Below are 55,714 nucleotides of genomic sequence, written 5' to 3' on the forward strand. Positions count from 1 at the left end.
GAACCGCTACTCCCACGACGCGCGCACCCAATTCCTCAACTGGGCTCTCGTCGCCGCCGGTGCCTTCGACTTCGCCGCCGACGCGCGCGGCTGGACCAACGGCGTGGCCCTCGAGTGGGAGAACGGCACCTGGGGTCTGCGGGCTGGAGCCTTTCAGGTGTCGCGGCGGGCGAACGGCCTGTTCATGGACCCCGCGGTGACCCGGGCCTGGCAGGTCATCGGCCAGGCGGACCGCTTCTTCCAGCTCGGCGGCCGACCGGGCGCGCTGCGCGTCCTGTACGGCGCCTCGCGTGCCCGCCAGTCCACCTGGGGCGAAATCTTCGCCAACGGCTTCGACACCTTCGAGCAGAACCCGGGGGGCTATCGCCTGAAGCACATGGCGGCCCTGAACCTCGAGCAGGAGCTCGCCGACGGCCTCGGCGCCTTCGCCCGGCTGTCCTGGAACGACGGGCGCGTCCAGCCCTTCGAGTTCACGCAGATGGATCGCGCCGTCTCGGCGGGCCTCGCGCTGCGCGGGCTGCGCTGGGGGCGACCGGCAGACACCGCGGGGCTCGCTGCCAACGTCGGCTGGATCTCGCGCGGGCAGCAGCGATACCTGGGATCGGGCGGCATCGGCTTCATCGTCGGCGACGGGCGACTGAACTACGCGCCCGAGTGGGTGACCGAGGTGTACTACGACGCCCGGATCGCACCCGGCATCAACCTCGGACTCGACTACCAGCTGGCGGTGAATCCCGGCTACAACGCCGACCGAGGGCCCGTGCACCTCTTCGCGGTCCGGCTCCGGACGGCGTTCTGAGCATGGGGCCCGCCGCGCCCGCCACTCCGCCGACGCGCCGACCCGAAACTCCGGCGCTTGCTTCGGCGGGTCGAGCGGCCGCTCAGCGGAACGAGGCCCCTCGGACCTACAATCCTTGATGGGGCCGGACAAAGGTGCAGGTCCAGGGTGTCCGGTAGCGGCAATAGCGCACACCGTGGGGCGTGGCACCGCAGTAGCAGGCGGCGCTGTCCCAAGGCGCTTGCGGCCGCTCTCCGGCGGCGCACCCCGCCAGCGCGCAGCAAGCGCAAAGCAGGATCCCGAAGCCCTTGGTGAAGGCGTGTCCGCGAAGCATGGCGCCTTCCACCCGGGCCGACGGTCTTCCGCCCCGGCGGAGCCACTCGGCCCGGCGAGCCGCCCGGACAGCGCCGCCCAGGCCCGCTCTCCCATTGCCGCCACGCACCCACACACCTCCGGCCCATATCCTCCGACCCATATGGAGTGTGCCAGGATGGGAGAAAGGCGTCATGCGCTGGGTCGCCGTCGCCATCGCGCTGGGTCTGCTGGCCGGGGTCCCGGCCTGCGTCCAGCCGTCCCACCACGGGCTGGCACCCGCCTATTCGGCCCATGGCCTGGCGCCGCACCCGGTTGCTCCGCAGTGCCCGGGCGGGCAGCACCACCACGGTGCGGCACCGCCCCGTCACCACGAAAGGCCGTCGCTCCACGACCGCCATTATGGCAGCCGTGGCAACGACGGTTGTCATCACGCCCCCTGAGCGCGTGATCCTCGAGGATGGTCCACGTGCCGGGGCGCGCCCCGGGCGGGCGGGCACGTCGGTTTCCTTGCGGCCGGGCAGCCCTTGGGAGGCCCGGCCGGTGGTCCGCGATCCCGGCTTCCATATCAGTGGCCGGGCGGGGGGGCGCCGCGACCACGGGCGTGAGGTTGCAGACCGTCGCCGCTGGGGGGATCGAAATGCGCGGGCGCACTGTCACCCACTTGGCCGGACACCGCGCCCGGACGGTGCGGCTGAGGGCCGTCGCCGCGCGGCGGGTCGAAGTGCGCCGGGGCACCGCCTGCCTGGGTCCGGGCGGCGTTCGGGTTGTGCGGCTGCGGGCCATCGCCGTGCGTCGGGTCGAAGTGCGGACCCTGGCCGCGCTGTCCGGCGGCCTGGGCAAGCACCGGGCCTCGCTCGACCACGTCGTCCGCGGTCGCCCGGGGGGCCAGGATGGCCGCTCCCGCCAGGGCAGCGACGGCCACCAGGGCATTGCGAAGAACCATGTGCGCTCTCTCCTACACTGGCTGCCCGGAAGGTGGCAGCCGCGACGGACGTTGATTTCGGCCGGGAATGTCACAGGCAGCGTGCGGCGGCGCATCGTTTTGTTGCGGGACGCCTGTCCCCAGTGCGACGGCCGCTTCGCCACTGCGATGGGCGTGCGACACCGGCCGAGGGGCCAAGGTCGCGTCCTCGAAGCCTCGGGCGAAGGGGTGGGGGTGCTCTGGGCCGGGACGAGCCTGCGCAACACGCACGCACTCGCCGGTCGGGCGGAGCACCGCCGCTACCGCTTTCCTGAGGCGAGTTCGACGGTCCGAGCGGCGCGCGGGCTGGGCGGCGCCCCAGGTCGCCAAGGATTCGCGCCTAAGGAAGGCGGCGCCCAAGATACTTCGTTGCGAGCCGTCGCGCGCCGCGACGCCCGGTTTGCAGGTGGGAAGCCGGATGTCGCGGGCGTCGGCCAGCCTGCAGGGCCGCCGGGTCACCCAGCGGTCCCCACCGACGGATGGCCGGAGGCGGCGGCTCAGCTTCCGGGAGGACGCGGGGAGGGCTGCCGCAGCTCCGTGGCGGACCAGTTGATCAGGGTCGGCGCCATCACCGCGTTCAGATGGTCGACCGAGACCTTCACCGGCGCGTTGGTCGCGCGGTCGAGCCACACCGTCTGCAGGTAGGTGTAAGTCGACCCGGCGATGTCGAAGCGGCGCTCAAGCTTCACCGCGTTGAAGGTTCCGGCGGGCACACGGATCGGTTCGAAGCTGGCAAGGCGCCACGTCTCAAAGACGTGGGTGCTGTTACTGTCGCGGCCCACGCTGAAGTAGTCGAACCGTCGCTCGCCGCCGACTGGACCAGAGAGGAGCGAAGTGAGGTGCGCCCGGCCGTTCACGTACTGCCGTTCGCTGGGCGCCCAGATGCCGAGCACCAGCCGCTGGCCGCCGCCGACCAGACAGACAAGCGGATCGTTCGCGTCAGCGCCACGGAAGGTGATGGTGTCACCGGTCGAGCGCTCCACGGCAGTTCCCGGCTCCGGACAGCTGAAGCGCCAAACCGGCGCCTGTGCGCTCGCCACCCCGCTCGCCAGCATGACGGCGGCGAAAGTCATCGCGCGGATCATCCAAACCTCCCTGATGCCGCAGCGCATGGTGCGGCTGCGGTCGTTGCGCCACTCGGACTGCGTTGCTCGCAGCACGGAGGGTATGGCGGCCTTATCGTGCGGCTTGGTGACCATTCGGCATCTTTTTGTTGCTGCAGCCGTCACCCGGGCACCGCCAACTTGGCGGGGACTTGGCGGGCTGGCCTCGGCCAGGAAGGCAGCCGTAATGAGCTCGCCAGCCGCCAAGTAGGCGCAGCGCTTCCTCTCCGTCCACGCCCAGATCAGCAACCTCTTCCATCACCGCCGCGACCACGTCTCCGCCAGCGAGTATCGAGCAGCGACGGCCCGTGCGTTCGAGGTGTGGGCCGACATCAGCGGTGGTGCTGTCGCGGCTTGAACCATAAGGAATCACTGGCCTCTGTCTGCCACCGCGGTTGTCTCAGGGCCAACAAGTTGACGGTGCCGTCGCGGCGTCAGCCAGGCCTGCCGTTGCCCGGAGTGACGCGCGGCAGCCGCAACGCCGCCACGGTCCCCTGCCCCGGCACGCAGGCGAGGTCGAGCGTCCCGCCATGCGCCTCGGCGATGGCGCGCGCGGTGGACAGGCCCAGGCCGCTGCCGCCCCCCGCCGCGCGGGCCCGGTCCCCGCGGAAGAAGGGCTCGAAGGCGCGGGCGAGATCCCCGGGCGGCAGGCCGGGCCCCCGGTCGCCGACCCGGATCTCCACGTCCGTCCCGGTCGCCAGCACCTCGACCCAGGGATCGCTCCCGTGTTTCACCGCGTTCTCGATCAGGTTGCGGACCGCCCGCTTCAGCGCCACCGGCCGTGCCGGGGCCATGCCGTCGTCCAGCCTGCGCTCCTCGACCGCCGCGCCGGACTCGGCGAACTCGTCCACCACCACCTGCACCAGCGCCGCAACCGAGACTGGGACCACCGGCTCCCCACCGCCATCGCCGCCGCGCAGGTAGGCGAGCACGTCGCCCACCATCCCTTCCATCTCCGCGAGGTCGCGCAGCAGCCTTCGGCGCAGCGCCGCGTCCGGCAGCTCGTCGGCACGCAGCTTCAGCCGGGCAAGCGGCGACATCAGATCGTGCGAGAGCGCTCCGAGCGCCAGTGAGCGCTGGCGCAGCAGGTCGCGCACCCGCCGCATGGCCCCGTCGAGCGCCTCCGCGACCTCGCGCACCTCTCGCGGGCCGCCGACCGGCGGCAGCGGCGCGTCGCTGTCGGGCGGCAGGCCGCGCACCGCCCGCGCGAGCCGGGACAGCGGTGCCGCGGCCACGCGCGAGGCGAAGGCGATGCAGAGCAGCAGCGCGAAGGCGATCGCGCCGACGGCGACCCGGAAGGCGACGTCGTCGGCCGCGATCAGCGACACGGCCAGCACCCGGGCGTTCACCCAGCTGCCGTCGGCGAGCCGAACGCTGACGATCGCCTCCCGCATCGCACCGTGGGCGGCGTCCGGGACGCCCGGGGCGGCGCGGAGCTCGCGCGCCACCTCGGCCAGGCGCCCGACATGGGCGAGGTCCGGCGCCGCCCTGGCCCGCTCCCGCGGCAGTTCCGGACTGTCGCCCCACGCCACCTCGACGTCGGGACCGGACAGGGCACGCGCGAGGGACGGGCGGTCGGACGGCGCGGCGCCTGCGATCGCCTCCACCGCCCCGGCGATCCGGTGCGCCGCGACCTCGGCCGCGCCGTGCTCGGCGGCCCGACGCAGCAGCGCGGCGTGCACGACGAGGCTCGCCACCAGGAGGAGGACCAGCGCGGCGGCACCGGGGGCGAGGATGCGCGCCGCGAGGGTGTCGGGCAGCCAGCGGCTCGGCCCGACGGTCACGACCACTCCACGTCGCAGGCGAGCATGTACCCGGCGCCGCGCAGGGTCTTGATCACCCCGACGGCTTCGTCGTGGCGGCCGCCAAGCTTGCCGCGCAGGCGGCTGACCTGGGCGTCCACCGAGCGCCCCAGGCCGCCGAAGGCGCGGCCGCGGGCGAGGTCGAGCAGCTGGTCGCGCGAGAGGACCCGCTGCGGCCGCTCCACGAAGGCGAGCAGCAGGTCGTACTCGCCGCTGGTCAGCTCGACGCGCCCGCCGCCGGGGGCCGTGAGCTCGCGCCGCCGCGTGTCGAGCGTCCAGCCGCCGAACACGGCGCGGTCCCGGGCGCCGCCCGTGCCCACCGCCCCGCCGCCATCCCGGCGGCGCAGCACGGCGCGGATGCGCGCCACCAGCTCGCGCGGGTCGGGCGGCTTGACCATGTAGTCGTCGGCCCCAAGCTCCAGGCCAACGACGCGGTCGGACGCCTCGCCGAGTGCCGTCAGCAGGATGACCGGCAGGTCGCCCTGGGCGCGGATGTCGCGGCACAGCTCGAAGCCGGAGCGGCCGGGAAGCATGACGTCGAGCAGCACGAGGTCCACCCTGGCGGCCCCGGCCAGCACTTCGCGCATCTCGACACCGTTGCGTGCGCCGCTCGCGCGGAACCCGCTCCGGCGCAGCAAGGCAAGCAGCAATGGCCGCAGTTCGCCATCGTCCTCGACAACCAGGACGTGCCGCCCCTCGCCCGACAGGACCGGCGGCGGATCATCTTCGTTCAACACGCTACCCACCTCACTCGAACAGGTTCCGCAGCCAGGATTGCAGCTGATGGCCGAGGCCCCCCTCGCGGTGCCCGCGGGGCAGCGGCGGCGGGGACGGCTGGGTCCAGCCACCGGCTGGCTGGCCGGGGGCAGGCAACGCGGACGGGGAAGGCGCGTCGCACGCCGCGCCGTGGTCGATGAGCTTGTCGAACTCGCAGCAACCGAGCCAGACGCCGCGGCACTCCGGGCAGCGGTCGATCCTGATGCCCTCGCGGCCGCCCGCCACCAGGTCCACCCGGCGCCCCGGGCAGTGCATCCCGGCGCGGCTCCTGGCCTGCTGGACCTCGCCCACGCCTCACGGTGCTTGCCTTTGCTTGACGGGAACCGGCGGCACCGGCCGCGCGGCTCTCCGATGACCACGGTGGCGATCGGAACCGGCAAGCCGATGCCCGCGACTCACAGGGGCGAGCACCGCCCGATGGTGATGGACGGCGAGTCCGTGTCGGGCTCGTCGCCCGTGCGGCCCGACAGCCAGCCGCCTTCGTAGTAGGACTGGTAGCGCAATGTGTCGCGGTTGATGGTGAAGTCGATCGAGCCGAAGATCCGGCATCTGAGCAAGCCGTGCCGGAAGTCGCGCTCACAGGGATACCTCGCCCGCTTGCCCTCCTCGCCCACGACCCAGAGGAATTCGACGGCAGGGTGCTGCAGCAGCTCGCGCCACAGGGCGACGTCGTCGTCATCGGCCCGCCGCACGACGTAGTGCTTGCCAGTCGCCCTGAATGGGGTGGCAACCCATTCCTGGGCCGTGCGGTCGTAGCGCATCCCGGCCGCCTGCTCGGCCACGCACAGCCATCCCTCCTGCGCCAGCGCGCGGTCGGCAACCACCATCGCCATCGCGCACAGGAGGCATCGCCAACTCACTGGCCTCCCCCGCCCGGTGGGCGGCCGCTCTCGGTCCGGCACGCAGGATTGGGGAACGGGAGAGGCGCTCCACATCATGCCTTCCCTCCTACTTGGCCGGGGTCCGGCGGCTCACCCGCAGGGCGACCTCGGGTTCCGGCACGGGCCGCAGCCCCGCATCCTCGGGCGGCGCCGCGTCGGCGCTGCCGAACCTCGAATACAGCGCGGGCAGCACCATCAGGGTCAGTAGGGTCGCGGTGATCAGGCCGCCGATGACCACGGTGGCGATCGGCTTCTGCACCTCGGCGCCCGCCCCGGTGGCGATCGCCATCGGCACGAAGCCGAGCGAGGCGACGAGGGCGGTCATGGCGACCGGCCGCAGCCGGTCCATCGCGCCCTGCCGGATGGCCTCGTCCCGGCCCAGGCCCTCGCCACGCAGCTGCTTGATGTGGTTCAGCATGACGAGGCCGTTCAGCACCGCGACACCCGAGAGGGCGATGAAGCCGACCGCCGCCGAGACCGAGAGCGGCATGTCCCGGAGCCAGAGCGTGGCGATGCCGCCGGTCAGCGCCAGGGGCACGGCGCTGAACACCAGCAGGGCATCGCGCGGCGAGCCGAGGGCGGTGTAGAGCAGCAGGAAGATCAGGAAGAACACCGCGGGCACGACCACCATCAGCCGCTGGCGCGCCGCCTCGAGGTTCTCGAACTGCCCGCCCCAGGTGATGAAGTAGCCAGTCGGCAGGCGCACCTCGGCCTCCACCCGCGCCTGCGCCTCCGCGACCACCGAGGCGATGTCGCGGCCCCGGACGTTGGCGGTGACCACGACGCGGCGCCTGCCGTTCTCCCGACTGACCTGGTTCGGTCCCTCGGTCAGGCGGAAAGAGGCGAGGCTGCGGAGCGGCACGGTGGCGGCACCACCCGCGCGTCTCTCCCCGGGCAGGGCCACGGGCAGGTTGCGCAGCGCGTCAAAGTCGGCGCGCACCTCCTCCGGCACCCGGACGACGATGGCGAAGCGGCGGTCGCCCTCGAAGACCCAACCGGCCTCGCGCCCGCCGATGGCGGTGCCAATCACCTCCTGCACCGCGCTCAGGCTGAGCCCACGCCGGGCGATCTCCCCCTTGTCCACGGTGATCTCGAGGAAGGGCAGCCCGGTCGCCTGCTCCACCCTGACGTCCGCGGCGCCCGCGACGCTGCGCAGGATGCCCGCGACCTGGTTGGCGGCCGCGAGCATGGGCTCGAACTCCTCACCGAAGACCTTCACTGCGAGGTCGCCGCGGGTGCCCGCCAGAAGCTCGTTGAAGCGCATCTGGATGGGCTGGGTGAACTCGTAGTTGTTGCCTGGCAGGCGCTCCACGGCCTGCTGGATACGCCGAACCAACTCCTCCTTGGGCAGCGCCGGGTCGGGCCACTGCTCACGCGGCTTCAGGATGATGAAGGCGTCGGAGACGTTCACCGGCATCGGGTCGGCGGCGACCTCGGCGGTGCCGGTCTTGGAGAAGACCACTGCGACTTCGGGGAAGCGCGAGACCGTCGCCTCGACCTGGAGCTGCATCGCCTGCGACTGCGTCAGGGAGGTCGAGGGGATGCGGATGGCGTGCATGGCGATGTTGCCCTCGTCGAGCTGCGGGATGAACTCCGAGCCGAGTCGCGCACTAAGGACAAGCGATCCAAGGAAAAGCAGGGCGGCGGCGCCGATGACCGGCACCGGCCGCCGCAGGGCCACGGCCAGCGCCGGGGCATAGACGCGCTTGAGGACGCGGACGAGCCAGTTGTCCTTCTCCTGGACCTTGCCGGTCACGACCAGCGCCACCATCGCGGGCACGAAGGTCAGCGAGAGGACGAAGGCCACCGCCAGGGCGATGATGACCGTCAGCGCCATGGGCGCGAACATCTTGCCCTCGACGCCCTGGAAGGTGAGCAGCGGCACGTAGACCAAGATGATGATCGCCTGCCCGAACACCGAGGGCCGGATCATCTCACGGGCCGAGGCGGCCACCGTCTCCAGCCGCTCGCGCAGGTTCAGCGTCCGCCCGAGCGCGTGCTGCCGCTCCGCCAGGTGGCGCAGGCTGTTCTCGGCAATGATCACCGCGCCGTCCACGATGAGGCCGAAGTCGAGCGCGCCGAGGCTCATCAGGTTGGCGCTGATGCCACCCTCCAGCATCCCGGTCGCGGTCAGCAGCATGGTGACCGGGATGACCAGCGCGGTGACCACCGCGGCGCGCAGGTTGCCGAGCAGCAGGAACAGCACCACGACGACCAGCAGGGCGCCCTCGGCGAGGTTCTTGGCGACCGTGTGGATCGTCGCGTCCACCAGCTCGGTCCGGTTCAGCACGGTGCGGAGCTGGATGCCGGGCGGCAAGGAGCGGGCGATCTCGCGGACCTTGGCGTCCACCGCCGCGGCGACCGTGCGGCTGTTCTCGCCGATCAGCATCAGCGCGGTGCCGACCACCGCTTCCGCCCCGTCGGCGCTGGCGCTGCCGGTGCGCAGTTCTTTGCCGACCTCGACCTGGGCGATGTCGCGCACCCGCACCGGGACGCCCTCGCGGGTCGTCACCACGACGTTGCGAATGTCGTCCAGGGTCTCCAGCCGCCCGCCGGAGCGGACCACGTAGCCCTCGCCGCCACGCTCAAGGTAGCCCGCGCCGCGACTGGCGTTGTTGCGCTCGAGCGCCTCCGCCACGTCGGCGAAGGACAGGCCGAGGCCGATCAGCCGCGCCGGGTCGGGCTGGACGTGGTACTGCTTCACATAGCCGCCGATGGCGTCCACGCCCGCGACGCCCGGCACGGTGCGAAGCTGCGGCCGGATGACCCAGTCCTGGAGGGTCCGGAGGTAGGCCGTCCGCTCCAGATCCGTCGTGAGACGCTGGCCCTCTGGGGTGAGATAGCTCCCGTCGGCCTGCCACCCCGGACGGCCATCACGGACCGTGTCGCCCTCGCGGCGCGGCGCCCAGTCGACGGTCCACATGTAGACCTCGCCGAGGCCGGTCGAGATCGGCCCCATGCGCGGCTCAGCCCCCTCGGGCAACAGCTCGCGGGCTTCGGTCAGGCGCTCCAGCACCTGCTGGCGGGCGTAGTAGATGTCGACGTCGTCGCGGAAGATGGCGACGACCTGGCTGAAGCCGTTGCGCGACAGCGAGCGGGTGGATTGCAGGCCGCGGATCCCGGCCAGCGCCGTCTCGACCGGGAAGGTGACCTGCTTCTCGACCTCATAGGGCGAGAGCGCGGGCGCCAGGGTGTTGATCTGCACCTGGTTGTTGGTGATGTCGGGCACCGCGTCGATGGGCAGGGACTCCAGGGAGCGCAGGCCGAACCCGGCGGCGACGGCGACCAGCAGCACCACCAGCCAGCGCTGGCGGACCGAGAAGTCGAGGATGCGTGCGATCATGGTCCGGCGGCCCTAGTGCGAGTGCTCGGCTTCGGATTTCCCGAGCTCGGCCTTGAGGACGAAGGTGTTGGCGGCGGCGTAGCGCTCGCCCGGTTCGAGGCCGAAGACCACCTCGACTGCCTCCCGGTCGCCGCGGCCGAGCACCACCTCGCGCTTCTCGAAGCCCTCCGGCGTGCGCACGAAGACCACGCTTTCGCCGCCGATCTCCTGGACTGCCGCGCGGGGCACGAGCACGTCGGCGCGCTGCTCCTCGGTGGCGACCTCCGCCGTGACGAAGCCGCCCGGCCGCAGGGCGCCCTCCGGGTTCGGCGCCTCGACCACGGCGCGGGCCGAGCGCGTCTCCGGGTCGAGCACCGGGGCGAGGAAGACGATGCGGCCCGCCCCGCGCACCTCGCCCTCATCGCGGATCCGCACCGCCATGCCCTCCTTCACGAAGGCCAGGTCGGCGGTGGGCACGGCCATCTCCACCCAGACGGTGGACAGGTCGGCCAGGGTGTAGAGCTCCGCCTCGGCCGACACCGCCTCGCCGAGCATCTTGGGGCGGGCGGTGATCCGCCCGGCGATCGGCGCCCGCACCTCCTGGCGGCGCAGCGCCTCGATGGGCTGGCGCGGCAACGCCTCGATCTCCGCCTGGCTCAGGCCGATGGCGGCCAGCTTCTGACGGGTGAGGTCGAGGCGGATCTGCGCCTCCTGCCAGTCGGTCCGCGCCTTCAGGAAGTCCTGCTCGGCGGAGACCTTGCGCTGCCACAGCCGCTGCTCGCGCTCGAAGGTGACGCGGGCGAGTTCGGTGGTGCGCAGCGCGGCGAGGTACTCGCCCTTCGCGGTGGCGATCTCCGCGCTCTCGACCACCGCCAGCACCTCACCGGCCGCGACGGTGTCGCCGAGGCGCCTGTTCAGGGCCGTGACGATGCCCGCCACCCGGGCCGGGACATGGGCCAGCCGGTCGGCGTTCGCGGCCACGGTCCCGGGCAGGGAGATGCGACGCGCCACGGTGCCGGGCCCCGCCTCCGCCACCTCGATCCGGGCGGCGGCGACCTGCTCCTCCGTCATGCGGACGGTGCCCTCGGGGGCCTCCTCGCCATGGTCACCGCCCGCTCCATGGGCGTGGCCACCGCCACGGCCCTTGCCGCCCGCGGGGTCCGCCGCCCCGGCCGGAGTGACGACCTGGACCGGCGGCGCGAGGCCGAGACTGGACCGCAGCGTGGCGGGCAGGCCGGGCGCCACCACCGTGACGCCGAGGGCGACCACGCCACCCGCAAGGAAGGCGAGAACGGATTTCATGGTCACTGCCTCCCCAAGGGGGTGACGGTCGGGACGGGGGTGGCGGCGCGGCCACGCAGCCGGGCGATGTCGGCGCGCACTTGTTGCACCTCGAGCAGGGCGGCGTTGATCTGCTCGCGGGTGTCGGACAGCGTGCGCTGGGCATCGAGCACCTCGAGCAGCGAGAACCTGCCCGCGGCGTAGCCCTCCCGCGCCGCGGCGGCGGCCTCCCCGGCTGCGGGCAGGACGACGCGACGGAGCGAGTCCGCGGCGCGCCAGGCCTGGTCCAGGCGCCGCTCGGCGTCGGCCAGGGCGGCATTCAGGTAGAGCCGCCCGCGCTCCGCCTCGGCCTCGGCCCGGCTGAGCTCGGCTCCGGCCCGCAAGATGTTGCCCTGGTTCCGGTCGAAGATCGGCAGTGGCACGCTGAGGCCGAGCACGAAGGCGGTGTCGCCGCCCGCCTCGCGGAACCGCCGGACCCCGGCACCGACCGCGACGTCCGGGATGGCGTTGCGTCGTTGCAGGTCTAGCTCGGCGCGGCGCTGGTCGATTAGCGCGTCCAGCCGGGAGCGGTCGAGCTGCCCTGGCGGCAGGGCCGCCGCCCGGGCGGGGTCGGGGCGCGGGCCGAGGTCGTCAAACCAGGCTGCCCGGGTGGGCATGACCTCCACCCCGGGGGTGGCCAGCAGCACCGAGAGGGCCCGCAGCGCCACCGCCGCTTCCCGCTGGGCGCGCTCGGCAAAGACCGCGGCGGTCTCGCGCGCCACCTCGGCGCGGCGCTGCTGCGGGAAGGCCTCGCGCCCGGCCTCGACCCGGGCGCGGGTGGCGCGCAGCACCTCGTCGGCCAGCCGCACCCGCTCGCGGGCGATCTCCACCGCCCGCCCGGTCGCCACCGCCTCCGCCAGGGCCCGGACCACCTCGCGCACCAGGTCGAGGCGGACCGCCTCGACATCGAGCCCGGTCAGCGCCACGGCGCGGCTCGCGGCCGCGATGCGGGCCTGCCGCTTGCCGCCGGTCTCGATGCGCTGCGACAGGCTGTAGGTCGTCTCGAGGGAACGGATGCCCCCGTAGGATCCGCTGCCGCCGATGTTCTCGGCGTCGAAGGCGAACTCCGGGTTCGGGCGCAGCCCGGCGGTGACGCGATCACCCTGCGCCGCCCGGCGGCCCGCCTCGGCGCTGCGCAGGATGGGCGCCCGCGCGAGGGCAAGCTCCACGGCCTGTTCGGGAGAGGCAATGACAAGGGCAGAGCCCGCGTTCGACCGGGGTGACGTCACCGGGGCGGGAGCCGCCTGCGCCACGCGGCGGCGCGCCGGAGGGTCGGCCGCGTCGGACGGGGTGGTGGTCGTGACGAGGACGGCCGCGCCCAGCACGGCGAGCGGGAGACTGGAACGGATTCGGATTGGCATGGGCACCCGGGACTGACGGAACGCGAGGCGGGCCGCCGTCACCGGCGTGTCCGGGGCGCGGCGGCTAGGACGGCTCTGGTTCGGTCAGGCCTGTGGTGGCCGTGCGGGTGGCTCAGCCTCGAGCGAGGCGTGGGCATGCTCAGCAAAGGCCGGGTGGACCACCATGCTGAAGGCGGGGGGTCCGACGGGTGGTGGCGGCGTCAGGCGGTCCGCCAGCTGGCAGGCGCAGTGGGAGCCCGCGTGGACAAGGCCGTGCGGGCGCGACGGCGTGCCCGGACCGCCGTCCTGGTCCAGGGCGGCCGACATGGTCACGGCAGGGCCGGATGGCGCACCGGAGGGGGCGGCCTCGGCAAAGGGCGGCACCAGCAGGGACGCGAGCAGGAAGGCGATGGCGAGCAAGCGGGCGATCATCGCCCACCCCCTCGTCAGTCGCCTCCTGTTCGTGCCCCGGTTCATGATCGGTCGACCTCAGCGCACCGCGTCGACGTTGAAACGGCCGGTCCCGAGCTCGCCACCGGGGCCGCGCAGGGCCACCGTCGCCCGGAACTTGCCGTCCACCTGGAAATCGACCGGCGCCACCAGGCGGTTCCCACCCGCGGGCCGGAATTCCAGGGTGCGGCGCTCGTTGCCGCGGGCCAGGACGACGGCGGTCGCGCCGAAGGCGGCCGCGTCCACCGGCTGCTCCTTGTCGTCGACGATGGACAGGGTCGCCTGGCCGCCGCGGACCACCAGCTCGACCTCGTGGCGGCCGATCTTCACCTCGTTCCCGCTGTGGGCGTGCCCATGGCCCGCGCCCTGCGCCCAGGCCAGGGCAGGCGCCAGGGCGGCGGCGGCCGCCGCGCCCATCATCATCCTACGTCGCACGGAATCCCTCCTCGATCACTGATCTGGGCACCCCCCAAGGCCGCCACAAGCGCGCGTGCCCAGGCCAGCAGGTGTAGAACCTACAACCACTGGAGATACAAGGACGCGCTCGCCGCCGAATGCATCATTTTGTGACGGCTCCTTCGGCCGCCGCCTGGGCTGCCGACAGGCAGTGCCCATGGTCGTGGTCGGCGAGCGTCTCCAGGACGCGGCACTCGGAGGAGGCACCGTCACATCCGGCGTCGACCAGGCGCGCCAGCTCGTCCCGCAGGATCGCGAGCCGCCGGAGCTTCGCCTCGACCTCGGCGAGATGCGAGACGGCCAGGGCGTGCGCGTCCCCGTGGGGGCACTTGGGATGGGTGGCCAGGTCCAGCAGCCTCCGGATCGCCTCGAGACCGAAGCCGAACTCCCGCGCCTGCCGGATGAAGGCCAGCCGCTCCCGGTGCGGGCGGCCGTAGAGGCGGTGCCCGCCCTCGGTCCGCGCGGCTGGCGGCAGCAGGCCGACCTCCTCGTACCAGCGCACGGTTTGCACCTTGCAGCCCGCCTCGCGGGCGAGCTGGCCGATGGGGATCAGGGCTCCCTGCAGGATGGCGGCCCGGCGGGTGGCTGGCGTGTCCATGCAACTGATGATGGGACCCGCCCGGCCCCGACGCAAACCGGACCCGGTGCCCGGGCGGCCAAGGCGCAGGCAAGGAGGTGTGGAGCCAAATGCCATCGGTGACGTTTGTGACCCGTGTCGGTGTCCATCGCGGCCGCCCATCGCGGCGGTTGCCCAGAAGGGTGAACGCATATGAGCATTCGCACGACCCTGGCTGGCGTGGCGGTCCTGGCGGGGATGGCCACGGCGGCCGCTCCGGCGACCGCGGCCGACGCCGCCGACCGCGGCACGGTGCTGGCGCAGGCCGCCGGGCAACGCGAGGGGCAACCGCGAGGCCCGCACTTCGATCCAACCCAGGGCGGCGGCCAGCAGCCGCACACCCCCGGTCGCGGCGCGCCCACGCCTTCACGCTAACCCGGGGCGGCGATGGGCACCGGACACAGCCACGGCGCGGGCGCGAACGAGCGGGCGCTGCGCTGGGCATTGGCGCTCACCGGCGGGTTCATGCTGGCCGAGGTGGCCGGGTCCTTCCTGACCGGCAGCCTCGCCCTGCTGTCCGACGCCGCGCACATGTTCACCGACACCGCGGCGCTCGCGGTCTCGCTCGCCGCCATCCGGATCGCCCGCCGCCCCGCCGACCGCAGGCGGACCTGGGGCTACCACCGCTTCGAAATCCTGGCGGCAGCCTTCAATGCCTCGCTGCTGTTCCTGGTCGCGCTCTACATCCTCTACGAGGCATGGCAGCGCTTCCGCGCCCCAGCCGAGGTGCAGAGCCTCGGGATGCTGGCGATCGCCACGGGGGGGTTGGTGGTGAACTGGTTGTCCATGCGCCTCCTCGCTGGGGGCAGCGAGCACAGCCTGAACGTCAAGGGCGCCTACCTCGAGGTCTGGAGCGACCTGCTCGGCTCGGTCGCGGTGATCCTGGGTGCGGGCGTCATCTGGCTGACGGGCTGGGTCTGGGTGGACCCGGCGCTTGGGGTCGGCATCGCCCTCTGGGTGCTGCCGCGCACCTGGACGCTGCTGCGCGAGACCACCAACGTCCTGCTCGAGGGCGTCCCCGGGGGAATCGACCTGGATGCCGTCGAACGGGCCATGCTGGACACCCCCGGCGTGCGCGGGGTGCACGACCTGCACGTCTGGGAGCTCTCCTCCGGCAAGATCGCGCTCTCGGCCCACATCGCGGTCGACGCGACCCTCGCCCGCGAGGAGCGGCTGGAGGACACGCTCGGCGCCATGCTGGCGGCGCGCTTCGGCATCACCCACTGCACGGTGCAGGTGGAGCTGCCCGGTGCGCACGGCGGGCGCGACCCACACGCGGCCTGGGTGGCGACGCCCGACGCGGGCGGGCATGGCCACCACCATGGCGGCGATCACGGCCAAGGCCACGGCCGTCCCGCCGGAAGTGCGGCGGGAGGGTGAGGCATCGCCGAGCAAGGCACGCCTAGAGCGGATTGCGTTCAATTCTGAACGCCGCTCCGCTGCAGGCCATTGTTAATAGGCGGATTTTACGCTCCGGGGTGTTCAAGCCCCTCCGCGATCCGCTCTAGCTTCGAGAAGAGCCGCCCCTTGGTGAGAGCGCCTGCACGATGCGGCACTCTGCGACGGTTCCGTGACGGCACTGGCCGATGAGATCCTGGAGCTCGTGCCGGAGCGCCTCAAGGTCGGCGATCTTGCGCACGACCTCCTCGAGGTGCTCGCGGGCCACCTTGTCCACCGCCTCGCAGGACCGCTCCCGGTCGTCGGCGAGCTGGAGCAGTTCGCGCACTTGGTCCAGCGTGAACCCCAGGTCTCTCGCGCGCCGGACGAAGCTGAGCCGCTCCAGATGCGCCGCCCCGTAGGCCCGGTAGTTCCCGGACGTACGGGCGGGCGCCGGGAGAACCCCGACCCGCTCGTACCAGCGGATCGTCTCCACCGTGGTGCCGGTCGCCTTCGCCAAGGCGCCGATGCTGAGCGAGTTCTCCGTGGCCATGCCTTGACCCTGTAGCGACTAGAGGGTCCATATAGGAAGCCGCACGTCCCCGGCGCAACCCGGGGAAACCTGAGGTTGTTCCCGGAGACGGAGAGGCGGCGATGGCGGATAACGAACTGGCGGAGGCGGGCACGAGGCCCACGGCGGCCCTGAGGTACCGGGTCGACGGCATGGACTGCCCGAGCTGCGCCGCGAAGATCGAGACGGCCGTCGGCCGCGTGCCGGGTGCCGAGGACATCCGGGTCAACTACGGGACGCAGATCCTGGCCTTCCGGCTGGACGAGGCTGCGACGCCCCGTACCGCCGTCGAGGAGCAGGTCCGCAAGCTTGGCTACGGCGTCGCCCCCGTCGAGGCGCCGCGGGTGGTCGTCGGTGAATCCGGCGCGGCCGTCGCTGACGAGGGGCGCGACCGCGCCCGCCAACCCTGGTGGAAGGGCGCCAAGGCCCGGCTGGCGGCCGTCCTCGGCGGGCTGACGGCGGCCGGGTTCGCCGCCTCGCTCGCTGTTCCCTCCCTGGACCACTGGGCCTACCTGCCCGCCGCCCTGCTCGGCCTCTGGTACTTCGGCCGGAAGGCCATCTCCGCCGCGCGCGCGGGCTCGCCGTTCTCGATCGAGATGCTGATGTCGATCGCCACCGTCGGCGCCATCGCCATCGGCGCGACCTCCGAGGCGGCGGTGGTGGTGTTCCTGTTCACCATCGGCGAGCTGCTCGAAGGTGTCGCCGCCGGGCGCGCCCGCGCGGGCATCGAGGCGCTCGGGGCCCTGGTGCCGAGGACCGCCCTGCTCGTCGAGCGCGGCACGGCGCGCGAGGTGCCCGCCGCCAGCCTCAAGGTCGGCGACCTCGTCCTCGTGCGCCCTGGCGACCGCGTCTCGGCCGACGGCGAGGTGGTCGAGGGCGAGTCCGAGGTCGACGAGAGCCCGGTGACCGGCGAGTCCGTCCCCGTCCCCAAGGCCGAGGGTGCCCAGGTCTTCGCGGGCAGCGTCAACGCCTCGGGCGCCCTCCAGGTCCGGGTCACGAAGCCCGCCTCCGACAACACCATCGCCCGCATCATCCGGCTGGTGGAGGAGGCGCAGGAGGCCAAAGCGCCGACCGCCCGCTTCATTGAGCGCTTCTCGGCGGTCTACACGCCCGCGGCGGTCGCCGTCGCGGCCCTGGTGGCCGTGGCGCCGCCGCTCCTCCTCGGTGCGGACTGGGATACCTGGATCTACCGCGGGCTGGCGCTGCTGCTGGTCGCCTGCCCCTGCGCCCTCGTCCTCTCGACGCCCGCGGCCATCGCCTCCGGCTTGGCGGTCGGAACCAGACGCGGGTTGTTGGTCAAAGGTGGCGGCGCCTTGGAGACCATCGGCCGCGTCCGCACGGTGGCCTTCGACAAGACCGGCACCCTGACCGAGGGGCGCCCGCGCATCACCGACGTCCTGGCGCTGACCGGCTCCGAGCGCACGCTCCTCGGCCTCGCCGCCGCGGTGGAGAACGGGTCCAGCCACCCGCTCGGCCGCGCCATCCTGGAGCGTGTGGCGGCGGACGGCATCCCGCTGCGCCCGGCCAAGGATTCGCGCGCCATCCCGGGCAAGGCCGTCGAGGCGGTCGTGACCGGCAAGCGCGTGACGGTCGGCTCGCCCTCCTACGCAGCCGAGCAGGCGCCGCTCCCGGGTGACGCGGACCAGGCGGTCACCACCTGGGAGAGCGAAGGAAAGACGGTGGTCGTCGTCTCCGTGGACGGCGCGCCGATGGGCCTCGTCGCCGTTCGTGACGAACCGCGGGCGGACGCCGCCGCGGGCATCCGGGCGCTGCGCGACCTTGGGGTCAGGCCGGTCATGTTGACGGGGGACAACCCGCGGACCGGCAAGGCCATCGCCTCCGCTCTCGGCCTCGACGTGCAGGCGGGCCTGCTGCCCGAGGACAAGCTGCGCGAGATCGCTGCCCTGAAGCAGACGGCGCCCGTCGCCATGGTGGGTGACGGCATCAACGACGCGCCCGCGCTGGCGGCAGCCTCGGTCGGCATCGCGATGGGCGGCGGCACCGACGTCGCCCTCGAGACCGCCGACGCCGCGCTGCTGAACAGCCGCGTCGTGGACGTCGCCGCCCTGGTCGGGCTGTCGCGCGCGACGCTCGCCAATATCCACCAGAACGTCGGCATCGCCCTCGGCCTGAAGGCGGTGTTCCTGGTGACGACGGTGGTCGGCATCACCGGCCTCTGGCCTGCCGTGCTCGCCGATACTGGCGCCACGGTGCTGGTCACGATCAACGCCCTGCGGCTGCTCGGATACCGCTTCAAGGGAGCGGCGGCGCATGGCTGAGCAAGCGACTACGGTGGGCGTGCACCGGCCGTCCGGCCTCCGGCTCGCATGGGCCTGGAGTGCGGTCACGGCGCTGCTGGCCCTGGCGCTGGACCAGGCGACGAAGTGGTGGGTGCTGACCGAGCTCATGGACTCGCCCCGCGTCATCCCCGTCACCCCGTTCTTCAACCTGGTGCTCGGGCGGAACCGCGGCGTCAGCTTCGGCCTGCTGTCGGCGGACCACCCCGCCGCGCCCTGGCTGCTTTCCTCGCTGGCGCTTGTCATCGTCGCGGGCCTCGTCGTCTGGATGACGCGCGACCGGCGCCCCGGAATGGCTGCCGCAGTCGGGCTGATCGCCGGAGGCGCGCTGGGCAACGTCGTCGACCGCCTGCGGCATGGCGCCGTGACGGATTTCCTGGATTTCCACGCCGCTGGCTACCATTGGCCCGCCTTCAACCTCGCCGACACCGCCATCTTCGTCGGCGTCGCGCTGCTGCTCCTGGTCGGCGGGAAGGACGAAGCGGCGCGCGCCGAGCTCCGTGACCCCGTCTTGAAAGCCGAGCGGCCGTGAACTCCCTCCTCCAGATGTCGGGCCTCCTGACCGCCTTCCTGGCGGGGATGGTCTCCTTCCTGTCGCCCTGCGTGCTCCCGCTCGTGCCCGGCTACGTCTCCTACGTCGCCGGTCGCTCGGTCGCCGCCGAGCGCGCGGCGCCCGGCCGCCTCGCGACGGTCGGCCTCGGCCTCTGTTTCGTGCTCGGCTTCGCAACCGTGTTCGTGGCGATGGGCGCCGGGGCCTCGGCCCTCAGCCAGGCCCTGCTCCGCTACCGCTACGAGGCCGGGATCGTGGGCGGGGTGGTGGTCATCCTGTTCGGCCTCATGACCGCGGGCGTGCTGCGGCTGATGCCGCTGCAACGCGACCTCCGCTTCATGCCGACGCTCAGCGGCGGCACGCCGCTCTCCGCCTACGTGCTCGGGCTGGCTTTCGCCTTCGGCTGGACACCCTGCATCGGTCCGGTGCTCGGTGCCATCCTGGCGCTGACGGCGACCAGCGACATCAGCCATCTCGGCGTCGTGCTCCTCGCCACCTACGCGGCCGGGCTCGGCGTGCCTTTCCTCCTGGTGGCCGCCTTCGCGGACGCCTTCCTGCGCGGCCCGTTCCGCTCCCTGCGGCGGGTCGGACGCATCCTCCAACTGGTGGCGGGCGGCGTCATGGTGGTGATGGGCGTGGCGATGATCACCGGCCACCTCACCGACTTCGCCATCCTGATGCTCCGGCTCTTCCCCTGGCTCGGGAGCATCGGATGAGCGGCGACGATGATCTGCCCCAGGACTTGGCCCACATCACGCCTGCCTACCGGCGCACCCTGTGGATCGTGGTGGGGCTCAACGTCGGCTATGGCCTGATTGAGATGGTCGGCGGCTTCATCTCCGGCAGCCAGGCGCTGAAGGCCGACGCCCTCGATTTGCTCGGCGACGGCCTGATCAGCCTCCTCGGCCTGCTGGCCATCGGCTGGAGCCTCGCCTGGCGGGCCCGCTCCGCTCTCATCCAGGGACTGTTCCTCGCCGCGCTGGGGGTGGGCGTGCTCGCCACCACCGGCTACCGGGTGCTGGTGCTGAACCAGCCCGAGGCCGAGCTGATGGGTCTCTTCGGTGCGATGGCGCTCGTGGTCAACGTGGCGGCCGCCGCGGTGCTCATCCCGCACCGGACGGGCGACGCCAACGTGCGCGCGGTCTGGCTGTTCAGCCGCAACGACGCCATCGGCAACCTCGCCGTGGTCATCGCGGCGGGTCTCGTCTGGTGGACCGGCACGGCCTGGCCGGACCTCGCCGTGGCGGCCGTGATCGCCGGGCTGTTCCTCCAGTCCGCGTGGTCGATCGTCCGCGACGCCCTGGCCGACCTGCGCAAGGCCACTCAACCCGGATAGCGGCAGTTTGGCTGGCGGCTCGCTGCGGACATCGGCCGCCACTGCCTCAAGGTCCCCGTCGCCGCGCTCTGCAAGGGACCGGCCCCTGTGGTGCCCAACGCATCACCACGGAGCGGCGAAGAGCGCTCTTCCCGGAAGGACACCCATGGACATCCGTACGCTGACGCCAACTTTCTCTGTTGCGCCCCAGATCACGCCCGGTGAGGTGGCCGAACTCGCGGCCAGAGGATTCAGGACCGTCGTCTGCAACCGCCCGGACGGCGAGGGCCCTGACCGGCCGAACTTCGCCGAGATAGACCGCGCCTGCCGGACGGCTGGGCTCGAGGCGGCCTATCTGCCGCTTGCCTGCGGCACGGTCCGCGACGAGGACGCCAGGGCGTTTGGCCAATTGCTGGACCGCCTGCCGAAGCCCGCCCTGGCGTTCTGCCGGACGGGCGCGCGCTCGGCGACGCTCTGGTCGCTGTCCGAGGCGGCACGCGGCCGCCCCGTGCCGGAGATCCCCGGCCTGGCCAAGGCCCTTGGCGACGACATGAAGGACGTCGCGCGGCGCATCGCCAATGGCGGCCGGACGCCGACCGATACCGGCGAGATCCGGCACGATGTGGTGGTGGTCGGCGGCGGCGCGGCGGGGATCGCGGTCGCCTCCAGCCTCAAGGCGCGCAAGCCGGACCTCGACGTCGCCATCATCGACCCGGCTGACATCCACCACTACCAGCCCGGGTGGACCATGGTGGGTGCCGGAGTGTTCCGGCCCGAGACGACCGCGCGCGCCATGGCCTCCCTCATCCCGCGCGGCGTCCGCTGGATCAAGGCGGCCGTCGCGGCCTTCGAGCCCGAGAGCAACGCGGTCATCCTGGACGGGGGCCGGGTGGTCAAGTACCGCAGGCTGGTCGTGGCGCCGGGGCTCAAGCTCGATTGGCACGCCGTCGACGGCCTGGTCGAGACGCTCGGGCGCAACGGGGTGACCTCGAACTACCGCCGGGACCTGGCGCCCTACACCTGGGAACTCGTGCGCGGCCTGAAGCACGGGCGCGCGGTGTTCACGCAGCCGCCGATGCCGATCAAGTGCGCGGGCGCCCCGCAGAAGGCGATGTACCTCTCGGCCGACAACTGGCGTGACCAGGGCCGCCTCAAGGACATCCAGATCGACTTCTTCAACGCCGGTGGGGTGCTGTTCGCGGTGGAGGAGTACGTCCCCGCCCTGATGCGCTACGTGGAGCGGTATGGCGTCGGGCTGAACTTCCAGCACAACCTCACCCGGATCGACGGACCGGCCCGTACGGCCTGGTTCACGCGGACGGCTCCCGACGGCTCGAAGACCGAGGTCGAGGAGCGGTTCGACATGATCCACGTTGTCCCGCCCCAGGCGGCACCGGACTTCGTGCGCGTCTCGCCGCTCGCCGACGCGATGGGCTGGGTGGACGTCGACCCGGGCACGCTGCGGCACAGGAGCCTTGAGGGCATCTATGGCCTTGGCGACGCCTGCAACGCCCCGAATGCCAAGACGGCCGCCGCCGCCCGCAAGCAGGCCCCGGTGGTCGCGCACAACCTGCTGAAGGACATCGGGGCGATCGGCGCCGCCGACGCGATCTATGACGGCTACGGGTCCTGCCCGCTCACCGTCGAGCGCGGCCGCATCCTGCTCGCCGAGTTCGGCTACGGCGGCAAGCTGCTGCCGAGCTTCCCGGCCTGGCTGATTGACGGCACGAGGCCCAGCCGTCTCGCCTGGCTGCTGAAGGAGCGAGTCCTGCCGTTTGTCTACTGGCAGGGCATGCTCAAGGGTCGGGAATGGCTGGTGACGCCCAAGCTGGCGGACTAGCTGACCAGTGGCCCCCAACGCCCGCCCCGCGGCCCGTCCTGCCCGGGGAATGGCAACACCCGCAGGCGGACACCCTCTTCAGCGCCCGGCATCCAGCGGCCGGGCAGCCGCTGCCTGCAATCCGCTCCCCAGGCAGCAACGCACCTGCAAGGAGATGACCATGACTGACCACCGTCCGGTGGTGACCGGCTTCTACCACGAGGACACCAACAGCATCGCCTACGTGGCCGCGGACCCCGCGACCGGGCGCTGCGCGATCATCGACCCGGTGCTCGACTTCGATCGTGCCCGCCGCGGCACCCACACCACCTTCGCCGACCGGATGGTCGCCTTCGTGCGGGAGCAGGGGCTGACGGTGGAGTGGATCCTCGACACCCATCCGCACGCCGACCACTTCTCTGCCGCGCCCTACCTCAAGCAGGTGTTCGGCGCGCCGATCGCCATCGGCGAGCATGTCGTCACGGTCCAGAGGATCTGGAAGGAGATCTACAACCTTTCCGACTTCCCGGCCGACGGCTCGCAATGGGACCGTCTGTTCAAGGATGGCGAGCGCTTCCGTATCGGTGAACTCGAGGCGGAGGTCATCTTCTCCCCCGGCCACACGGCTGCCTCCATCACCTGCGTCGTCGGGGACGCCGCATTCGTCCACGACACGCTGTTCATGCCGGACAGCGGGACGGCGCGCGCCGACTTTCCCGGCGGCGACGCCCGCGCGCTCTACCGCAGTATCCGCCGCATCCTCGAGCTCCCGCCGGAGACCCGCCTCTTCACCGGCCACGACTACCAGCCGGGTGGACGGGAGCCGATATGGGAGTCGACCGTCGCCGAGCAGCGCGAGCACAACATCCACCTGCGGGGCGGCGTGACCGAGGATGCCTTCGTCCGGGCGCGCGAGGAGCGCGACCGGACGCTCTCCCTCCCCGGCCTGCTTCTGGACGCGCTCCAGGTCAACATCCGGGGCGGGCGGCTGCCAGAGCCCGAGGCGAACGGCGTCTCCTATCTGAAGATCCCGCTGAACTGCTTCCGCGAGACCGGCTGCGCGGCCATCCGCGCGCCGAAGGGTTGAGCGTCCCTGTGGAGAACCTCGTCCGCGCCTCGGCCGCCCTGGGGTGGCGCGCTCATCCGCGACGCCCGGGCCGACCTGCGCAAGGTGGGCCAACCCGGCTGGTGGCAGCCCGGCTGCAAGCTCGCAACGCTCTGACAAGGATTCAGGCATGAACCGTAGAACGCTTCTGCTCACGCTCGGCATCGGCTGCCCCGCGGCGACCGTCCTGGGCTGGGGCCTGTCGGAATGGATGCTTGCGGGCAGGCAAGCCGAGCCGCCCACGCGCTCTAGCCCGTTCGGCCACCCCATCGGCTCGCCCTTCTCCCTGACTGACCACACGGGCCGCAGGGTCACCGACCGGGATTTCGCGGGCGGCGTCCGGCTGGTCTTCTTCGGCTTCACCCACTGTCCCGACGTGTGCCCCACGGCGCTCGGCTACCTGTCCGCGGCCTTCGAGGGCCTGGAACCGGCCGAGGCCGGGAAGGTCCGGGCGCTCTTCATCAGCGTGGATTCCGCCCGCGACAGCCCCGAGCTGCTGGCGGCCTACGTGGCGAACTTCCATCCGGCCGTGGTCGGCCTGAGCGGCAGCGAGGCGGAGGTCGAGCAGGCGGCGAAGGCGTTCGGCACCTACTACCGCAAGGTCCCCGGGGACGGGGACGCCTACGTGATGGACCACACGGCGTCGATCTACCTCCTGGACGGCGAAGGGCGGCTGCGAGGGTACCTTGACAGCCATGAGCCCGTCGGCGCCGCTGTCGCGAAGATCCGTCTTGCGCTCGACGGCCCGCCTTCTGCCTGACCCGCGGAGACAAGCGATGACCCTGCACATGTCCCGCCGCATTGCCACGGTGGCCCTGCTCGTGGCCCTGGCATCCGCCCCACCCCTGCCTGCCGCGAGCCAGCCGCCCGGCGGTTCCACTATCGAGGTCGAGCGCGCCTGGACACGCTCCACTGGCCCGACCGCGCAGACCGCCGTCGCATACGTCGCGATCCGGAACCGCGGCACGGCGCCGGATCGGCTGGTGTCCGCCTCCTCGCCTGAGGCGCGCGTGGTCGAGATGCACGAAACCACGATGGAGGGCGGCGTCATGCGCATGCGCCCGGTCCAGGGCGGCGTCGCCGTCCCGCCCGGCGGCGTCGTGCGCCTGGAGCCGGACGGTGGCGGCGTCCACTTGATGCTCGTCGGCCCGCGGCACGCCTTCGGACGGGGCGAGCGCGTGCCCCTCACGTTGACCTTCGAGCGCGCCGGGAACGTGTCGGTGGAGATGACGGTCGAGGCCGCTGGCGCCCGACGCCCGGCCGCGGAGCACGGCGGGCACGGTCACGGAGACCACACGCGAGACGCCCGCCCCGGAGGATAGGCCGGAGCAGGGTGAGGATAACCCGACCATCTGATACCGCCCGGGCGAGGGTACGGGCGATCCCGCCGAACCCGCACTCTCGCCGTCCCACTCAGGCGTCGTGCGTGTGCCGATGGTGCAGGTCCGGGTAGTGCGGGTGGCGGTGCACCATCGGCGCGTGCCGGTGCACGTGGACATGCGGCTCGCCGGGCGGGTCGCCCGGCCCGTGTGCGTGCCGGTGGTGCTCATCGTGCACGTGGGCGTGCTCGTGCGCCATCTCCTCGTGCGCATGCTCGTGCACGTGGTGCTCGATAAGATGTAGCCACAGGCCCACGCCCATCAGCACGGCCGCCGCGACCAGGCGGAGGGTGACGGGCTCGCCGAACAGAACGAGGGCGAGCACCGCGCCGATGAAGGGCGCGGTGGAGAAGTAGGCCCCGGTCCTGGCCGTCCCCAGGTGGCGCAGCGCCAGGACGAACAGCACGAGGCTGACCCCGTAGCCGAAGAAGCCGACGAGCGCGCCCCCGAACAGCGGGCCGACGGACGGCAGCGCCGCCCCCTGCCAGAGCGCGAGGCCGAGGTTCACCGCCCCGGCGACCAGCCCCTTGAGCATGGCGATCTGCACCGGGTCGGCCGCGCTGAGCTTGCGGGTCAGATTGTTGTCGGCGCCCCAGGCCAGGCAGGCGCCGAGGATGGCCAGGGCGCCCCAGCCCACGCCTTCCGCCGCCCCCTGCCAGGAGAGGAGGACGGCACCGGCCAGGATGAGCAGCGCCCCGAGCACGATCCGGCGGTCGGTGTGCTCCCGGAACACCACCCAGGCGATGCCCATGGTGGCGAGGCCTTCGACGTTCAGCAGCAGGGCGGCGCTCGAGGCCGGGGTGACGCTGAGGCCGAGCATCAGCAGGACCGGACCAACGACACCGCCTGCCAGGATGACCGCGGCCAACCACGGCAGGTCGGCCCGCCGCAGCGGCGCTTCCGGGGGCTCGATGCCGAGGGACCGGCGGCCCAGGTGCACGATACCGAGCCCGACCCCGGAGCCGAGGTAGAGCAGCCCAGCGAGCAGCCAGGGATCCACCTCCCCCAGCAGCAGCTTGGCGAGGGGCGTGCTGGCCCCGAACAGGGCGGCCGAGGCGAGGCCGAGAGGGACGCCGGGAGACGCCAGAGCGTGGAGCGGCAATCGACCCTCCATTGTTGCGGGCGAAGCCGGACCTCCCCTGGTCCGGAGCCAATTCAAGCCGACCGGGTGTGCTCGCCAGCCCGACACGGGGCTTTCTTGCCCGGCGCAGGTGGCGACCGCACCAGTCGTTTGCGAACCGCGCTTGCAGGCGGTGGCCGTGCAGTGACGCGGAGAACACAACGCGGGCGCTCGGAGCCAGTGGCGCCTCCAGCCTCGTCCCTGGCTGCCCGATGGCGCCTGGAGCCGCGCAGCAGCCCCCGGCGCGTGGAGTCCGTCGCTAGCGGCACCGAGTTGATCCTCTTCCCAACGAGGAAAGCACCGATACTCCAACGCAGAATCCTTTCGGCACTTCTGGCCATCGCCGTCGCGCCCATTCCGCGGTGCCGAATCTGCGAGAACTCCTATCTCTCGGCCAGAGCTCGCTGATAGTTGGCGAGAATGCCATTCCAGCCCCGCTCGGACTCGAACGCCGCGCGAGCCGCCTCCATGGCCGTGCCCATGTTCTCCAGCTTCCGGTGCTCCAGTTCGACCCTTGTCTTGCCGTCGCCCGCTGGAATGAAGCGAACCTCCACCTCCGTGAGCAGATTCGGATTGAAGCGCCAATCCGCACCGATGCGCCATGCCAGGACGATGCGAGCAGGCGGCTCCCAGACCAGGACGTCGCCCCATTGGCACTCCGAGCCATCATCACCGATTTCGTACCAGCGCCCGCCGACCCGTGGCTCAATCGCCGCGGACTGCATCGGGGCAGAGCCAATCTTGTGCGAGCGTGGCCACCAGCGGCCGAAGGACGCGGTGAAGACTTCAAAGGCCCTCTCCCTGGGCGCTTCGACAGTGATGCTGCGCCGCACGGCAGCAGGGGCGATCGTCCCGGTCATGTTCCTCCTTTCCCGTCCTTCTCGACTTCGGCTTTGAAGCTATCAAAGGCACCTGCCCACATCCCGTCGAGCCAGGCGCGCATCTGCGCGAGGCCGTAGGGATCGAGGTGATAGACGTTGCTGGCGCCGCGGCGCTCCATCCCAACCAGACGCGCACACCGGAGCACCTTCAGGTGCTGCGACACGGCTGGCTGCGACACCGGGAGCGCGCGGGCCAACTCGCTGACGGACCGCGGCTGCTCGACCACCAGTTCGAAGATGGCTCTTCGGGTGGGGTCGGCGAGCGCAATCATGGCGGCATAATCATAAGCCATAGCTTATAATAAGTTGTTACTTATATAGATGCAAGCACGTTCTGGGATGCCGATGGCCGGACCGTGATGGCCGCGGGTGCCATCGGCCATCGCCCACCGCTTGCGGCCGCAGCAAGGCCGCCGCTTCAGCCCTGACGCCGTGGATCCGCTCCGGCATGGGACGGCGCCTCCGGCATCACCAGGGCGACCACGGCGCCGGAGGCGAAGGTGAGCGCGCCGATGGCGACGATCGCCCAGGCGAGACCGAACAGGTCGCCCACGAGGCCCGCGACGAGGGCGCCGACCGCATAGCCGATGTCGCGCCAGAAGCGGTAGACGCTGAGCGAGCGGGCCCGCCATGTCGGGTGCGAGGCGTCGGAAACCGCGGCCAGCAGCGTCGGATAGACCATCGCGGTGCCGACCCCAAGCAGCACGCTGCCCGCCAGCCACCAGCCGAACCCGTCCAGCCCGGCGACGACGAACAGCCCGGCCGCCTGCACCCACATGCCCCAGGCGATGAGCCCCTTGCGGCCGAGCCGGTCAGACAATGGCCCGGTCACCGTCTGCAGGATGCCCCAGATCGCCGGGTAGACCGCCTTCAGCGTGCCAATGCCCTCGACCCCGAGGCCGCGCGCGGCGAAGAACAGCGGCAGGATGGCCCAGCTCATGCCGTCATTGAGGTTGTTCACCAGCCCGGCCTGGCAGGCGGCGAACAGCGTCGGGTCGCGGAAGGAGGTGCGCAAGAACACCTCGCGGAACCCGACCGGCTCAGCTTTCACGTGGCCGCTCGCCTCCAGCCGGACATGCTCCCCGGTGTCACGCACCAAGAGGACGGAGAGGGCGAAGCCGAGCACGGCGTAGCCAATGCCGAGATAGAAGGGATCCGGGCGCAGCGTGTGCGTGCTGGCCGCGATCCAGCCGGTCAGGAACGCCGTCAGGCCGACCGCGACGTAGCCCGCGGCCTCGTTCAGGCCGACCGCGAGGCCACGCTGCTTCGGACCGACGAGGTCGATCTTCATGATGACCGTCATGGACCAGGCGAGGCCCTGGTTGACACCGAGCAGCACGTTGGCGGCGACGATCCAGCCCCAGTCCGGCGCCCAGATGATGAGGAACGGCACCGGCAGGCCAAGCAGCCATCCCAGCACCAGCACGCGCTTGCGGCCCCACGCATCGGCCATCTGGCCGGAAACGAGGTTGGTGAGCGCCTTGGTGACACCGAAGCTGACCACGAAGGAGGAGATGGCCGCGGCGGAGGAGAGGCCGAAGGTCTCCGAGCCGATCAGCGGCACGACCGTGCGCTCGAGCCCGACCATGCCGCCAACGAACGCGTTGATGAGGACGAGCAGGGAGAACTGCCGCCAGTTCTCCGCCAGACCGAGGCGGACCTGGCGCGCCGCGGCGCCCGGCTCCATGCTCAGGCGGCTTCGGCCGAGGGCTGTCCCGCGTTGCGGGCGCGGATCGCCGCGGCCTCCGGCGGGGGCGGCGGGATGTTGGCCAGCATGAAGTCGACGAAGGCCCTCTCCTCCGTCAGCGCAAACGCCTGGTTGAACCGCCGCTCGAAGCCGATGGTGGAGGACGGCTTGCCGGACAGGCCACGGCCGCACACCGAACCTGCGAAGGCACCGGGCAGTATCTCCAGGTGATCGGGCAGCGCCTTCAGCCGGGCGAGCGAGGCGAACAGCGTCCGGGCGCCGGAGGCGGCGTCGCTGGCGAGTTCCGTGCGGCCGACGTCGCCGACCATCAGAGTGTGGCCCGAGAGCAGGAACCAAGGCTCCGGTCCGCGGGTGCGGTCGGTGACCAGCAGGCCGAGGTGCTCGGGCGTGTGACCGGGAATGTGCAGCACCGAAAGCTCGACGTTGCCGAGCGGCAGCGCCTCGCCGTCCCGCACGGCGCGGAAGGGGAACGCCGCCCCGGCGCTCTCGTGCAGGACGTAGTCGGCGCCCGCGGCCTCGGCGAGCGTCCGCCCGGCGGAGACGTGGTCGGCGTGCAGGTGGGTGTCGACCACGAAGCGGATCGGCGTGCGCTCGGCCTCGGCGGCTCGCAGGTAGGGCTCGATGGGAAACAGCGGGTCCACGATGGCCCCGGCGCCGTGCCCGACGCAGCCGAGCAGGTAGGAGATGGCGACGGGGTCGCGGTGCAGGTACTGGCGCAGGATCATGGGCACACTCCCGGGTGGCTTGACAGCGGAAGCGGAGTGTCATTCAATCAAGTCGCTGAATGATTCCGCGATGAGGGCGGCATGTCAAGCAAGGGTCCGAAGCAGGCCGTGTTCGCCTCCCTGGCCGAGATCGCTCAGGCGCTCGGCCATGAGCACCGGCTGGAGCTGCTGGAGCACCTGGGCCAAGGCGAGCGCAGCGTGGAGGACCTCGCCGCCCGGGCGGGCCTGACCTTCGCCAACACCTCCCGCCACCTGCAGATCCTGCGCCGCGCCCGGCTGGTCGAGCCCCGGCGGGAAGGCAAGCGGATGCTTTACAGCTTGGCCGGGGGCGACGAGGTCGTGCGGCTGCTGCACGCGCTCGGGCGCGTGGGCGAGCGGAACATGGCGGAGATCGAGCGGGTGATGGCGTCCTACTTCCGCGCCCGCGACGAGATGGAGCCGGTCTCCCGCGAGGAACTGCTCGCCCGCCTGCGCGACGGGTTGGTGACCGTGCTCGACGTGCGCCCGGAGGATGAGTTCGCCCTCGGCCACGTGCCGGGCGCCCTCAACGTCCCCCTCTCGGCGCTGGAGCGGCGCCTGGCCGAGTTGCCTCGGGACAGGGAAATCGTCGCCTACTGCCGCGGGCCGTACTGCGTCCTCTCCTTCGAAGCGGTCGCGGCCCTGCGCGCCCGGGGCTTCCGCGTGCGGCGGCTGGTGGATGGCTACCCCGAGTGGAAGGCGTCCGGCCTGCCGATCGAGGGCGCCGAGGTCGCACCGGTGCACTGAAGGACCTGCGGCCAACCGTGTTGCGCCGCGACTGACAGCCCCAGGCAGTGCGCCAGCCATCCAGGGCAGGCCACCTGCCTCCACGGAGTTTTCGTATGTCAGCTACCGCTCCTGAGAAGCGCAACGTCGCCCTGCTCGCGGCCTCCCAGGCGCTGTTCCAGACAACGTCGGTCCTCATCATGACGGTGGGCGGCCTCGCCGGTCATATGCTCGCCACGGACAAGGGGCTGGCGACGCTCCCCATCGCCGCGAGCACCGTCGGCACGGCGATCGCCACCGTCCCGGCCTCGCTCCTCATGGCCCGCGTCGGCCGCAAGCCGGGCTTCCTGGTCGGCACGCTGCTCGGCGCCGCGGGCGGCGCGCTCGGCGTCGCCGGGCTCCTGCTCGGGTCGTTCTGGCTGTTCTGCCTCGCCCACGTCCTCGCGGGCGCCTACCAGGGTTTCGCCCAGTTCTACCGCTTCGCGGCCGCGGACGCGGCGAGCGACGTGTTCCGGAGCCGCGCCATCTCGCTCGTCATGGCGGGCGGGGTGTTCGCCGCCTTCGCCGGTCCAGGGCTGGCCAGCCTCACCCGCGACCTCTCGCTCGGCGCCCCCTTCGTCGCCTCCTACGCGGGCATCATCGCCGTCAGCCTCGTGGCGACCGCGCTCGTCTCGCTGATCCAGGTGCCCCCGCCCGCCGCGCAGTCGGTCCGGGAGGCGCCGCGGCCACTGTCCGTCATCGCCCGCCAACCGGCGTTCCTGGTGGCACTGGGAGGCGCGGCGGTCGGGTACGGCGCCATGATCATGGCCATGACGGCCACGCCGCTCGCCATGGTCGGCCACCACCATGACGTCGCGGACGCGGCGTCGGTCATCCGCTGGCACGTCCTCGGCATGTTCGTGCCGTCCTTCTTCACCGGGGCGCTCATCGCCCGGTTCGGGGCACCCACCATGATGCTGGCGGGGATGGCGCTGCTGGCCGCCCACGCCACCGTCGCCGTGAGCGGCGTGGACCTGCTGCACTTCTCCTCGGCGCTGGTGCTGCTCGGGGTCGGCTGGAACTTCTCCTACATCGGCGGCACCAGCCTGCTGACCGAGACCTATCGCCCGTCCGAGAAGGCCAAGGTCCAGGCGGCCAACGACTTCCTCATCCTGGGCGTGGTCGTTGCGGCGTCGTTCGCCTCGGGCGGGCTCCTCCACCGCCTCGGCTGGGACGGGGTCAACCTGACCATCCTGCCCTTCCTGGGTGCCGCGGTCATCGCGCTTGGAACCTTCCTGCTCCGCAGGCGCCTCCGCCCACGCGCCGCGCAGCCCATCTAACCGACGGAAGGCGGAAGCCATGGCAGAGGCAACCAGCCCCTTCGTCCACGAGCCGGTGGTCCGGCTCGGAGCCTTCGTCGGGGTCTTCGTGCTGATGGCCCTCTGGGAAACGCTCGCGCCCCGGCGCCCCCAAGCCGTCGACCGCCGGTGGCGCTGGCCGAACAACCTTGGCGTCGTGGTCGTGGACACGCTCGCGGTGCGCGTCCTCTTCCCGGCGGGTGCCGTGGGCATGGCGATGCTCGCGCAGGCCAAGGGCTGGGGCGTGCTGAACGTCCTACAGGCGCCTGGCTGGGTCGCCGTGCCCGTCTCGGTGCTCCTGCTCGACCTCGCCATCTACGCCCAGCACGTCGCCTTCCACCACGTGCCGGTGCTCTGGCGGTTGCACCGGATGCACCACGCCGATCTCGAGTTCGACGTCACCACGGGCGTTCGCTTCCACCCCGTCGAGATCACGCTCTCCATGCTCATCAAGGCGGCGGTGGTTGTCGCGCTCGGCGCGCCGCCGCTTGCGGTGCTCGTCTTCGAGGTGCTGCTGAACGCCACTTCCATGTTCAATCACGGCAACGTCCGCCTACCCGTGTGGATGGACCGCATCCTGCGCTGGCTGGTGGTCACGCCGGAGATGCACCGCGTCCACCATTCCATCCTGCGCCGGGAGACCGACAGCAACTTCGGCTTCAACCTGCCCTGGTGGGCTCGGCTGTTCGACACCTACCGCACCCAGCCCGAGGTGGGCCACCTGGGCATGACCATCGGCATCGACCGGTTCCGCGACCCGCGCGAGCTGCGGCTCGACCGCATGCTGATGCAGCCGCTCCGAGGCGATGGTCCCGACCCGCGCTCCGCAGCCGCCAAGGGCAACCGCACGCACGTATGATACTCGGGCCAGGACAGGAGGATTGATGGCGGACGAAGCCGAAGCGGTTGGCGCGCCCCCCGGCACAGCGGACGATGCCGACACCAGGGCCGCCGCCCCCACCGCTGGCGCGGCCGCGCCCGGAGAGGTCCTCCGCGCCTTCCTCAAGCTCGGGCTGACCTCCTTCGGCGGGCCGATCGCGCATCTCGGCTACTTCCGCGACGAGCTGGTGCTGCGCCGCCGCTGGATCGACGAGGCGGGCTACGCCGACCTCGTGGCACTGTGCCAGTTCCTGCCCGGCCCTGCGTCGAGCCAGGTCGGCTTCGCGCTCGGCGTCCTGCGCGGCGGCGGGCTGCTCGGCGGGCTCGCGGCCTGGACGGCGTTCACCCTGCCCTCGGCACTGCTGCTCCTCGCCTTCGCCTACGGCGCGGCGGCCTTCTCGGGGCCGCTTGGCGAGGGCCTGCTCCACGGCCTCAAGCTGGTCGCGGTGGCCGTCGTGGCGCAGGCGGTGTGGGGCATGGCGTGGTCCCTCGCACCCGACCGGGAGCGGGCCTCCATCGCGCTCGGGGCGGTGCTCCTCGCGGTGTTCGCGGGCGGCTCGCTCGGCCAGGTCGGCGCCATCCTGCTCGGCGGTCTTGCGGGCCTCGTCCTGTGCCGCGGGGCACCAGCCAGCACGGTGGGACACCTCGCCTTCCCGGTGACACGCGGGATGGGCGGGGTGGCCTTGGCCCTGTTCGCCACCTTCTTCATCCTGTCACCGATCCTGTCGGGCGCGGCGGGCTCGCAGGCGATGGCGCTCTTCGACGCCTTCTACCGCTCGGGCGCGCTCGTCTTCGGTGGCGGGCACGTGGTGCTGCCGCTACTGCGGGCCGAGGTCGTGGACCCGGGCTGGGTGAGCGCGGATGCCTTCCTCGCCGGGTACGGCGCGGCCCAGGCGGTGCCGGGCCCGCTCTTCACCTTCGCGGCCTACCTCGGCGCGGTCATGGGCCCGGCACCGAACGGCGTGCTCGGTGCTGCCATCGCGCTCGTCGCGGTCTTCCTCCCCGGCATCCTGCTGGTCTACGGCGCCCTGCCGTTCTGGGATGCATTCCGCACGCGCCCGCTCGCACAGTCGGCCATGCGCGGCACCAATGCCGCCGTGGTCGGCATCCTCGGCGCCGCGCTCTACGACCCGGTCTGGACGAGCGCGGTGCTTGGCCCGCGCGACTTTGCGGTCGCCCTGGTCGGCTTCGTGCTGCTGACGGTTTGGAAGGCACCGCCCTGGATCGTCGTCCTGCTGATGGCCGCGGGCGGCATCCTGCTCGCCGCCGCATGACGCCGGGACCGACGGGGGCGCCCGGTCAGGCCGGGCGCGGCGCCCAGAGTATGAGCGCCGCGCCCGCGAGGCAGATGGCGACCCCCGCCAGGTCCCAGCGGTCCGGCTGGCGCCCCTCGACGGCCCAGAGCCAGAACAGCGAGGCGGCGATGTAGACCCCGCCGTAGGCGGCGTAGGTGCGCCCGGCGGCGTCGCTGTCCACCAGGGTCAGCAGGTAGGCGAAGGCGGCCAGCGACAGCATGCCGGGCACGAGCCACCAGACCGGCTGGTCCAGGCGCCGCCAGGCCCAGTAGGCGAAGCAACCGGCGATTTCGGCGAGCGCGGCGCCGACGTAGACGAGGAAGGTGATCATGGCGGCGCGCATAAACCACCCTGCCCGCTCCGGGGAACCATTCTGGACCCGCCCGATAGCATCGGGCTGCGCGACTAGGCGCGAAGGCGGCCCTCAGACCGTTGGTTTCGCGTGGCCCGTTCCCGTCCTCCGCTCGAACGCAAGCAAGGCACTGATCCAGAGGAACCCAAGGAGACCGGAGAGCAGCACGTCGCTTGGCCAGTGCGCGCCAAGGGCGACGCGGGCGCCGAACCCGACCGGCAGCAGCGCCGCGCAGACGACGAAGAGGAACATCCGCCACACCGCCGGGCCCGCGGTGAGCGCCAGCACAGCGACGAAGCCGACCGTCCCGGGGTAGGCCAGGGCGAAGGTGGAGGGGAACGCAGAGCCGGGCAGATGCCCGATCACCCGCACCAGGTCCGGCGAGGGCCGCGGTTGGAACAGGACCAGGCGCAGCCCTTGTTCCATCGTCCAAACACTGGCATAGCTGACTGCGGCAAGGACCGCCGCAAGCCATCCCCGCAGTGCCCAACCGAACGCCGCGGCGACCAGCACCAGCACGCCGGTCCAGGGCCACTGCGCGCTCGCCGACACCGCCTGCCCATGTTGCGGTCCTCGTCCTTGGCCGCGCCTCGGCCCCGGGCGGCCGCAGAAAGGTCAGCGCTGCGCACGCGAACGGCATGGCGGCCGAGCCCCAAAGACAGCCTGGCAGCCCGGCATACTGCGTCGGCAGCAAAGAGAGTAGCCAAGCGGCTGAAGGGTCCTCAGGCCCCATAGTAATTTCTCTTCGCGCGCACGCGCGATTCAGAACCTGCAAGCCTTTGGAATGCTGAAGAAATTCGGGCATTTCCCCTACAATTCGCGCTGAACCTGCGTCCGAACTTCCCTACAAAACGCGCTTGGAACGACCCGCGGTTGCCTGTGGCATGCTACCCATCCGAGCAGCGCTCCCGGGAGGCACAGCCATGAGGACTGAAGCGGGCTTGGTTGGCGTCCTGGCCCTGATCGCCGCCGTTGGCGCGGCGGCCCCCGCCGAGGCGCAGCATCAGCATCACGGTGGAGCCCAAGGCGAGCAGGCGGTATCTCCCTATGCCGGGATGCAGGCCCGGTCCATCAAGGCCCTCTCGGAGCAGCAGATGGCCGATCTGCGCGCCGGGCGCGGGATGGGCATGGCGCTGGCGGCGGAGTTGAATGGCTATCCTGGGCCGGTTCACGTCCTCGAGTTGGCCGATGCGCTCGGCCTCGCTCCCGAGCAGCGCCGACGCATCCAGGCCCTGCGCGAGGCCATGACTGCCAAGGCCGTCCCGCTGGGCGAGCGCCTGATCGCCGAGGAGGCGGCGCTCGACAGCGAGTTCGCCGCCCGCACGGTGACCCTGGCCTCGCTGGAGGTCGCGACGTCCGCCATCGGCCGCACCCAGGCTGCGCTCCGCGCGGCGCACTTGCGGTACCACCTGGCCACGGTCGAGGTCCTCACGCAGGCGCAGGTGCGCCGCTACGGAGAACTGCGCGGCTACCGGAGCGCTGACGCCCGGCGCCAGGGTGGCTGATGGCGATGCCGGGGCAGGACCTGCGGCAGACGGCAGAGGGAGCCAAAGGCCATGGCCGGGTGTCGTGGCCTGGCGAGCTCGGCGGCGCCTGCGGCGACCTCGGCACCTTCGTGCCGCTGGTCGTCGGGGCCATGACGGTGGCCGGTCTCGCCCCGGCAGGCGTCCTCGTCGGCTTCGGCGTGTTCCTGATGGCGACCGGACTGGCCTTCGGAATTCCTCTCGCCGTCCAGCCGATGAAGGCGGTATCGGCCGTCCTCCTGACCGGCGGCCTCGGCCCCGGGGAACTCGTGGCGACAGGGCTCGTCACCGGCGCGGTGCTGTTGGCGCTCGGCGTCACGGGCGCCATCGGCTGGGTCGCGCGGGCCGTGCCGAAGTCAGTGGCCGCCGGACTCCAGCTTGGCCTGGGTCTCGCAATGGCCTGGCTCGGCTTGAAGCTCATTGTCGAGACGCCTTGGCTGGGCGGCCTGGCGCTTCTGGCCCTGCTCGGCCTGATGCGGCTGCCCCGTGTTCCCGCGGCTCCACTCGCTCTGGTGCTGGCCTTCGGCATCGCCTGGGCGGCGGGCCTGACGCAGCCGCCCGCGTTGCCCGCATTCTCCTTCGCGTTCCCGTCATTCCACCTGCCTGGAAGCTGGGGCGAGGTCTGGCGGGGCATCCTGTCCGGCGTCATGCCGCAACTGCCGCTGACCCTGACCAACGCCGTCATCCTGACGGCCCTCCTCGCGCGCGAGCTTTACCCGGACCATTCCCAGCGCATCACCGAGCAGCGACTGGCGGTTGGCACCGGGCTGGCGAACCTGCTGTTGGCGCCGCTCGGGGCCATGCCGATGTGCCTCGGCGCGGGCGGCCTGCAAGCACAGCATCGCTTCGGCGCCCGCACCGGCGCGGCGCCGGTCCTGCTCGGGGTCGTGCTGCTCGTCCTCGGGCTTTGCTTCGCGGAGGGCGCGGCCGCGCTGTTCGCCGCCGTCCCGGCCGGGGCCATCGGCGCGCTGCTGCTCGTGGCCGGGTCCGACTTGGCCCTGTCGCGGCGCCTGTTTGATGCCCGGCCGGACTGCTGGCCCGCCATCGGCGTCGCGGCCGCGCTGACGGTGCTGGTCAACCCGGCGGCCGGGCTGGCCGCGGGCTGTACCATCGAGGCGGGCCGCAGCGCAGCGAAGCGGTTGCTCAGCCGCAACATGGGACGCGTGCCCCGGTAGCCGCGCGGCGGGGCCTGGATCAGGCGCCAGGCGGTGTGCTGTCTCTCCCAAAAGCGGGCGAGTGCCGCGGCCAGGCCCTCGGCGATGCGCCGGGGCCGCTCGCCAAGGCCGCGCAGCAGGGCCCGCTCCGGCCCACGCGGGTCCACCTCGACGATCTTCGTGCCCCGCGCCACGGGCACGCCATCGCGGGTCAGGCCGCGCAGGATCCCGTCGAGAGGCGCGGCGACCGGCACCTCGCCGACATGGCCCACGACCTGCCTGGCATTGACCGGCTCGCCAATGCTCAAGTTGGTGCGCCAGACACCCGCGACCGGCGTGTAGGCCAGGCGCTCGCGGCCGATGCCGTCGATGGCGCGGGGCTCGCCTGCCAGGGGCAGCGTCGGCCCGCCCTCGACCACGGCACCGAGCCGTTCGCCCCAGGCTGTCTCAACGGCGAGGTCGACATTGCCGCCCGCGACGAAGCCCGGTCTCAAGCCGAGGACGAGACGGGCCAGTCCGCGCTGCGGCTCCGGTGCGGCCCACTTGTGCATGCGGGCGTCGATCAGGACGTCCCACGACGCCGCGGCGAGATACGGCGCTGCCGGGCCGGTCGCCACGGGGATGAAAGCGCGGCGCCGCCTTTCACGCCGCCAGCTAAAGATGGGGGCTCTCGCCCCCACGCCGCCGTCAGCCCGGCAGCAGGTCGATGATCCGCATCACCGCGACGGTGCTGCCGTTGTTCTTCGTCCCCTCCGTCGTGTTGCCCTTGGCACAGGCCCAGACGTCGCCCTTGCGGACGGTGAAGTGGTTGTCGTTCTGCCGGACCGCAAGCTCGCCCTCGGTCATGTGGCAGAGCATGTCGTTCATCATCATGTTGTCAGGCGTAGCCGCCCCGGGCTGGATGACGATGTCGCGCATCCGCAACCGCTTGTAGGCCGGGAGCACGGACTCCCGCTCGCCGAGGTCCACCTGCCGGACCCCGGGACCGACCTCGCGGCCCTCGGTGCGCGTCTGCGCTCCGGCAGATTGTGGGACGGCGAACGCAGCCGCTGCCAGGCCCAGCGCGAAGGCGGACCTCCGGTCCATATCGCTCATGGGGTCCTCCCTGTGGCCGGGACGCCGGACGCCGGTGCCCCGGTGGGGTGATTCGAGACCCGCACTGGGAGGCTGTCAAAGGAATCCGGAGTGCTCGGCTCCGAGCCGCAGCGGGGGCCGCGGGCACCGCAACCGGCGTGTGGTATCACTCCCGAACCGCCTCCCGGGACCGCCATGCGAAACCACCTCGCCATCCTCCTGGCTACCGCTATCGCCACAGCACCCGCCACAGCCCAGCACCACCACAGCGGTCAGGGCCAGCCAGCCTTGTCCCCCTATGCCGGGACGCAGACGCGCCCGGTGAAGGCCCTTTCCGACCGGCAGCTGGCCGACCTGCGCGCCGGGCGCGGCATGGGCATGGCGCTCCCTGCGGTGTGAAAAAGCGGCGAATCAGGCCCCCTCCCGAAAGCGCCGCAAGGGGCTGATTGCAATACCTGAACTGGCGAACAGGTGGGGTCCCGCTCGACGCCGATCGGGGCCCTACCCTTCCGCTTCTTTTCTGCGCCTCATCAATGCGGTAGGCTGGACTCCGGTGGAGTTCCGGATCGGCGCTTATTCACAGCGGGCTTCGTGCTCGGACCGGCTCGCGCCTCCGCTGCGCCGTCGTGCCTTCCCTTCTTCAGCCTGAGTTCGGCCCGTCCGAGCCCGGCCGGACTTCGACGATGTTGTGCGTCGCAAGATCGACGGTGACCCGAACCGGCACTGATGCCTCCGAAGCGCGCCGGAGGTCCGCCAGCGCCTCCTCGAATCCGGCCAGATCAGGACGCAGGCGGTGGTACGCCTGGATGTTGCCGAGGAGGACGCTTGCGCTGCCGTCACGCTCGACTCTGAGGACCGACGGGATGGCCACGAAGCGCCTGAGGCAGCGTCCGACGCTCCAGCCGATGAACGTCACCTCCTCAGGTGGCGCCGTCTCAGTCCGCTCGACTTTCGCCATGCCTGAACGCCTCCCGGGCTCACGCGAGCTGCTCCAGGACTGCTCTGGTTTGCGTGAAATCATTGTCGGCAGCGAAGTCGCTCAAGACAAGAGCGCCATCCGACATCACGGCGAAACTTCCTGGCTGGTAGTGGATCCAGGGCTGGAGCGAGACCAGCGCTTCCGGGTCGCCCATTGCTGCCTTCCAGGCGTCAACAGACCCTGGTCCGTCGAGTACCGCGGGGTTCAGAACCCAAGCTTCCAACGAGGCTCCTCCCCTGCGGACCTGGATGCAGGGAGTCACATGCATGGGCCAGAACAGGTGTGGCCCGACGGGGCCCCGGCTCGCCGCCTTCCTCGCCGACGCGATTGCGGCGCCATCGAGATGGTCGAGGTGAGGCATGGCCAAGCCTGGTTGTGAGAGCAAGCTCGCTCTGCCCGGGGTCGCCGGGGTCTTACCGCCCCACGGCATGGACGCGCCCCGTCTGCAGCCTGGAGGCAGCATTCGCCTCAGGGGAGCTGCTCCTTGGTCCGGTTCTGGCCGGAGCAGTCGGTTACGGCTCGGATGGTCACTCCACCCTGGTCCGGTCGCCGGGGTGGAATGCCGCTCTCGCTGCGTGGACCTGCATGAGCCCCCAGCCAAGCGTTCAAACGATCCGGCATTCGCCAGTCCGACAGGTGGCGCCGGTTCAAAGGTGGACGTGAGCGGGCCCACCGGCTTGCGGATTGCCGACTGTGTCGCCCATCCAGCCGTAGGTCCGGAGCAGCCAGCGGGTGGTGCCCCCGACGCCCGAGCCGGGTGCACCACGTCCATGAATGACCTGCCTGTTGTGGATCAGGCAGATGTCGCCGGGCCCTATGGCGACTTCGGCATACAGGTCTGGCAGCGCTTCCTTGAAGCGCTGCAGGGCGGTCTCCGCGGCAGGCGGGGCGCCATGCGACGCGGTGATCTTCCCGTGGCTGAAGCGCATGGACAAGCCGTGGCGGGGCTCCCGGCGGCTCAGCAGCGGGGCGCCGACGCGGATCTGCTCCGTGTCGAAGGTCCCCTGGGGAGCGATGTCGAACCAGGGCCCCTCCATCGCTTCGAGCTCCTGGTCCGTCAGGGCGTCCAGCGCCATTGAAGCGGGGGCGAGCTTTGTCGGCGTCCCCGCAGGGTTGCGCAGCCCAACAAGGACGAGGAAGTCCGGGGCGGGCGAATGGGCCTCGCCGCCCATTGCGAACTCGCTCGGGAACGGGAAGGAGGCGCCGTCCGTGTGCCCGCGCATCGCCTTCGTGGAGCGCTCGGCGAGGCCAGCGCCGACCACTTCCTCAGGCCGCCCAACCAGGTTCACGAAGGCCGCCCCCTTGTTCTCGCAGGCGTAGGAGACGAGCCTCGCCCCGAGGCGCGACATCAGCCCGACCGTGAGCCAGCCGAGCGGCCACCAGGAACGGTCCTGGATCGGTGGGAAATCCAAGGGGGTCGGGGGCAGCCCGGAGAGGTCGATCCCCGTGCGGACGATGAGCCAGGGCTCCAGCCCGTCAGCGAAATGGCCGAGCGGCGTTGCATCGTCAGGTCCGAGAGCAGCGCCTGCTGCGTCGGCGGCCTGCTCCCGCAGCTGAACGGGGCGGATGCAGGGGTCCTCGTCCGGGACCAAGGCCAGCGCGGTGGCCAGGCGTCCGGCATCCAGAACAATCTCTTGAGGGGGTTCGACGCCAGGCACGGTGCGACTCGCAGAATGCGGGTCCTTTCTGCGGCAGCAACGGAAGGATTGCAATATCACCGCATACCGGTGAGATTTACCGTCAGGTGGTGAGATTCGCCACCGGCCACGCGGAGCACCCCGGCCGGAGTGTGGTCAGACGGAGACTGCAGATCATGGTTGGTCATGGCGACGTGGGTCAGGCCCATGAGAAGGAGGGCGCCTCCCGGACCGGAGCGGCGGCCCCCGCCACGCGCACCGAACTGGAGCAGGCGGCGCGCGTGGCCCTTCGGCACGACTTCCACGAGCCTTCGAAGACGCACATCGTCTGGTGCCCGGGCATCGGCCGGGGTGCCGCCAAAGGCTTCGGTGACGCGGCGGACGAGGCGCTCCGCATGTTCCGTCGCCGCCTGAAGGAGCTCCTGGACACGGCCGCGCCGTCCGATCTGGAGCGTTGGCGCCACAACCTCGCCCAGGATCAGGCGGAGCGCCTGCGAGAGGCGCTGGTCCGCTCGCTGGCCGCCCGCGAGCGTGTGGGCGAGTACAGTCTCGGGCTCGACCCCTCCCAAACCGCGTTGCTCGCCGGTGAGCCCGGAAGCGTGCCGTCCAACGAACGCATCGTCGAGGCGTTGCGCGAAGGGCTGGCCATTCTTCGGGCGGCCGCACGCGACCGGACGCTCGACGAGATGCGGGCGGCGGTCGCGGACCACGAGCGGGCGCTGCGCGAGGGCCGCCGTGACCGCGGTGACGCGCCCGTCTACCGAACGGTCCGCATGGACGCCGAGACACATGCGAGGCTGCAGCTCCAGGCGCACGAGATCGGCGTGAAGCTCCAGGAGCTCTGCCGCCACCTGCTCGGGCTCCACCTCCACCTGCACGGCCTCGCCCCCGCGGAGGGGGATGTCGGGACCACGTCCGCAGCGGCGCCCTCGGATCCGTTCGCGAATCTCGACAGGGCGGCCTTCGCCAAGGTCGCGAAGGCCACGCGCATGCGGAAGGCGGTACTCGCGGCCATTCGGGACGGGCGCGTCGTGAATCTCCCATTGGTTGTCGCCGCGAGGATCGGGGCGGCCATGCCGGTGCCGGTGCCCGCGAACGACGTCGTCGGTCACGCGGCCTCGGGCGCACAACTCCCCCCGGCGATGGCGGCCCGGGCGGTGGGGAAGCCCACGGCGGGCGAGCGCGGCATGACCCTCGAGGAGGTCGCGCGCGACGCGGGGATGTCGGCCGAGGAAATCAAGGAAATGCTGTCCGAATAGCCAGGGCGCGCGGCGATGAACTCCTTCGATGCCGCGCGGCTCGCGGCACGCGCCCTCCGCGATGCGGCGGCCGCGAAGGCTACGGGACCGGGGATCCTCGCTCTCGCTGGGGCGGCGGCCGAGCACCTCGACTTCGAGGTCTCCTGGGTTGACCCTTCCAGTCCGCTCCTCCACGGCACGATGGCCTTCCTCGACGCCCAGGCGGGGACGATTGTCTGCGCCAGGTCGGGCGACGACGGGGAGAGGGCGCTGCTCCTCGCGCACGAGCTCGGGCACGAGGCCGTCCACCGCCTCACCGCAGGTCACGACGCGCTCGCCGCGGCGGGCACCGCCAGATCCGCAGTCCGCTTGTCCGACTACGGTCCCCGTGAACGGCGGGAACTGGAGGCGGAGGTCTTCGCCCGTGAGTTCGCGCTGCCGCGCGCAGAGGCGCGGCACCTCCACATCGACGAGGCGCTGACCGCGGCGGCCATCGAAGCGCGCACCGGCCTGCCGCGCGGCGCAGTCGAGAGGCAGCTCCTCGACTCCCTCCTGCTGCCCGACGTGGCGCCGCCCCCGCCAAGCGGCGGAGCGGCGCCCGGGCTCGACCCGTCGCAGGAGGCCGCGGTGACGCACGGGAGCGGGCCGCTGCTGCTGTCCGCGGGGCCGGGCACCGGCAAGACCCGCACGCTCGTCGCCCGGGTGCGCCACCTCGTCGAGAGGGGTGCCGATCCGGCCTCCGTCCTCGTGCTGACCTTCTCCAACCGCGCGGCCGCCGAGGCGTCGGAACGGATCTGCGCGGCCTTGCCCGATGACGGCCCCAGGGTTTGGGTCGGCACCTTCCACCAGTTCGGGATGGACCTCATCCGCAGGCACGCCGAGCGGCTGGACCTGCCGCGGAGTCCGATCCTGCTCGACCGGGCGGCAGCGGTCGAGGCGCTGGAGGACCTGCTCGCGACGCTCGACCTCGCGCACCACCGGAACCTCTGGGCGCCGGAGAGGCTGCTGAAGGATGTTCTGAGCGCCGTCTCCCGCGCAAAGGACGAGCTGGTCGGGCCGGACCGCTACGAGGAGCTGGCCTCCGCGATGCTCGCGGCGGCCGACGGTGACCCGGCTGGGATCGAGGCCGCGGAGCGGGCGGCGGAGGTCGCCCGCGTGTACCGGGCGTATCAGGACAAGCTCCTGGAACTCGGAGCGGTCGATTTCGGCGACCAGGTGATGCTGCCCGCGCTTCTCCTGGAGGGGGATCCCGCGCTGGCGGCCGAGCTGCGGGGGCGTCACCGCCACGTCCTCGTGGACGAGTACCAGGACGTGAACCGCGCGAGCATCCGCCTCCTGCGGGCGCTCGTCGGCCCGGGCGGGGAGGTCTGGGCCGTCGGCGACGCGCGGCAGGCGATCTACCGCTTCCGAGGCGCCTCCTCCGCCAGCATGTCCCGGTTTGCGGAGGACTTCGGCCCACACGCCCCGCACAGCCTCGGAGTCAACTACCGCTCCTCTGCCGAGGTGGTCCGCACCTTCCTGGATTTCTCCCGCGGGATGACCGGCGCGGAGGGCGCGCCCGAACCGGCCCTGGAGGCCCGTCGGGGAGAGGCTGGCCATGCGCCGGTTCTGACCGAGTGCCCGGACGACGACGCCGAGGTGGCGGCGGTGGTCGCGGCCGTGGCGGAGCTGGCGGGGCGCGGGGTCCGCAACGGCCAGCAGGCGGTCCTGTGCCGCGGGAACGCCCAGGTCGAGGAGATTTCGGGCGCCCTCGAGGCCGCGGGCATCCCGGTGCTCCGCCTCGGGAACGTCTTGGAGCGGGACGAGGTGCGGGATCTCCTCAGCATCCTGAGCCTCGCGGCCGACACGACCGGGGCGGGGCTGCCGCGCGTCGGGTCGCTCCCGCGTTACGGCCTGAGCCTCCAGGATGTCCGGGTCGCCGCCACGGCGCTGGGCTCAGACGAGCGCACCGTGCTGGAGTCGCTCGGGGACCTGTCCGCCCTGACCGGCTTGTCGACTGCCGGTGCGGCCGGTCTCGCCCGCCTGCGCGACGATCTCGCGTGCCACACCCCGTTCTCGTCGCCGTGGACGCTGCTGGCGACGCTGATGATGGACCGCACCCGCTGGCTCGCGGATCTGGCTGCGGGCGGAGGTGTCGAGGCGCAGATGCGTTGCTTGGCCGTCTGGAACCTGATGGAGGCGGTGCGTACCCAACCACCAGGCCGGGCCGGGCCGCCGGTCGCGCGCTTCCTGCGGCGCCTGCGGCGAGTGGCAATGCTCGGAGAGGCGCGCTCGCTCGGCGACGTCCCGGAGGCCGCCCGGAGCCTGGACGCGGTCCACGTCATGACCGTGCACGGCAGCAAGGGTCTCGAGTTCGAGGCGGTGCATCTGCCGGGGCTTCATGAGCGTGGCTTTCCGCTTTCGTACACCGCGCCCGTCTGCCCACCGCCCCACGGACTCGTCGACGCTGCCGTTGAGGCAGCGGCGGCCGGTGCCGAAGCCGAGGAGGAGTGCCTCTTCTTCGTCGCGCTGTCGCGGGCGAAGACGCACCTGCGGCTGTACCGAAGCGGGGCGACCTCCGGGAAGAGGAGGCAGTCCCGCAAGCAATCGCCGTATCTTGCGAGGATCGCCCCTGCATTGACGCTGGCGGCCGCGGCGCCGGTGGCGTCGGTGCCGGGGCCGACCGACGCGCACGTCGTCGTCTCCTGGCCCGCGGGTGGCCCCAGCGTGCGCGCCCACCACATCGAGCAGTTGCGGCGATGCCCGAGGAGGCTCCTCCACACGGTGCTGCTCGGCATCCGGGCCGCCCGGCAGACGGGGCCTTTCGCCATGACCCATGACTGCGTCCAGCGATTGATCGCCCGGCTCGCCAACGGCGAGGGCGCCGTGCCGGGGGATCTCGCGGACTTGGAAGCCGTGTTCGACGGCTTCTGGCTGGAGCATGGGCCCCACGATCACGGCTACGCGGCGCATTACCGTGCTCTCGGCTCGAAGCTGGTGGCAGCCTTGCACGAGCGGCTCGAAGGGCGGGGGCGCCTCGCCCCCGGGTCGCACACTGCCTCTGTCGACGGGGTGCATGTGGTCGTGCGAGCCGACGATACGTCGACCGCGGAGGGCGTACGGGTTCTGCGCCGCATCCGCACCGGCAGCGACCGCTCGGACGACAAGGACATGAGCGAGGTGCTGCTCCACCTCGCTGCCCAGTCCACGTCAGGTGGCGCCCTCGGCCGCGCCGAGGTGGCGAGCCTAACCGATGGGCGCGTGCGATCGGTTGAGTTCACCAACAGGGTGTTGGTGAACCGGACGAAGACCTTGAAGGAGCTCAGTGGTCAGCTGACGGCCGGGCACTTTCCCGTCACACCGAAATCCGACACGTGCCCGCGCTGCCCACACTGGTTCGCCTGCGGCCGCCTTCCGGCCGGGGAACTCGTCCTCGACGGCCTTGGGAAGGCGGCGTGAGCGAGGCGTTCGGGAGGCTCGCGATGCCGTTGGACGTCTCTCGCGCATCGGCAAGGAAAACTGGCGTGGGTCGCCACGCATTTGACAGCTCGCCTGACCGGCCTGCCGCGTTCGCATGCGGTGCCCCGGACTGAAGCGTCCCGGCTCAGCCTGCGCCTCTCCGCCGGACCCGCGGCGGATGCGGTGAAGAAGCGGTCCACCATGTCCCAAAATCCCACGTAAGAAAGGCCGTTCCGAGCTACCTCGACCCAAGAATCGACTTAACGGGGCCGATTTGTCCCGAAATCCAACATAAGGGATGGCGCTGGCCGGGACGGCCTGAGCCAACCTCCTCGGCCAAATCGCGGAGCTCCTGTAGGTAGTAGGAGCCAGCCCAGGAAGCCCGCCTCGTCCAGTGCGTCCGCCTCGAAGATGGCGGAGGGTGACGGCCTGAACTCGGTCGAACCGGAAGCGAGCGGCGGGCCGGGGTTTCGGGCGACTACGCCGATAGCAGGCAGGCCCTTCTAGCCCCCGCCGCGCCGGACTATGCTGCCGCCATGCCCCTCCGCCTCGCCCGGCTGGTCATCGCTGCCATCACGATCGTCGCCTTCCTCGGCGCCGGTCTGGTGCAGAACATGCCGTCCACGCAGGCGGACACGGCGGGCATGGCCATGATGGCCGACCACGGGGACGGCGGCGCGGCGATGCCCTGCCACGACACCCAGACGCCACCGTGCCAAGACAAGGTGCCCGGGTGCATGACCGACCTGGGCTGCATCTTCGTGGTCGGCATCCCCGTGCCGCCCGCGCCCGCCGTCTCGGGCCCGGCCTGGTTCCGGGTGGCCTACTGGCAGTCCGTCCGCCTCGCCGAGGGCCTCTCGCCCGAGCCCTACCTCGGGCCTCCCATCCGTCTCGTCTGAGCCGAGCCGCCCGCGCGCCCTTCGGGGCCGCAGCGGCCTCCCCTGCCCTCTCCGGTGTCTCGACGCACGTGGCCTCAGCGGCTTCGCGGCGCGCCCGGCATCGGGAGAACGGGTTCCTCCAGACGACATAAGCCGCTCGTCGCAAGGCGCGGGCGGCCCACGGAATGGGACACAACGATGCTCTCCAGGCTCCTGCGCGCGGCCGCGCTCGGCACCGGCGCCGCCGTCTCGACCTCCCTCCTCGCCCCCGCCGCCTTCGCCGCGGCCAGCGACTACCGCTTCGAGCTGGCCAGCGCCCGCCCCGCCGGGCCCGGCAAGACCGACGTCACCGTCCGCCTGGTCCACGCCCCGGACAACAAACCGGTGCCGGACGCGGTGATCTTCCAGACCCGGGCCGACATGGCGCCCGCGGGCATGCCGACCATGACCGGCAACGTCGCCCCGCAGGCGGGCCAGCAGCCCGGCACCTACCGGTTCCAGATCGACACCGGCATGGCCGGGGGCTGGGCGCTGACGCTGGCCGCCAAGGTCCAGGGCGAGCCGGAGACCGTGCGCGCCACGGTCACGTTCAACGCGGCGCAATGAGATGCCGCGTCCCGCATGGGGGGCCTCGGCGCCCCCAGGGCGCTCCGGGCGACGGCCCGGTGCCGCCCTCGCGTTCGGTCTGACGCTCGTCCTGCTGGCTGGGTCGGTTTACGGCCAGTCGAGGACGGCGCAGCGGACCCCAGGGGGAGCACTCCCCGGGGTCACGCTGGAGAGCGTGCTCGCTGTCGCCCGCCAACTCAGCCCCGAGCTCGCTGCCCGCGCGCTCGACACCGCCGCGGCCCGGGCGCGCGTCACCGTCGCCGGGGCGTTCCCCGACCCAACCGTGCGGGTGATGTCGGACGACATCGACCGGGAGTCGGGGCCGCGGCCGAACAAGATGGTCTACAGCTTCGAGCAGGACATCCCGCTCTGGGATAGGCGCGACCTGCGGCGCCAGGTCGCCCGGGCCGAGGTCGGCCAGATGACGGCACAGGCCCAGGCGGCCGACGCCGAACTGGTCGAGCGGGTGAAGGTCGCCTTCGCCCGCTACTACACCTCCTACGAAGCCGTGCATCGGACAGAGGACCTGCACCGGGCCATCCACGGCGTCGCCCAGGTCGCCCGCGAGCGCTACGCGCAGGGACGCGGCGAGCAGCAGGAGGTGTTCCGGGCCGAGGTGGAGACCACGCGCGTGGCCACCGAGATCGCGCGCCTCGAGGCGGCCCTCCGGAGCGCCACGGGACAGTTGAATGCGTTGCTCGTCCGCCCGGCCGATGCTCCGCTCGCCCGACCCGAGCGGCTGCGGCCTCTCCCCGAGGCGCGCGGCCTGAACGCTGCCCGGCTGGCCGAGCGCGCCAGGGCGGCCAACCCGGCGCTGGCGGCCGACGCAGCCGCCGTCAGCGGCGCGGAGACCAACCGGCGGCTGACGGACAGGAACTGGTACCCCGACATTACCGTCGGCGCGGCCGCGATCGACCGCTCGGGGTTCGGCCCACCCGGCTACCAGGCCTGGATCGGGATGAAGGTCCCGCTCCAGTGGGGCCTGCGCGAGGCGCAGTCACGCGAGGCCGTGGCCCAGGCCGGGGCGGCGCGCGCCCGGCTGGAGGCACGCGAGCAGCGGATCCGCAGCGACCTGGCCGAGGCCGTCGCCGGATTCGAGGGCAGCCGTCGGACCGCCGACCTCATCCGCCGTCAACTCCTCCCGCAGGCCGAGGCTCTCGTACGCTCCGGGGCGGCCGGATACGGCTTCGGCAGAGTGGACCTCGCCACCGTCCTGCGGGCGCAGCACGATCTCGCCGACTTCCGACTGCAACTCCTCGCCGCCGAGTTCGACGGCCAGCGGCAACTGGCGGCAATCGAGCGCCTGGTCGGGGGTGATCTATGAACCGGCGCCTCCTCGGCGGAGCCTGCCTGCTCGGCATGTCGACCGCTGGCGCGGCTCTCTGGCTGGCCGGTGACTGGCTGCCTGCGTTGACCGCCAGGACGGCCGTGGCACAGCAGGCGCCGTCCCCCGCACGCCAGCCGCTCTACTACCAGGATCCATCGGGCAGGCCCGAGTACTCGGCGGCGCCAAGGAAAGCCGCCGACGGGCGCGACTTCGTCCCAGTCTACGAGGACATCGGCGCGCCGCCTCAGGCCGCGGCGCCCGCCCGGGCGTCCTCCGGTGGGCACGGCCGCATCCTCTACTACCGCAACCCGATGGGCCTGCCCGACACCTCGCCGGTGCCCAAGAAGGACTCGATGGGGATGGACTACATCCCGGTCTACGAGGACGAGGCCAACCAGCCCACGGGCACCGTCACGGTCAGCCCGGAGCGGGTGCAGATGCTCGGGGTCCGAACCGAGGCGGCGGCCGAGCGCACGATGACCCGCTCCATCCGGGCCGTCGGCACCATCGCCGTCGACGAGCGCCGCCTCGCCGTCGTGGCCCCGCGTTTCGAGGGCTGGATCCAGCGGCTGCTCGTCAACGAGACGGGGCAGCCGGTGCGCCGCGGCCAGCCGCTGTTCGAGGTCTACAGCCCCGAGCTCGCGGCCGCCGAGCAGGAGTACGTCATCGCCCGGCAGGCGGAGGGCGCCATGGCGCACGCCGACCCGGCCATGCGCAGCGGCACGGCGGGCATCGCCGCCGCCGCGCTGGCACGCCTGCGCAACTTCGACCTGCCCGCCGAGGAAGTCGTCCGCCTGCGGCGCACCGGCAGGGTCAGCCGCACACTGACGCTGACCGCGCCGATGGACGGCGTGGTCCTGGAGAAGGTCGCCATCCAGGGCATGCGCTTCGCGCCGGGCGATACGCTCTACCGCATCGCCGATCTCTCGACCGTCTGGCTGCTGGCCGACGTCTTCGAGCAGGACCTCGGCCTGGTCGGGCCCGGCCAGGAGGCCAGCATCGCCATAACCGCCTACCCGGACCGGCGGTTCACCGGGAAGGTCACCTTCGTCTACCCGACCCTGAACGCGGCCACCCGCACGGCCAAGGTGCGCATCGAGATCCCCAACCCGGAGCAACTCCTCAAGCCGGACATGTACGCGACCGTGGAAGTCGCGGCGCCGCTCGGCTCCACGCCGGTGGTCGCCGTGCCGGACTCCGCGGTGCTCGACAGCGGCACGCGCCAGGTCGTCCTCGTGGAGCGCGCCCCGGGCCGCTACGAGCCGCGCCCGGTGGCGACCGGGCGCCGGGCCGACGGCCAGGTCGAGATCCGCCAAGGCATCAGGGCGGGCGAGCGGGTCGTGGTCGGCGCCAACTTCCTCATCGACGCCGAGAGCAACCTGCGGGCCGCGCTCCAGCCCTTCGCGGCGCCTCCGACGCCCACGCAGGAGGGCCAGCGGCCATGATCGCCCGCGTCATCCGCTGGTCGGCGGCCAACCCCTTCCTGGTGCTGCTCGCCACGCTGTTCCTGGTCGGCGCCGGGGTCTGGGCGGTCCGCAACACGCCGCTCGACGCCATCCCGGACCTCTCCGACGTCCAGGTCATCGTCTACACGGAATACCCCGGGCAGGCGCCGCAGGTGGTCGAAGACCAGGTCACCTATCCGCTGACCACGGCGCTGCTGACGGTGCCGCGGTCGAAGACGGTGCGCGGCTTCTCCTTCTTCGGCTCGTCCTTCGTCTACGTGGTGTTCGAGGACGGCACCGACCTCTACTGGGCCCGCAGCCGGGTGCTCGAGTACCTGAGCCAGGCCGCGCGGCGCCTCCCTGCGGGCGTGACGCCCTCGCTCGGCCCTGACGCCACCGGCGTCGGCTGGGTCTACCAGTACGTCGTCACCGGGGCGCAGCGCACGCTGGCAGAACTCCGCAGCGTCCAGGACTGGTTCCTGCGCTACCAACTCGCCCGGGCCGAGGGCGTGGCCGAGGTGGCCAGCGTCGGCGGCTTCGTCCAGCAGTACCAGGTTGTCGTCGACCCGCAGCGGCTCCAGGCGTACCGCATCCCGCTCTCGCGCGTGACCGAGGCCATCCGCGCGAGCAACCGCGACGTCGGCGGCCGCTCGGTCGAGATGTCGGAAACCGAGTACCTCGTCCGCGGGAGGGGCTACCTCCGGGGCATCTCGGACATCGAGCAGATCGTCCTGACGATGCAGAACGGCGTCCCCGTGCTGCTGCGGGACGTCGCCCGGGTCGAGCTCGGCCCCGAGGAGCGGCGCGGCATCGCCGAGCTGAACGGCGAGGGCGAGGTGGTCAGCGGCATCGTCCTCCAGCGCGAGGGCCAGAACGCCCTGAGCGTCATCGAGAGCGTCAAGCGGCGGCTGGCGGAGGTCGCGGCCAGCCTCCCCGAGGGGGTGACCGTCTCCTCGGTCTACGACCGCTCGGACCTGATTGGGCGCGCCATCGAGACCCTGAAGCACACGCTCGTGGAGGAGAGCGTCATCGTCGCGCTGGTCTGCGTGGTGTTCCTGCTGCACGTCCGCAGCGCCCTGGTGGCCATCCTGATGCTGCCGGTCGGTGTCCTCATCGCCATGGCCCTGCTGCACCTGCTGGGGCTGAGCTCGAACATCATGAGCCTGGGCGGCATCGCCATCGCGCTCGGCGCCATGGTGGACGCCGCCATCGTCATGATCGAGAACGCCCACAAGCGCCTGGAGCACGCGGCGCCGGGGATGTCGCGGGTGCAGGTGATCACGGAGGCCGCCGTCGAGGTCGGCCCGGCGCTGTTCTTCAGCCTCGCCGTCATCACCGTCTCCTTTCTCCCGGTGTTCACCCTCGAGGACCAGGAGGGCCGGATGTTCCGGCCCCTCGCCTTCACCAAGACCTTCGCCATGGCGGCGGGCGCGCTGCTGTCGGTGACCCTGGTGCCGGTGCTGATGGTGCTGTTCATCCGCGGCCGGATCCTGCCCGAGCGCCGCAACCCGGTGAACCGGCTGCTGATCTGGCTCTACCGCCCCCTCATCGCCTTCGTCCTCCGGGCCAAGACCCTGACCATCCTGCTGGCGCTCCTCGCGGTCGGCGCGACCGCCTGGCCGCTGGCGCGGCTCGGCAGCGAGTTCATGCCGACCCTGAACGAGGGGACGCTGATGTACATGCCGGTCAGCCTGCCCGGCCTGTCCGTCACCAAGGCGGCCGAGCTGCTGCAGACCCAGAACCGGGTCATCCGGAGCTTCCCCGAGGTGGCGAGCGTCTACGGCAAGGCCGGGCGGGCGGCGACCGCGACCGACCCGGCGCCAACCGAGATGTTCGAGACCATCATCAACCTCAAGCCGGAGGCCGAGTGGCGCCCCGGCGTCACCGTCGATTCCCTGGTCGCCGAAATGGACGCGGCGCTGCGGATGCCGGGGGTCAGCAACGCCTGGACGATGCCGATCAAGGCCCGCATCGACATGCTCTCGACCGGCATCCGCACCCCGGTAGGGGTCAAGGTCTACGGCCCCGACCTCGCGGGCATCGACCGGCTGTCGCGCGAGGTCGAGGCGGCGGTGCGAAGCGTGCCTGGCACGACCAGCGCCTTCGCCGAGCGGGTCGAGGGCGGCTACTACCTGGAGATCGAGCCCGACCGGGCGGCGCTGGCCCGGTACGGGCTGACCGTCGGCGACCTCCAGGAGACCATCGCCACCGCCCTCGGCGGCGAGCCGGTCACCACCACGGTCGAGGGCCGCGCCCGCTACACGGTCAACGTCCGCTACCCGCGCGGCCTGCGCAGCGACCCGCAAGGAATCGCTGATCAGGTGCTGGTCCAGGGCATGCAGGGCGCCGCCATTCCGCTGGGACAGCTGGCGGTGGTCCAGCTGCGGCGAGGCCCGCCGACCATCCGGACCGAGAACGCGCAGCTGGTGAACTATGTCTATGTTGACATGCACGGCCGCGACGTGGGCGGCTACGTCGCGGACGCGCAGCGTGCCGTGGCGGAGAAGGTGCGGATGCCGCCCGGCTACCACGTCGAGTGGAGCGGCCAGTTCGAGTACATGCGGCGCGCCAAGGCGAAGCTGGCCGTCGTCGTGCCGGTCACGCTGCTCGTCATCTTCGTGCTGCTCTACCTGAACTTCGGACGGCTGACCGAGACGCTCATCGTCATGCTCTCGGTGCCCTTCGCGCTCGTGGGCGGCGTCTGGCTGATGCACCTGATGTACTTCAACCTCTCCGTCGCCGCGGCGGTCGGCTTCATCGCGCTGGCCGGGGTCGCCGCGGAGACCGGGGTCATCATGCTGATCTACCTCGACCACGCGCTCGACACGGTGCGCGTGCGGTGCCGCGCCGAGGGGCGGCCGCTGACCCGGGAGGACCTGCGCCACGCCATCATGGAGGGCGCGGTCGAGCGGGTACGGCCGAAGATGATGACCGTCACCGCCATCATGGCGGGGCTGCTGCCGATCCTCTGGAGCACCGGCACCGGCTCGGAGCTCATGCAGCGCATCGCCGTGCCGATGGTCGGCGGGATGGTGTCCTCGACGGTGCTGACCCTCCTGGTCATCCCGGCCATCTACGGCCTGGTCAAGGGTTGGCGCCTGCCGAGGGCGGAGGCGGCGCGGGAGAAGGCGTTCGCCGTGGCGGAGTGAGGGCAGGAAGAAGCGGCGAACTCAAAACCAAGGAGACCCAAGGCATGATGCACGACGGCGGCATGACGGGCGGGATGATGTGGGGCATGGGGCTGGTTTGGCTCCTCGTCATCATCCTCCTGGTCCTAGGCATCGCGGCGCTCCTGAAATACCTCTTCTGGCGCGGCCGCTGAGGCCAGCGCTTGCCATGCAGCATGGGGAGCCTGCGCCCGTCCGCCAGCGGGCCGGGCGCGTCGTCGCGGGGCGCGTACTAGGGCCTTGCACCGTCCCCTCGCCCGCGCCTTCTGATGGCGGGGAACTGGCCGAGGGGCGCGCTTCCGATTGGCCGAGATTTGGAGGAGTGCCCAACCGCTTCTGTCGCCCAGGCATCAGAAGCCCGCGGGAGGGTTGAGCATGCGCCGGGGGCATACCAAGCCTCGGCGATCGGAGGGAGAGTGAACTCGGTGGCAATCCGCAGAGTCTTGCTTGGTCAGGAGGAGTTCTCGTGAACTTGCGGCGCTCGACGACGCCGCGTGGATTTGTTCGGCCCCGATGGGATCGGCGTGAAGGTGCCACTTGGGAGGGCACTCTTCCTCGAAATCGGCTCCGGATGGTCGGGGGAGCTTGATCTGGAGGATCCGCAGTCAACCTCTGCTGCGGAAAGTTACATCGGCGGCGGCACGTGAGCGAAAAGGTCACCACGGACGACAGGCCCCTGCATCCCGGCCACCACTGGGGACCGTTCGCTTCCGATCCGTGGAGTCCCGACCTCGACCTCGTCACCGGCGAGGCGTGGGAGGCCCTGGTCGAGCAGGCGAGGCGCATACGGCTGAACCGCGAGCACGCCGAGCGCGTCACGGTGGCGGAGCGCCACGAGTCCCTCCCGATGCCGAAGTGATCCTCGGGCGCCGTCCCGGAGTCCGCCCCAGGGCATCCGCGCCTTGAGGGCGCCCGCCGCCTCGGCCCCCACTTACGGCCCCTCTCGATGCGCAGTGGCGCTTGCTACCGAATAGCGGAGGACTGCCCCCTAGACCCAGTCCTCAACTCGGGTGGGGCACCACCAGACCATGCGGCTGGTCTCGACGCGGTTGAATGGATGATCCATCACCTTGAGGCTTTCCCAGCCGTCGATCGCCGCCCGCGCCCGTGCGGCCGCTAGCCTGGGTTCCAGTTCGCGCAGGAATTCGACGACATCCGGCCTGATGCAGTCGCCCAGGAGTTCCCGCCGCCAGCCCAGGAGAACTTCGACTCCACCCCAGTTCCCGCTTCCTGCCAGGAGCCTGAGATTCCGGATCGTCCGATCCACCGGATCGTCTTCCCTCGTCACGGCAGCGACGGCATCATCGCCCACCGGGTCTGCGCATTCCGCCATGGGTTCCTCGCCACACTCGGGACGAGTTCCGCATGCGCCACCGCAAGCGACAATGCCCATCCGCAGCTTCCATCGCTGGCCCGGCGCTGATGGCGCCTTCGGTAAACCCTGATGACCCTGCCGTGTGGGAGGGCCGCCTCAGTCACTTCACCGGCAAGGAGGCGGGAGTGCTGACGACAAGGTGCCGCCCCCCCGACTCGCGCTGCCCCGCTTACGAGGGGGCGTCGGCACCAACCAATTGCGCGCGGCGGCCCGCTCGGGATGCCTGCGGCGCATTGAGACCGCGAGAATGTGGCATTCGCCCCGCGCAGCCGCCGGTCCAGTCCTCCTGACTGTCACTGCGCCTGCCGCTCACCGAGGCAGCGGCACCGGGGTCAAAGTCGCTCGCGGTGGCTGAGTGACCCCTGGCGGTGAGCCAAGGAGTCCGGCCCTGGTCATGGTCAGGCCCCAGACCGTTCCGTGGCCGCCCGGGCAAGGCCGAGCGGCGACGGTGCGGCCCGTCGCCGCAGGATCCAGCGCTGGGCAGGCATCTCCACCCAGCGCCAGGCCAGCCAACCGGCCAGCAGTGTGGCCAGGTAGCCCGCCACCATCAGCGCGGCCCGCCCGGGCGGGCCCGGGTCGACCAGCCGCAGCGCCCCGACCACCGCGGCCTCGACGAAGACCCAGCAGAGATAGATGCCGAAGGACGCCTCACCGAGCCGCAGGAGCAGATCCGGCCGCGCGGGTGCCGGGCGGCCGAGGCTCGCCAGCCAGATCGTGGGGACGAGGGCAGCCAGCCCCAGCGCGGCGAGTGCGTCCTGCCCGAGCAGCAGCCCAGCCGGAAGCCCGGCCAGGGCTGGCCAGAGCAGGGCACGGGGCAGTCGGCCCTCGGTCGCGAGCCGACCGAGGGAGAGGCCGATGCCGAACTCCAGGCCGAAGCGCAGCAGCCCGAGATGCAGCGTGTGGTTCAGCGAGGGCGTCGGCCCCCAGCGGGTCAGCAGCCAGAGGCCGAGCAGTCCGCCAGTCGCCACCAGCGCCACGGCCGCGCTCGGCAGCCGCAGCAGGCCGCGCAGCACGAAGGGAAAGGCGAGATAGCCCGCCCATTCCACGGACAGCGCCCAGGACGGGTAGTTCCAGGTGAAGCTCTCGGTCGTCTCCCAGGCGTTCAGCAGAGCGAGCTGCAGCAGGAAGTCGCGGAGGCCAAAGCGGTCCGGGTCACGGATGGTCACGCCCAGCGCGACCGCCACACCCACCAGCAGCGCCAGTGCCAGCAGCGCCAGGGCGTGCAGCGGCCAGATCTTGGCCACGCGCCGCAGCAGGAATTGGCCGATCCCGGCCCGGCCCATTGGCGGCCGCGCCCGGTAGCCGAGCCAGAGGGCGAAGCCCGAGAGCAGGAAGAACCCGTCCACCCCGAGGTAGCCGCGGCGCAGCACCGGCGCGAGCCAGGTGTAGGTCTCGGTCACGTGCAGCGGCAGGTCGAGGTGGTAGAGGATCACCCAGCCGATGAGGAAGAAGCGCAGCCGGGTCAGCCCCGCGTGCCGAGCGCCGCCCCCCTCCGCGGTGCCTGCCGGTTCCGCCGGGCGACCGTCCTGCCCCATGCTCGCTCCTCACGTGATGCAACCCCGAATTGGTCGCCGCATGAGGAACACCGCCTGGACGGGCAAGTCGTTTTGTCGTCAGCAGTTCAGCGCGTCCGGCCCGTCGGGCAGCGCCCTTCCCCTGCTGGACCTCGCCGAACCCTTTGCCAGCGGCCGCGGAACGGGCGCGCCGCCCCTCTCCCGACGGTCGCCACGCCGCGGCGCCCCAGCCCAGCATTCACACTTTGACACACTGAACCGGCCCGCCGGACGGCATCCGGCCGGATTCTCCCGCGAGATCCGGCGGTCCCCGCTTTCCTCGTGGTCACCGCGCAAGCGCCGATCAGGGCCTTCGGGAAGTCTGTGGTGGCAGGCAGATGGCCTCGGCCGCCGCGCAGGTCCACGAGGGCGACCGGGAGGACTGATAACCAAACGGCACGTGTTCAGCCCGGGCGTGTCGCCGTGGCCAAGGCTGGGCGGCGCCCCGCGCGGCGCCCCTTGACCTTGCCATTGTGGGAAGCCCCATCTGATCCGGCAGTTGGAGTTTAGGAGACGGGCGCAATGGACGCTCTGACTGCGGAAGCCGGGACTGCCACGAAGGCCGGGGGCGGTGCCGAGATGGACATCGGCATCGAAGGGATGAGCTGCGCCTCCTGCGTCGGCCGGGTCGAGCGTGCCCTGAAGCGGCTACCCGGCGTCTCCGGCGTCTCGGTGAACCTCGCCACGGAGCGAGCACGGGTCGCCTTCATCGGTGCGCCGGACACGGCGGCGGTGGCCAGGGCCG

General features: G+C 71.7%; 54 protein-coding genes (1 of these 54 cut by a window edge). 28 read left to right on the plus strand and 26 right to left on the minus strand.

All coding sequences use genetic code 11. From position 1 onward, the window contains the following. Positions 1–799, plus strand: a 799-nt coding sequence (locus tag NJ376_RS08025; protein ID WP_252952720.1) for a carbohydrate porin, incomplete at its 5' end; no start/stop codon positions are given. An 859-nt stretch (positions 800–1,658) separates the two neighbouring features. Here NJ376_RS08025 and NJ376_RS08030 read toward each other — a convergent pair. The 12 genes from NJ376_RS08030 to NJ376_RS08085 all read right to left on the minus strand — a co-directional run bounded on the left by NJ376_RS08030 (position 1,659) and on the right by NJ376_RS08085 (position 14,103). Next, complete coding sequence (locus tag NJ376_RS08030; RefSeq protein ID WP_252952721.1) at positions 1,659–2,036, minus strand: hypothetical protein; 378 nt, start codon at positions 2,034–2,036, stop codon at positions 1,659–1,661. 515 nt (positions 2,037–2,551) lie between these two features. Further along, positions 2,552–3,139 (minus strand): hypothetical protein, encoded by a 588-nt coding sequence (locus NJ376_RS08035; protein WP_252952722.1) that lies wholly within the window; start codon positions 3,137–3,139, stop codon positions 2,552–2,554. A gap of 452 nt (positions 3,140–3,591) precedes the next feature. Next, a complete protein-coding gene (locus NJ376_RS08040) occupies positions 3,592–4,941 on the minus strand; it encodes a sensor histidine kinase (protein WP_252952723.1) in 1,350 nt (449 codons plus the stop codon). After that, positions 4,938–5,696: a response regulator transcription factor gene (locus NJ376_RS08045; RefSeq protein ID WP_370288085.1), complete on the minus strand. Its 759-nt coding sequence runs from the start codon at positions 5,694–5,696 to the stop codon at positions 4,938–4,940. The genes NJ376_RS08040 and NJ376_RS08045 overlap by 4 nt, the downstream gene beginning before the upstream one ends. A gap of 10 nt (positions 5,697–5,706) precedes the next feature. Then, positions 5,707–5,991, minus strand: a complete 285-nt coding sequence (locus tag NJ376_RS08050; protein WP_252952725.1) for a TFIIB-type zinc ribbon-containing protein — start codon at positions 5,989–5,991, stop codon at positions 5,707–5,709. Positions 5,992–6,131: 140 nt separating this feature from the next. Continuing rightward, positions 6,132–6,569, minus strand: a complete 438-nt coding sequence (locus NJ376_RS08055; RefSeq protein ID WP_252952726.1) for a hypothetical protein — start codon at positions 6,567–6,569, stop codon at positions 6,132–6,134. Between the two features lie 115 nt (positions 6,570–6,684). After that, positions 6,685–9,960: an efflux RND transporter permease subunit gene (locus NJ376_RS08060; RefSeq protein ID WP_252952727.1), complete on the minus strand. Its 3,276-nt coding sequence runs from the start codon at positions 9,958–9,960 to the stop codon at positions 6,685–6,687. Between the two features lie 12 nt (positions 9,961–9,972). Further along, positions 9,973–11,241, minus strand: a complete 1,269-nt coding sequence (locus tag NJ376_RS08065) for an efflux RND transporter periplasmic adaptor subunit (protein WP_252952728.1) — start codon at positions 11,239–11,241, stop codon at positions 9,973–9,975. A 2-nt stretch (positions 11,242–11,243) separates the two neighbouring features. After that, the gene (locus NJ376_RS08070) at positions 11,244–12,428 is read right to left on the minus strand and encodes a TolC family protein (protein ID WP_252952729.1); all 1,185 of its coding nucleotides are present in this window, start codon (positions 12,426–12,428) and stop codon (positions 11,244–11,246) included. A 276-nt stretch (positions 12,429–12,704) separates the two neighbouring features. Then, entirely contained in the window at positions 12,705–13,031 is a 327-nt protein-coding gene (locus NJ376_RS08075) for a hypothetical protein (RefSeq protein ID WP_252952730.1), read from the minus strand. Positions 13,032–13,088: 57 nt separating this feature from the next. After that, complete coding sequence (locus NJ376_RS08080; protein ID WP_252952731.1) at positions 13,089–13,484, minus strand: hypothetical protein; 396 nt, start codon at positions 13,482–13,484, stop codon at positions 13,089–13,091. Between the two features lie 124 nt (positions 13,485–13,608). After that, the gene (locus tag NJ376_RS08085; protein ID WP_252952732.1) at positions 13,609–14,103 is read right to left on the minus strand and encodes a MerR family transcriptional regulator; all 495 of its coding nucleotides are present in this window, start codon (positions 14,101–14,103) and stop codon (positions 13,609–13,611) included. 171 nt (positions 14,104–14,274) lie between these two features. On the opposite strand from NJ376_RS08085, the gene NJ376_RS08090 reads away from it, so the two are divergent. Further along, positions 14,275–14,496: a hypothetical protein gene (locus NJ376_RS08090; protein ID WP_252952733.1), complete on the plus strand. Its 222-nt coding sequence runs from the start codon at positions 14,275–14,277 to the stop codon at positions 14,494–14,496. 12 nt (positions 14,497–14,508) lie between these two features. Then, complete coding sequence (locus NJ376_RS08095; RefSeq protein ID WP_252952734.1) at positions 14,509–15,501, plus strand: cation diffusion facilitator family transporter; 993 nt, start codon at positions 14,509–14,511, stop codon at positions 15,499–15,501. Positions 15,502–15,625: 124 nt separating this feature from the next. On the opposite strand, the gene NJ376_RS08100 is transcribed toward NJ376_RS08095, so the two are convergent. Beyond that, positions 15,626–16,051 (minus strand): MerR family transcriptional regulator, encoded by a 426-nt coding sequence (locus NJ376_RS08100; RefSeq protein ID WP_252952735.1) that lies wholly within the window; start codon positions 16,049–16,051, stop codon positions 15,626–15,628. Positions 16,052–16,152: 101 nt separating this feature from the next. Here NJ376_RS08100 and NJ376_RS08105 point away from each other — a divergent pair, with 101 nt between their 5' ends. From NJ376_RS08105 to NJ376_RS08140, 8 genes are all read left to right on the plus strand, one after another. Beyond that, complete coding sequence (locus NJ376_RS08105) at positions 16,153–18,348, plus strand: heavy metal translocating P-type ATPase (RefSeq protein WP_252952736.1); 2,196 nt, start codon at positions 16,153–16,155, stop codon at positions 18,346–18,348. Continuing rightward, positions 18,341–18,898, plus strand: coding sequence for a signal peptidase II (gene lspA / locus NJ376_RS08110; protein ID WP_252952737.1), 558 nt, complete (start codon positions 18,341–18,343; stop codon positions 18,896–18,898). The genes NJ376_RS08105 and lspA overlap by 8 nt, the downstream gene beginning before the upstream one ends. Next, positions 18,895–19,632: a cytochrome c biogenesis CcdA family protein gene (locus NJ376_RS08115; RefSeq protein ID WP_456309110.1), complete on the plus strand. Its 738-nt coding sequence runs from the start codon at positions 18,895–18,897 to the stop codon at positions 19,630–19,632. Before lspA ends, NJ376_RS08115 begins: the two co-directional genes overlap by 4 nt. Beyond that, complete coding sequence (locus NJ376_RS08120) at positions 19,629–20,252, plus strand: cation diffusion facilitator family transporter (protein WP_252952738.1); 624 nt, start codon at positions 19,629–19,631, stop codon at positions 20,250–20,252. Before NJ376_RS08115 ends, NJ376_RS08120 begins: the two co-directional genes overlap by 4 nt. A 145-nt stretch (positions 20,253–20,397) precedes the next feature. Continuing rightward, positions 20,398–22,071, plus strand: a complete 1,674-nt coding sequence (locus NJ376_RS08125) for a bifunctional protein tyrosine phosphatase family protein/NAD(P)/FAD-dependent oxidoreductase (protein WP_252952739.1) — start codon at positions 20,398–20,400, stop codon at positions 22,069–22,071. Positions 22,072–22,231: 160 nt separating this feature from the next. Beyond that, positions 22,232–23,137 (plus strand): MBL fold metallo-hydrolase, encoded by a 906-nt coding sequence (locus NJ376_RS08130; RefSeq protein ID WP_456309111.1) that lies wholly within the window; start codon positions 22,232–22,234, stop codon positions 23,135–23,137. A 148-nt stretch (positions 23,138–23,285) separates the two neighbouring features. Further along, the gene (locus NJ376_RS08135; RefSeq protein ID WP_252952741.1) at positions 23,286–23,915 is read left to right on the plus strand and encodes an SCO family protein; all 630 of its coding nucleotides are present in this window, start codon (positions 23,286–23,288) and stop codon (positions 23,913–23,915) included. Between the two features lie 16 nt (positions 23,916–23,931). Beyond that, positions 23,932–24,477 carry a copper chaperone PCu(A)C gene (locus tag NJ376_RS08140; RefSeq protein ID WP_252952742.1) on the plus strand — a complete coding sequence of 182 codons (546 nt, stop codon included), beginning with the start codon at positions 23,932–23,934 and terminating at the stop codon, positions 24,475–24,477. Positions 24,478–24,568: 91 nt separating this feature from the next. Here NJ376_RS08140 and NJ376_RS08145 read toward each other — a convergent pair whose 3' ends face one another. The 5 genes from NJ376_RS08145 to NJ376_RS08165 all read right to left on the minus strand — a co-directional run bounded on the left by NJ376_RS08145 (position 24,569) and on the right by NJ376_RS08165 (position 28,968). After that, positions 24,569–25,636 carry a DMT family transporter gene (locus NJ376_RS08145; protein ID WP_456309114.1) on the minus strand — a complete coding sequence of 356 codons (1,068 nt, stop codon included), beginning with the start codon at positions 25,634–25,636 and terminating at the stop codon, positions 24,569–24,571. A gap of 401 nt (positions 25,637–26,037) precedes the next feature. After that, positions 26,038–26,514, minus strand: coding sequence for an SRPBCC family protein (locus tag NJ376_RS08150; RefSeq protein WP_252952743.1), 477 nt, complete (start codon positions 26,512–26,514; stop codon positions 26,038–26,040). After that, positions 26,511–26,807: an ArsR/SmtB family transcription factor gene (locus tag NJ376_RS08155; protein ID WP_252952744.1), complete on the minus strand. Its 297-nt coding sequence runs from the start codon at positions 26,805–26,807 to the stop codon at positions 26,511–26,513. Before NJ376_RS08155 ends, NJ376_RS08150 begins: the two co-directional genes overlap by 4 nt. A gap of 146 nt (positions 26,808–26,953) precedes the next feature. Then, on the minus strand, positions 26,954–28,222 hold the full coding sequence (locus NJ376_RS08160; protein ID WP_252952745.1) for an MFS transporter: 1,269 nt from the start codon (positions 28,220–28,222) through the stop codon (positions 26,954–26,956). A gap of 2 nt (positions 28,223–28,224) precedes the next feature. Further along, positions 28,225–28,968 (minus strand): MBL fold metallo-hydrolase, encoded by a 744-nt coding sequence (locus tag NJ376_RS08165; RefSeq protein WP_252952746.1) that lies wholly within the window; start codon positions 28,966–28,968, stop codon positions 28,225–28,227. 81 nt (positions 28,969–29,049) lie between these two features. Here NJ376_RS08165 and NJ376_RS08170 point away from each other — a divergent pair, with 81 nt between their 5' ends. From NJ376_RS08170 to chrA, 4 genes are all read left to right on the plus strand, one after another. Then, on the plus strand, positions 29,050–29,733 hold the full coding sequence (locus NJ376_RS08170; protein ID WP_252952747.1) for an ArsR/SmtB family transcription factor: 684 nt from the start codon (positions 29,050–29,052) through the stop codon (positions 29,731–29,733). A gap of 95 nt (positions 29,734–29,828) precedes the next feature. Further along, complete coding sequence (locus NJ376_RS08175; RefSeq protein ID WP_252952748.1) at positions 29,829–31,031, plus strand: MFS transporter; 1,203 nt, start codon at positions 29,829–29,831, stop codon at positions 31,029–31,031. Positions 31,032–31,050: 19 nt separating this feature from the next. Next, on the plus strand, positions 31,051–31,908 hold the full coding sequence (locus NJ376_RS08180; RefSeq protein ID WP_252952749.1) for a sterol desaturase family protein: 858 nt from the start codon (positions 31,051–31,053) through the stop codon (positions 31,906–31,908). A gap of 25 nt (positions 31,909–31,933) precedes the next feature. Further along, positions 31,934–33,202, plus strand: coding sequence for a chromate efflux transporter (chrA, locus tag NJ376_RS08185; RefSeq protein WP_252952750.1), 1,269 nt, complete (start codon positions 31,934–31,936; stop codon positions 33,200–33,202). Between the two features lie 25 nt (positions 33,203–33,227). On the opposite strand, the gene NJ376_RS08190 is transcribed toward chrA, so the two are convergent. Together NJ376_RS08190 and NJ376_RS08195 are read right to left on the minus strand one after the other, a co-directional pair. Then, complete coding sequence (locus NJ376_RS08190; protein WP_456309117.1) at positions 33,228–33,566, minus strand: YnfA family protein; 339 nt, start codon at positions 33,564–33,566, stop codon at positions 33,228–33,230. A gap of 81 nt (positions 33,567–33,647) precedes the next feature. Further along, complete coding sequence (locus NJ376_RS08195) at positions 33,648–34,094, minus strand: phosphatase PAP2 family protein (RefSeq protein ID WP_252952751.1); 447 nt, start codon at positions 34,092–34,094, stop codon at positions 33,648–33,650. A gap of 404 nt (positions 34,095–34,498) precedes the next feature. Here NJ376_RS08195 and NJ376_RS08200 point away from each other — a divergent pair, with 404 nt between their 5' ends. The 3 genes from NJ376_RS08200 to NJ376_RS08210 are packed head-to-tail and all read left to right on the plus strand — an operon-like array spanning position 34,499 to position 36,962. Further along, positions 34,499–35,080 carry a hypothetical protein gene (locus NJ376_RS08200; protein ID WP_252952752.1) on the plus strand — a complete coding sequence of 194 codons (582 nt, stop codon included), beginning with the start codon at positions 34,499–34,501 and terminating at the stop codon, positions 35,078–35,080. After that, a complete protein-coding gene (locus NJ376_RS08205) occupies positions 35,080–36,273 on the plus strand; it encodes a putative sulfate/molybdate transporter (protein WP_252952753.1) in 1,194 nt (397 codons plus the stop codon). The genes NJ376_RS08200 and NJ376_RS08205 overlap by 1 nt, the downstream gene beginning before the upstream one ends. A gap of 35 nt (positions 36,274–36,308) precedes the next feature. Further along, positions 36,309–36,962, plus strand: a complete 654-nt coding sequence (locus tag NJ376_RS08210; RefSeq protein ID WP_252952754.1) for a hypothetical protein — start codon at positions 36,309–36,311, stop codon at positions 36,960–36,962. Here the strand turns inward: NJ376_RS08210 and NJ376_RS08215 are convergent. The 4 genes from NJ376_RS08215 to NJ376_RS29230 form a co-directional block, all read right to left on the minus strand. Beyond that, positions 36,940–37,347, minus strand: a complete 408-nt coding sequence (locus NJ376_RS08215) for a hypothetical protein (protein WP_252952755.1) — start codon at positions 37,345–37,347, stop codon at positions 36,940–36,942. The genes NJ376_RS08210 and NJ376_RS08215 overlap by 23 nt on opposite strands. Before the next feature lie 619 nt (positions 37,348–37,966). After that, positions 37,967–38,284: a hypothetical protein gene (locus NJ376_RS08220; protein WP_252952756.1), complete on the minus strand. Its 318-nt coding sequence runs from the start codon at positions 38,282–38,284 to the stop codon at positions 37,967–37,969. A 19-nt stretch (positions 38,285–38,303) separates the two neighbouring features. After that, positions 38,304–38,459: a hypothetical protein gene (locus NJ376_RS08225; RefSeq protein ID WP_252952757.1), complete on the minus strand. Its 156-nt coding sequence runs from the start codon at positions 38,457–38,459 to the stop codon at positions 38,304–38,306. A gap of 493 nt (positions 38,460–38,952) precedes the next feature. Continuing rightward, positions 38,953–39,963 (minus strand): TauD/TfdA family dioxygenase, encoded by a 1,011-nt coding sequence (locus tag NJ376_RS29230; protein ID WP_252952758.1) that lies wholly within the window; start codon positions 39,961–39,963, stop codon positions 38,953–38,955. A gap of 155 nt (positions 39,964–40,118) precedes the next feature. On the opposite strand from NJ376_RS29230, the gene NJ376_RS08235 reads away from it, so the two are divergent. From NJ376_RS08235 to NJ376_RS08270, 9 genes are all read left to right on the plus strand, one after another. Beyond that, the gene (locus NJ376_RS08235; protein WP_252952759.1) at positions 40,119–41,201 is read left to right on the plus strand and encodes a hypothetical protein; all 1,083 of its coding nucleotides are present in this window, start codon (positions 40,119–40,121) and stop codon (positions 41,199–41,201) included. 15 nt (positions 41,202–41,216) lie between these two features. Then, entirely contained in the window at positions 41,217–44,618 is a 3,402-nt protein-coding gene (locus NJ376_RS08240) for an ATP-dependent helicase (protein WP_252952760.1), read from the plus strand. Between the two features lie 536 nt (positions 44,619–45,154). After that, positions 45,155–45,517, plus strand: a complete 363-nt coding sequence (locus NJ376_RS08245) for a hypothetical protein (RefSeq protein ID WP_252952761.1) — start codon at positions 45,155–45,157, stop codon at positions 45,515–45,517. A gap of 177 nt (positions 45,518–45,694) precedes the next feature. Continuing rightward, positions 45,695–46,102, plus strand: coding sequence for a FixH family protein (locus NJ376_RS08250; RefSeq protein ID WP_252952762.1), 408 nt, complete (start codon positions 45,695–45,697; stop codon positions 46,100–46,102). A gap of 175 nt (positions 46,103–46,277) precedes the next feature. Continuing rightward, positions 46,278–47,426 (plus strand): TolC family protein, encoded by a 1,149-nt coding sequence (locus tag NJ376_RS08255; protein WP_252952763.1) that lies wholly within the window; start codon positions 46,278–46,280, stop codon positions 47,424–47,426. Further along, complete coding sequence (locus NJ376_RS08260) at positions 47,423–48,874, plus strand: efflux RND transporter periplasmic adaptor subunit (RefSeq protein WP_252952764.1); 1,452 nt, start codon at positions 47,423–47,425, stop codon at positions 48,872–48,874. The genes NJ376_RS08255 and NJ376_RS08260 overlap by 4 nt, the downstream gene beginning before the upstream one ends. Next, complete coding sequence (locus tag NJ376_RS08265) at positions 48,871–52,023, plus strand: efflux RND transporter permease subunit (RefSeq protein ID WP_252952765.1); 3,153 nt, start codon at positions 48,871–48,873, stop codon at positions 52,021–52,023. The genes NJ376_RS08260 and NJ376_RS08265 overlap by 4 nt, the downstream gene beginning before the upstream one ends. Positions 52,024–52,067: 44 nt before the next feature. After that, positions 52,068–52,196: a hypothetical protein gene (locus NJ376_RS28690; protein ID WP_256476222.1), complete on the plus strand. Its 129-nt coding sequence runs from the start codon at positions 52,068–52,070 to the stop codon at positions 52,194–52,196. A 488-nt stretch (positions 52,197–52,684) separates the two neighbouring features. Further along, complete coding sequence (locus tag NJ376_RS08270) at positions 52,685–52,900, plus strand: hypothetical protein (RefSeq protein WP_252952766.1); 216 nt, start codon at positions 52,685–52,687, stop codon at positions 52,898–52,900. A 129-nt stretch (positions 52,901–53,029) separates the two neighbouring features. Here the strand turns inward: NJ376_RS08270 and NJ376_RS08275 are convergent, their stop codons facing one another. Next, positions 53,030–53,374: a hypothetical protein gene (locus NJ376_RS08275; protein WP_252952767.1), complete on the minus strand. Its 345-nt coding sequence runs from the start codon at positions 53,372–53,374 to the stop codon at positions 53,030–53,032. 440 nt (positions 53,375–53,814) lie between these two features. Then, complete coding sequence (locus NJ376_RS08280; protein ID WP_252952768.1) at positions 53,815–54,951, minus strand: acyltransferase family protein; 1,137 nt, start codon at positions 54,949–54,951, stop codon at positions 53,815–53,817. 540 nt (positions 54,952–55,491) lie between these two features. On the opposite strand from NJ376_RS08280, the gene NJ376_RS08285 reads away from it, so the two are divergent. Then, positions 55,492–55,714 carry the start of a heavy metal translocating P-type ATPase gene (locus NJ376_RS08285; RefSeq protein ID WP_252952769.1) on the plus strand. It continues 2,219 nt past the right edge of the window, so 223 of the gene's 2,442 nt are visible here — the first part of the coding sequence; it begins with the start codon at positions 55,492–55,494; its stop codon lies off the right edge, out of view.

The organism is Siccirubricoccus soli (assembly GCF_024178315.1).
Taxonomy (GTDB): domain Bacteria; phylum Pseudomonadota; class Alphaproteobacteria; order Acetobacterales; family Acetobacteraceae; genus Siccirubricoccus; species Siccirubricoccus soli.

Bases quoted from the DNA above. Each gene is read 5' to 3' on its own strand.
- NJ376_RS08030 (WP_252952721.1), bottom strand. From the start codon at position 2,036: ATGGTTCTTCGCAATGCCCTGGTGGCCGTCGCTGCCCTGGCGGGAGCG.
- NJ376_RS08035 (WP_252952722.1), bottom strand. From the start codon at position 3,139: ATGATCCGCGCGATGACTTTCGCCGCCGTCATGCTGGCGAGCGGGGTG.
- NJ376_RS08050 (WP_252952725.1), bottom strand. From the start codon at position 5,991: ATGCACTGCCCGGGGCGCCGGGTGGACCTGGTGGCGGGCGGCCGCGAG.
- NJ376_RS08055 (WP_252952726.1), bottom strand. From the start codon at position 6,569: ATGGCGATGGTGGTTGCCGACCGCGCGCTGGCGCAGGAGGGATGGCTG.
- NJ376_RS08060 (WP_252952727.1), bottom strand. From the start codon at position 9,960: ATGATCGCACGCATCCTCGACTTCTCGGTCCGCCAGCGCTGGCTGGTG.
- NJ376_RS08065 (WP_252952728.1), bottom strand. From the start codon at position 11,241: ATGAAATCCGTTCTCGCCTTCCTTGCGGGTGGCGTGGTCGCCCTCGGC.
- NJ376_RS08075 (WP_252952730.1), bottom strand. From the start codon at position 13,031: ATGATCGCCCGCTTGCTCGCCATCGCCTTCCTGCTCGCGTCCCTGCTG.
- NJ376_RS08085 (WP_252952732.1), bottom strand. From the start codon at position 14,103: ATGGACACGCCAGCCACCCGCCGGGCCGCCATCCTGCAGGGAGCCCTG.
- NJ376_RS08090 (WP_252952733.1), top strand. From the start codon at position 14,275: ATGAGCATTCGCACGACCCTGGCTGGCGTGGCGGTCCTGGCGGGGATG.
- NJ376_RS08095 (WP_252952734.1), top strand. From the start codon at position 14,509: ATGGGCACCGGACACAGCCACGGCGCGGGCGCGAACGAGCGGGCGCTG.
- NJ376_RS08100 (WP_252952735.1), bottom strand. From the start codon at position 16,051: ATGGCCACGGAGAACTCGCTCAGCATCGGCGCCTTGGCGAAGGCGACC.
- NJ376_RS08105 (WP_252952736.1), top strand. From the start codon at position 16,153: ATGGCGGATAACGAACTGGCGGAGGCGGGCACGAGGCCCACGGCGGCC.
- lspA (WP_252952737.1), top strand. From the start codon at position 18,341: ATGGCTGAGCAAGCGACTACGGTGGGCGTGCACCGGCCGTCCGGCCTC.
- NJ376_RS08120 (WP_252952738.1), top strand. From the start codon at position 19,629: ATGAGCGGCGACGATGATCTGCCCCAGGACTTGGCCCACATCACGCCT.
- NJ376_RS08125 (WP_252952739.1), top strand. From the start codon at position 20,398: ATGGACATCCGTACGCTGACGCCAACTTTCTCTGTTGCGCCCCAGATC.
- NJ376_RS08130 (WP_456309111.1), top strand. From the start codon at position 22,232: ATGACTGACCACCGTCCGGTGGTGACCGGCTTCTACCACGAGGACACC.
- NJ376_RS08135 (WP_252952741.1), top strand. From the start codon at position 23,286: ATGAACCGTAGAACGCTTCTGCTCACGCTCGGCATCGGCTGCCCCGCG.
- NJ376_RS08140 (WP_252952742.1), top strand. From the start codon at position 23,932: ATGACCCTGCACATGTCCCGCCGCATTGCCACGGTGGCCCTGCTCGTG.
- NJ376_RS08150 (WP_252952743.1), bottom strand. From the start codon at position 26,514: ATGACCGGGACGATCGCCCCTGCTGCCGTGCGGCGCAGCATCACTGTC.
- NJ376_RS08155 (WP_252952744.1), bottom strand. From the start codon at position 26,807: ATGATTGCGCTCGCCGACCCCACCCGAAGAGCCATCTTCGAACTGGTG.
- NJ376_RS08160 (WP_252952745.1), bottom strand. From the start codon at position 28,222: ATGGAGCCGGGCGCCGCGGCGCGCCAGGTCCGCCTCGGTCTGGCGGAG.
- NJ376_RS08165 (WP_252952746.1), bottom strand. From the start codon at position 28,968: ATGATCCTGCGCCAGTACCTGCACCGCGACCCCGTCGCCATCTCCTAC.
- NJ376_RS08170 (WP_252952747.1), top strand. From the start codon at position 29,050: ATGTCAAGCAAGGGTCCGAAGCAGGCCGTGTTCGCCTCCCTGGCCGAG.
- NJ376_RS08175 (WP_252952748.1), top strand. From the start codon at position 29,829: ATGTCAGCTACCGCTCCTGAGAAGCGCAACGTCGCCCTGCTCGCGGCC.
- NJ376_RS08180 (WP_252952749.1), top strand. From the start codon at position 31,051: ATGGCAGAGGCAACCAGCCCCTTCGTCCACGAGCCGGTGGTCCGGCTC.
- chrA (WP_252952750.1), top strand. From the start codon at position 31,934: ATGGCGGACGAAGCCGAAGCGGTTGGCGCGCCCCCCGGCACAGCGGAC.
- NJ376_RS08190 (WP_456309117.1), bottom strand. From the start codon at position 33,566: ATGCGCGCCGCCATGATCACCTTCCTCGTCTACGTCGGCGCCGCGCTC.
- NJ376_RS08200 (WP_252952752.1), top strand. From the start codon at position 34,499: ATGAGGACTGAAGCGGGCTTGGTTGGCGTCCTGGCCCTGATCGCCGCC.
- NJ376_RS08205 (WP_252952753.1), top strand. From the start codon at position 35,080: ATGGCGATGCCGGGGCAGGACCTGCGGCAGACGGCAGAGGGAGCCAAA.
- NJ376_RS08215 (WP_252952755.1), bottom strand. From the start codon at position 37,347: ATGAGCGATATGGACCGGAGGTCCGCCTTCGCGCTGGGCCTGGCAGCG.
- NJ376_RS08220 (WP_252952756.1), bottom strand. From the start codon at position 38,284: ATGGCGAAAGTCGAGCGGACTGAGACGGCGCCACCTGAGGAGGTGACG.
- NJ376_RS08225 (WP_252952757.1), bottom strand. From the start codon at position 38,459: ATGGGCGACCCGGAAGCGCTGGTCTCGCTCCAGCCCTGGATCCACTAC.
- NJ376_RS08235 (WP_252952759.1), top strand. From the start codon at position 40,119: ATGGTTGGTCATGGCGACGTGGGTCAGGCCCATGAGAAGGAGGGCGCC.
- NJ376_RS08240 (WP_252952760.1), top strand. From the start codon at position 41,217: ATGAACTCCTTCGATGCCGCGCGGCTCGCGGCACGCGCCCTCCGCGAT.
- NJ376_RS08245 (WP_252952761.1), top strand. From the start codon at position 45,155: ATGCCCCTCCGCCTCGCCCGGCTGGTCATCGCTGCCATCACGATCGTC.
- NJ376_RS08250 (WP_252952762.1), top strand. From the start codon at position 45,695: ATGCTCTCCAGGCTCCTGCGCGCGGCCGCGCTCGGCACCGGCGCCGCC.
- NJ376_RS08260 (WP_252952764.1), top strand. From the start codon at position 47,423: ATGAACCGGCGCCTCCTCGGCGGAGCCTGCCTGCTCGGCATGTCGACC.
- NJ376_RS08265 (WP_252952765.1), top strand. From the start codon at position 48,871: ATGATCGCCCGCGTCATCCGCTGGTCGGCGGCCAACCCCTTCCTGGTG.
- NJ376_RS28690 (WP_256476222.1), top strand. From the start codon at position 52,068: ATGATGCACGACGGCGGCATGACGGGCGGGATGATGTGGGGCATGGGG.
- NJ376_RS08275 (WP_252952767.1), bottom strand. From the start codon at position 53,374: ATGGCGGAATGCGCAGACCCGGTGGGCGATGATGCCGTCGCTGCCGTG.
- NJ376_RS08280 (WP_252952768.1), bottom strand. From the start codon at position 54,951: ATGGGGCAGGACGGTCGCCCGGCGGAACCGGCAGGCACCGCGGAGGGG.